At 70.9% G+C, this 56,847-nt stretch carries 52 protein-coding genes, 3 tRNA genes and 2 pseudogenes (1 of these 57 only partly in view); 17 read left to right on the top strand and 40 right to left on the bottom strand.

The window, feature by feature from the left end; all coding sequences use genetic code 11:
* The 11 genes from obgE to ACH0BZ_RS07685 form a co-directional block, all read right to left on the bottom strand.
* Positions 1-178, bottom strand: the 5' end (the start) of a protein-coding gene (gene obgE, locus ACH0BZ_RS07735) for a GTPase ObgE (RefSeq protein ID WP_406897504.1). It extends 1,283 nt beyond the left edge of the window; the window shows 178 of its 1,461 coding nt (coding positions 1-178); it begins with the start codon at positions 176-178; the stop codon falls past the left edge of the window.
* A gap of 129 nt (positions 179-307) precedes the next feature.
* Positions 308-571, bottom strand: a complete 264-nt coding sequence (gene rpmA / locus ACH0BZ_RS07730) for a 50S ribosomal protein L27 (protein ID WP_406897502.1) — start codon at positions 569-571, stop codon at positions 308-310.
* A gap of 66 nt (positions 572-637) precedes the next feature.
* Positions 638-943: a 50S ribosomal protein L21 gene (rplU, locus tag ACH0BZ_RS07725; RefSeq protein ID WP_406897500.1), complete on the bottom strand. Its 306-nt coding sequence runs from the start codon at positions 941-943 to the stop codon at positions 638-640.
* A gap of 227 nt (positions 944-1,170) precedes the next feature.
* Positions 1,171-4,488, bottom strand: a complete 3,318-nt coding sequence (locus ACH0BZ_RS07720; RefSeq protein WP_406897498.1) for an Rne/Rng family ribonuclease — start codon at positions 4,486-4,488, stop codon at positions 1,171-1,173.
* Positions 4,489-4,851: 363 nt separating this feature from the next.
* Complete coding sequence (gene ndk, locus ACH0BZ_RS07715) at positions 4,852-5,262, bottom strand: nucleoside-diphosphate kinase (protein ID WP_406897496.1); 411 nt, start codon at positions 5,260-5,262, stop codon at positions 4,852-4,854.
* Positions 5,263-5,361: 99 nt separating this feature from the next.
* A complete protein-coding gene (locus ACH0BZ_RS07710; protein WP_406897494.1) occupies positions 5,362-5,787 on the bottom strand; it encodes a DUF4233 domain-containing protein in 426 nt (141 codons plus the stop codon).
* Complete coding sequence (locus ACH0BZ_RS07705) at positions 5,784-7,388, bottom strand: bifunctional folylpolyglutamate synthase/dihydrofolate synthase (RefSeq protein WP_406897492.1); 1,605 nt, start codon at positions 7,386-7,388, stop codon at positions 5,784-5,786. The genes ACH0BZ_RS07710 and ACH0BZ_RS07705 overlap by 4 nt, the downstream gene beginning before the upstream one ends.
* On the bottom strand, positions 7,385-10,084 hold the full coding sequence (locus ACH0BZ_RS07700; protein WP_406897490.1) for a valine--tRNA ligase: 2,700 nt from the start codon (positions 10,082-10,084) through the stop codon (positions 7,385-7,387). The genes ACH0BZ_RS07705 and ACH0BZ_RS07700 overlap by 4 nt, the downstream gene beginning before the upstream one ends.
* 32 nt (positions 10,085-10,116) lie before the next feature.
* Positions 10,117-11,106 (bottom strand): malate dehydrogenase, encoded by a 990-nt coding sequence (locus tag ACH0BZ_RS07695; protein WP_406897488.1) that lies wholly within the window; start codon positions 11,104-11,106, stop codon positions 10,117-10,119.
* A gap of 117 nt (positions 11,107-11,223) precedes the next feature.
* Positions 11,224-11,856, bottom strand: a complete 633-nt coding sequence (locus tag ACH0BZ_RS07690; RefSeq protein ID WP_406897486.1) for a 3-oxoacid CoA-transferase subunit B — start codon at positions 11,854-11,856, stop codon at positions 11,224-11,226.
* On the bottom strand, positions 11,853-12,620 hold the full coding sequence (locus ACH0BZ_RS07685) for a CoA transferase subunit A (RefSeq protein ID WP_406897484.1): 768 nt from the start codon (positions 12,618-12,620) through the stop codon (positions 11,853-11,855). The genes ACH0BZ_RS07690 and ACH0BZ_RS07685 overlap by 4 nt, the downstream gene beginning before the upstream one ends.
* A 160-nt stretch (positions 12,621-12,780) precedes the next feature.
* Here ACH0BZ_RS07685 and pcaD point away from each other — a divergent pair, with 160 nt between their 5' ends.
* From pcaD to ACH0BZ_RS07670, 3 genes are read left to right on the top strand one after another with little or no spacing between them, the layout of a single operon-like run.
* Positions 12,781-13,572, top strand: a complete 792-nt coding sequence (gene pcaD / locus ACH0BZ_RS07680; protein WP_406897482.1) for a 3-oxoadipate enol-lactonase — start codon at positions 12,781-12,783, stop codon at positions 13,570-13,572.
* Positions 13,573-13,586: 14 nt separating this feature from the next.
* Complete coding sequence (locus ACH0BZ_RS07675; RefSeq protein WP_406897722.1) at positions 13,587-14,393, top strand: IclR family transcriptional regulator; 807 nt, start codon at positions 13,587-13,589, stop codon at positions 14,391-14,393.
* A gap of 20 nt (positions 14,394-14,413) precedes the next feature.
* On the top strand, positions 14,414-15,625 hold the full coding sequence (locus ACH0BZ_RS07670; protein ID WP_406897480.1) for an acetyl-CoA C-acetyltransferase: 1,212 nt from the start codon (positions 14,414-14,416) through the stop codon (positions 15,623-15,625).
* A 199-nt stretch (positions 15,626-15,824) separates the two neighbouring features.
* Here ACH0BZ_RS07670 and catC read toward each other — a convergent pair whose 3' ends face one another.
* The 3 genes from catC to catA form a co-directional block, all read right to left on the bottom strand.
* Positions 15,825-16,109 carry a muconolactone Delta-isomerase gene (gene catC, locus ACH0BZ_RS07665; RefSeq protein WP_406897478.1) on the bottom strand — a complete coding sequence of 95 codons (285 nt, stop codon included), beginning with the start codon at positions 16,107-16,109 and terminating at the stop codon, positions 15,825-15,827.
* 82 nt (positions 16,110-16,191) lie between these two features.
* Entirely contained in the window at positions 16,192-17,313 is a 1,122-nt protein-coding gene (locus ACH0BZ_RS07660; protein WP_406897476.1) for a muconate/chloromuconate family cycloisomerase, read from the bottom strand.
* A 97-nt stretch (positions 17,314-17,410) separates the two neighbouring features.
* Complete coding sequence (catA, locus tag ACH0BZ_RS07655; RefSeq protein ID WP_406897474.1) at positions 17,411-18,277, bottom strand: catechol 1,2-dioxygenase; 867 nt, start codon at positions 18,275-18,277, stop codon at positions 17,411-17,413.
* Positions 18,278-18,600: 323 nt separating this feature from the next.
* Here catA and benA point away from each other — a divergent pair, with 323 nt between their 5' ends.
* From benA to ACH0BZ_RS07620, 7 genes and pseudogenes are all read left to right on the top strand, one after another.
* Complete coding sequence (gene benA, locus ACH0BZ_RS07650) at positions 18,601-20,028, top strand: benzoate 1,2-dioxygenase large subunit (protein WP_406897473.1); 1,428 nt, start codon at positions 18,601-18,603, stop codon at positions 20,026-20,028.
* A gap of 52 nt (positions 20,029-20,080) precedes the next feature.
* Entirely contained in the window at positions 20,081-20,590 is a 510-nt protein-coding gene (benB, locus tag ACH0BZ_RS07645; RefSeq protein ID WP_406897471.1) for a benzoate 1,2-dioxygenase small subunit, read from the top strand.
* Between the two features lie 90 nt (positions 20,591-20,680).
* Positions 20,681-22,723, top strand: a complete 2,043-nt coding sequence (benC, locus tag ACH0BZ_RS07640; protein WP_406897469.1) for a benzoate 1,2-dioxygenase electron transfer component BenC — start codon at positions 20,681-20,683, stop codon at positions 22,721-22,723.
* On the top strand, positions 22,720-23,553 hold the full coding sequence (locus tag ACH0BZ_RS07635) for a 1,6-dihydroxycyclohexa-2,4-diene-1-carboxylate dehydrogenase (protein ID WP_406897468.1): 834 nt from the start codon (positions 22,720-22,722) through the stop codon (positions 23,551-23,553). The genes benC and ACH0BZ_RS07635 overlap by 4 nt, the downstream gene beginning before the upstream one ends.
* A 143-nt stretch (positions 23,554-23,696) precedes the next feature.
* Positions 23,697-24,584: pseudogene (locus tag ACH0BZ_RS07630) on the top strand (MFS transporter); the annotation flags it as partial.
* A gap of 4 nt (positions 24,585-24,588) precedes the next feature.
* Positions 24,589-27,393, top strand: a complete 2,805-nt coding sequence (locus tag ACH0BZ_RS07625; protein WP_406897466.1) for a LuxR C-terminal-related transcriptional regulator — start codon at positions 24,589-24,591, stop codon at positions 27,391-27,393.
* Positions 27,390-28,624, top strand: a pseudogene (locus tag ACH0BZ_RS07620) (benzoate/H(+) symporter BenE family transporter). The gene ACH0BZ_RS07625 and the pseudogene ACH0BZ_RS07620 overlap by 4 nt, the downstream one beginning before the upstream one ends.
* 98 nt (positions 28,625-28,722) lie before the next feature.
* Here ACH0BZ_RS07620 and clpX read toward each other — a convergent pair.
* The 5 genes from clpX to ACH0BZ_RS07595 form a co-directional block, all read right to left on the bottom strand.
* Positions 28,723-29,991: an ATP-dependent Clp protease ATP-binding subunit ClpX gene (gene clpX / locus ACH0BZ_RS07615; protein ID WP_406897464.1), complete on the bottom strand. Its 1,269-nt coding sequence runs from the start codon at positions 29,989-29,991 to the stop codon at positions 28,723-28,725.
* A gap of 147 nt (positions 29,992-30,138) precedes the next feature.
* Positions 30,139-30,774 (bottom strand): ATP-dependent Clp protease proteolytic subunit, encoded by a 636-nt coding sequence (locus ACH0BZ_RS07610; protein WP_406897462.1) that lies wholly within the window; start codon positions 30,772-30,774, stop codon positions 30,139-30,141.
* A 47-nt stretch (positions 30,775-30,821) separates the two neighbouring features.
* Entirely contained in the window at positions 30,822-31,445 is a 624-nt protein-coding gene (locus tag ACH0BZ_RS07605) for an ATP-dependent Clp protease proteolytic subunit (protein ID WP_406897460.1), read from the bottom strand.
* Positions 31,446-31,636: 191 nt separating this feature from the next.
* Positions 31,637-33,019, bottom strand: coding sequence for a trigger factor (tig, locus tag ACH0BZ_RS07600; protein ID WP_406897458.1), 1,383 nt, complete (start codon positions 33,017-33,019; stop codon positions 31,637-31,639).
* 49 nt (positions 33,020-33,068) lie between these two features.
* Positions 33,069-33,145: transfer RNA gene (locus ACH0BZ_RS07595), tRNA-Pro, on the bottom strand.
* 206 nt (positions 33,146-33,351) lie between these two features.
* Here ACH0BZ_RS07595 and ACH0BZ_RS07590 point away from each other — a divergent pair.
* Positions 33,352-33,425 (top strand) — tRNA-Gly (locus ACH0BZ_RS07590).
* 149 nt (positions 33,426-33,574) lie between these two features.
* On the opposite strand, the gene ACH0BZ_RS07585 is transcribed toward ACH0BZ_RS07590, so the two are convergent.
* From ACH0BZ_RS07585 to ACH0BZ_RS07575, 3 genes are read right to left on the bottom strand one after another with little or no spacing between them, the layout of a single operon-like run.
* Positions 33,575-34,399, bottom strand: a complete 825-nt coding sequence (locus ACH0BZ_RS07585; RefSeq protein ID WP_406897456.1) for an Fpg/Nei family DNA glycosylase — start codon at positions 34,397-34,399, stop codon at positions 33,575-33,577.
* A 5-nt stretch (positions 34,400-34,404) separates the two neighbouring features.
* Positions 34,405-34,878, bottom strand: coding sequence for a ribose-5-phosphate isomerase (locus ACH0BZ_RS07580; RefSeq protein ID WP_406897455.1), 474 nt, complete (start codon positions 34,876-34,878; stop codon positions 34,405-34,407).
* A gap of 20 nt (positions 34,879-34,898) precedes the next feature.
* Positions 34,899-35,525, bottom strand: coding sequence for a DsbA family protein (locus ACH0BZ_RS07575; protein WP_406897453.1), 627 nt, complete (start codon positions 35,523-35,525; stop codon positions 34,899-34,901).
* A gap of 97 nt (positions 35,526-35,622) precedes the next feature.
* Between ACH0BZ_RS07575 and pepN the strand changes: the two genes are divergently transcribed.
* A complete protein-coding gene (pepN, locus tag ACH0BZ_RS07570; protein WP_406897451.1) occupies positions 35,623-38,217 on the top strand; it encodes an aminopeptidase N in 2,595 nt (864 codons plus the stop codon).
* Positions 38,218-38,240: 23 nt separating this feature from the next.
* On the opposite strand, the gene ACH0BZ_RS07565 is transcribed toward pepN, so the two are convergent.
* Positions 38,241-38,870: an HNH endonuclease gene (locus ACH0BZ_RS07565; protein ID WP_406897449.1), complete on the bottom strand. Its 630-nt coding sequence runs from the start codon at positions 38,868-38,870 to the stop codon at positions 38,241-38,243.
* Positions 38,871-38,995: 125 nt separating this feature from the next.
* The gene (locus ACH0BZ_RS07560; RefSeq protein WP_406897447.1) at positions 38,996-39,868 is read right to left on the bottom strand and encodes a hypothetical protein; all 873 of its coding nucleotides are present in this window, start codon (positions 39,866-39,868) and stop codon (positions 38,996-38,998) included.
* A gap of 107 nt (positions 39,869-39,975) precedes the next feature.
* Here ACH0BZ_RS07560 and ACH0BZ_RS07555 point away from each other — a divergent pair, with 107 nt between their 5' ends.
* Together ACH0BZ_RS07555 and ACH0BZ_RS07550 are read left to right on the top strand one after the other, a co-directional pair.
* Positions 39,976-40,371: a globin gene (locus ACH0BZ_RS07555; RefSeq protein ID WP_406897445.1), complete on the top strand. Its 396-nt coding sequence runs from the start codon at positions 39,976-39,978 to the stop codon at positions 40,369-40,371.
* Positions 40,372-40,412: 41 nt separating this feature from the next.
* Positions 40,413-42,056: a glycoside hydrolase family 13 protein gene (locus ACH0BZ_RS07550; protein ID WP_406897721.1), complete on the top strand. Its 1,644-nt coding sequence runs from the start codon at positions 40,413-40,415 to the stop codon at positions 42,054-42,056.
* Between the two features lie 491 nt (positions 42,057-42,547).
* Here the strand turns inward: ACH0BZ_RS07550 and ACH0BZ_RS07545 are convergent, their stop codons facing one another.
* From ACH0BZ_RS07545 to ACH0BZ_RS07510, 8 genes are all read right to left on the bottom strand, one after another.
* Entirely contained in the window at positions 42,548-43,768 is a 1,221-nt protein-coding gene (locus ACH0BZ_RS07545; protein WP_406897443.1) for a site-specific DNA-methyltransferase, read from the bottom strand.
* The gene (locus ACH0BZ_RS07540) at positions 43,765-44,508 is read right to left on the bottom strand and encodes a hypothetical protein (protein ID WP_406897441.1); all 744 of its coding nucleotides are present in this window, start codon (positions 44,506-44,508) and stop codon (positions 43,765-43,767) included. Before ACH0BZ_RS07540 ends, ACH0BZ_RS07545 begins: the two co-directional genes overlap by 4 nt.
* Complete coding sequence (locus ACH0BZ_RS07535) at positions 44,505-44,990, bottom strand: acyl-CoA thioesterase (protein ID WP_406897439.1); 486 nt, start codon at positions 44,988-44,990, stop codon at positions 44,505-44,507. Before ACH0BZ_RS07535 ends, ACH0BZ_RS07540 begins: the two co-directional genes overlap by 4 nt.
* Positions 44,987-45,475 carry an acyl-CoA thioesterase gene (locus ACH0BZ_RS07530; RefSeq protein ID WP_406897437.1) on the bottom strand — a complete coding sequence of 163 codons (489 nt, stop codon included), beginning with the start codon at positions 45,473-45,475 and terminating at the stop codon, positions 44,987-44,989. Before ACH0BZ_RS07530 ends, ACH0BZ_RS07535 begins: the two co-directional genes overlap by 4 nt.
* Positions 45,472-45,891 carry an acyl-CoA thioesterase gene (locus tag ACH0BZ_RS07525; RefSeq protein WP_406897435.1) on the bottom strand — a complete coding sequence of 140 codons (420 nt, stop codon included), beginning with the start codon at positions 45,889-45,891 and terminating at the stop codon, positions 45,472-45,474. The genes ACH0BZ_RS07530 and ACH0BZ_RS07525 overlap by 4 nt, the downstream gene beginning before the upstream one ends.
* Before the next feature lie 6 nt (positions 45,892-45,897).
* Complete coding sequence (gene ettA / locus ACH0BZ_RS07520) at positions 45,898-47,571, bottom strand: energy-dependent translational throttle protein EttA (RefSeq protein ID WP_406897433.1); 1,674 nt, start codon at positions 47,569-47,571, stop codon at positions 45,898-45,900.
* Positions 47,572-47,672: 101 nt separating this feature from the next.
* Positions 47,673-48,182 carry a single-stranded DNA-binding protein gene (locus ACH0BZ_RS07515; RefSeq protein ID WP_406897431.1) on the bottom strand — a complete coding sequence of 170 codons (510 nt, stop codon included), beginning with the start codon at positions 48,180-48,182 and terminating at the stop codon, positions 47,673-47,675.
* Between the two features lie 166 nt (positions 48,183-48,348).
* Entirely contained in the window at positions 48,349-50,376 is a 2,028-nt protein-coding gene (locus tag ACH0BZ_RS07510; RefSeq protein ID WP_406897429.1) for a cytochrome c oxidase assembly protein, read from the bottom strand.
* A gap of 128 nt (positions 50,377-50,504) precedes the next feature.
* Between ACH0BZ_RS07510 and ACH0BZ_RS07505 the strand changes: the two genes are divergently transcribed.
* From ACH0BZ_RS07505 to ACH0BZ_RS07495, 3 genes are all read left to right on the top strand, one after another.
* A tRNA-Arg gene (locus ACH0BZ_RS07505) sits at positions 50,505-50,577 on the top strand.
* A gap of 145 nt (positions 50,578-50,722) precedes the next feature.
* Positions 50,723-50,863 carry a hypothetical protein gene (locus tag ACH0BZ_RS07500; protein WP_406897427.1) on the top strand — a complete coding sequence of 47 codons (141 nt, stop codon included), beginning with the start codon at positions 50,723-50,725 and terminating at the stop codon, positions 50,861-50,863.
* Entirely contained in the window at positions 50,860-51,180 is a 321-nt protein-coding gene (locus ACH0BZ_RS07495; RefSeq protein ID WP_406897425.1) for a hypothetical protein, read from the top strand. Before ACH0BZ_RS07500 ends, ACH0BZ_RS07495 begins: the two co-directional genes overlap by 4 nt.
* A gap of 1,315 nt (positions 51,181-52,495) precedes the next feature.
* On the opposite strand, the gene ACH0BZ_RS07490 is transcribed toward ACH0BZ_RS07495, so the two are convergent.
* The 8 genes from ACH0BZ_RS07490 to ACH0BZ_RS07455 form a co-directional block, all read right to left on the bottom strand.
* Complete coding sequence (locus tag ACH0BZ_RS07490; RefSeq protein ID WP_406897423.1) at positions 52,496-53,314, bottom strand: phage major capsid protein; 819 nt, start codon at positions 53,312-53,314, stop codon at positions 52,496-52,498.
* A 155-nt stretch (positions 53,315-53,469) separates the two neighbouring features.
* Positions 53,470-53,937, bottom strand: a complete 468-nt coding sequence (locus tag ACH0BZ_RS07485; RefSeq protein ID WP_406897421.1) for a hypothetical protein — start codon at positions 53,935-53,937, stop codon at positions 53,470-53,472.
* Between the two features lie 3 nt (positions 53,938-53,940).
* Complete coding sequence (locus ACH0BZ_RS07480; RefSeq protein WP_406897419.1) at positions 53,941-54,255, bottom strand: hypothetical protein; 315 nt, start codon at positions 54,253-54,255, stop codon at positions 53,941-53,943.
* Positions 54,252-54,674, bottom strand: coding sequence for a hypothetical protein (locus ACH0BZ_RS07475; RefSeq protein ID WP_406897418.1), 423 nt, complete (start codon positions 54,672-54,674; stop codon positions 54,252-54,254). The genes ACH0BZ_RS07480 and ACH0BZ_RS07475 overlap by 4 nt, the downstream gene beginning before the upstream one ends.
* The gene (locus ACH0BZ_RS07470; RefSeq protein WP_406897416.1) at positions 54,671-54,835 is read right to left on the bottom strand and encodes a hypothetical protein; all 165 of its coding nucleotides are present in this window, start codon (positions 54,833-54,835) and stop codon (positions 54,671-54,673) included. The genes ACH0BZ_RS07475 and ACH0BZ_RS07470 overlap by 4 nt, the downstream gene beginning before the upstream one ends.
* Positions 54,832-55,116 (bottom strand): WhiB family transcriptional regulator, encoded by a 285-nt coding sequence (locus ACH0BZ_RS07465; protein ID WP_406897414.1) that lies wholly within the window; start codon positions 55,114-55,116, stop codon positions 54,832-54,834. The genes ACH0BZ_RS07470 and ACH0BZ_RS07465 overlap by 4 nt, the downstream gene beginning before the upstream one ends.
* A 118-nt stretch (positions 55,117-55,234) precedes the next feature.
* On the bottom strand, positions 55,235-56,113 hold the full coding sequence (locus ACH0BZ_RS07460; protein WP_406897413.1) for an AAA family ATPase: 879 nt from the start codon (positions 56,111-56,113) through the stop codon (positions 55,235-55,237).
* A 217-nt stretch (positions 56,114-56,330) separates the two neighbouring features.
* Positions 56,331-56,621: a hypothetical protein gene (locus tag ACH0BZ_RS07455; RefSeq protein WP_406897411.1), complete on the bottom strand. Its 291-nt coding sequence runs from the start codon at positions 56,619-56,621 to the stop codon at positions 56,331-56,333.
* Positions 56,622-56,847: the final 226 nt, after the last annotated feature.

The following is a 56,847-nucleotide window of genomic DNA, read 5'->3' as shown; positions in this document are numbered from 1 at the left end:
AGTCCAGCAGGGTGTGGACCTGGGGCTCGACGACGAGGACGACGTCGCCGCCCCGCCCGCCGTTACCGCCGTCGGGCCCGCCGAGCGGCTTGAACTTCTCCCGGTGCACCGAGGTGCAGCCGCGGCCGCCGTCTCCCGCCGCGAGGTGGAGGACAACGCGGTCGACGAATCTCGACATGGTGGGAGCTCCTCCTCCGGGACGTGGAACGGGATGTGGTGGCGAAAATGCTCTCGGGGGCCGGGTGTGGGATCCGTAGACCCCGCCCGGCCCCCGAGGGCGACTCGTGTCGGTGGTTGGTTACCGGGCTCAGGCCTCGGCGCCGACCGGCACGATGTTGACGGTCTTGCGGCCGCGCTTGGTGCCGAACTCGACCGCACCGGCCGAGAGGGCGAACAGCGTGTCGTCGCCGCCGCGGCCGACGCCCACGCCGGGGTGGAACTTGGTGCCGCGCTGGCGCACGAGGATCTCGCCGGCGTTGACCTCCTGGCCGCCGAAGCGCTTCACACCGAGGCGCTGGGCGTTGGAGTCGCGACCGTTACGGGTGCTGGACGCGCCCTTCTTGCTTGCCATGTCCGTGTCCCTCCTTCAGGGATGACGCCGCTGGCGCCGGGGTGGTGGCCGAGCCGGCCGGAGTGGTTACTTGATGCCGGTGATCTTGACGACCGTCAGCGGCTGACGGTGGCCCTGCCGCTTGTGGTAGCCGGTCTTGTTCTTGAACTTGTGGATCCGGATCTTGGGACCCTTGGTCTGCTCGACGATCTCGCCGGAGACGGTGACCTTGGCCAGGGCGTCGGCGGCGGACGTGACGGACGAGCCGTCGACCACGAGGATCGGGGACAGGGACACGGAGGTGCCGGCCTCGCCCTCGATCTTCTCGACCTTGACGAGGTCCCCTTCGGCGACCTTGTACTGCTTGCCGCCGGTCTTGACGATCGCGTACATGGAGGGCTTCCCCTTGCTTCTCGGGTGTGCGGGCGCCCTGCGGCACCCACACCTGGTGTGCGGTGTTCTCTTTTGCTCGCGGACTCGCGCCGGTCCGGTACTCGGGGCGCGACGTCCTGCGCGGCTGCCCATACGACGGCATAGGGCCGCGACGAGCGACTTGTCAAGGTTACGGCCCGGCGGCACGGTGGGTCAAACCGGCCGCCCCGCCGGGCCTCACCCCTCGTCTAGCCCGCGTCCTCCGGGGCGACCGTGGGCCGGGTGGCCCGGCGGCGGGCGGGACGCCTGCGGGGCTCCGCGACCACGGCCGTGGGGGCCTCGGCCAGTGTCGCGGCCTCGACCGCGACCGCCGCGACGGGCGCCGGGTCCTGCTGCGCCACCGCGTGCGGGGCTGCGGCCCCGGCCTCGCGGCGGGTCGAGCGACGGCGTGGGCGGCGGGCCGGAGCAGACCGCTCCGCGACCGGCGGCGTCTGCTCCGCGACCGGCGGCGTCTGCTCGGCGACCGGCGCCGCGGTGGCCGGCTCCTCGGCCTGCACGGCCTGCTCGGTCACGGTCTCGACGGCCTCCGCCGCCTCGGCCACGACGGCGGCCTCGTCCTGCGCGGGCTCGGCGTCGGCCGGGGCAGCCGTGACGTCCTCGGTCGAGGGGGTCACCGCGGCGTCTGCGGCCGGGGTGTCGGCCCCCTCCCCCGCCGTGCGTCGGGAGGAGCGACGACGGCGACGCGGACGACCCGTGCCCTCGTCCCGCTGCTCGTCCTTCTGCTCCGGACGGGCGGCCTCGTCGACCGCACCGGCCCCGGCGTCCGACTGCTCCCCCGACGCCGGGGCGGCGGTCTCCTCGGTCGTGGTGGCGGTGGCGGTGCTGACCTCGTCGTCGTCACCGTTGCGCTGCATGGCCAGCGCCGCCGGGTGCGCGGACGGTGCGGGGCCACCCTTGCGGAGCGCGGGCTGCGACTCGGACTGACCGCCCCCGGAGCTCCGGCCCCCGCGGCGCCGGCCGCGACGCGAGCCCGGCTCGTCGGCGTTGTGCGACTCGGTGTGGATCGGGTCGGCGTGCACGATGAGTCCGCGGCCCTGGCAGTGCTCGCACGGCGTGGAGAACGCCTCGACGAGCCCGGTGCCGAGCTTCTTTCGGGTGAGCTGGACCAGGCCGAGCGAGGTGACCTCGGAGACCTGGTGGCGGGTGCGGTCGCGGCCAAGGGCCTCGGTGAGGCGGCGCAGCACGAGGTCCCGGTTGGACTCCAGGACCATGTCGATGAAGTCGACGATCACCATGCCGCCCACGTCCCGCAGGCGGAGCTGGCGCACGATCTCCTCTGCGGCCTCGAGGTTGTTCTTGGTGACGGTCTCCTCGAGGTTGCCGCCCGAGCCGGTGTATTTTCCGGTGTTGACGTCGATGACGGTCATGGCCTCGGTGCGGTCGATCACCAGCGAGCCGCCCGACGGCAGCCAGACCTTACGGTCCAGTGCCTTGGCGAGCTGCTCGTCCACACGGTAGGTGCCAAAGACATCGACGTCGGGGGTCTCGTGGCGCTCGAGCCGCTCGACCATGTCCGGCGCCACCCGCGAGACGTAGTCGTGCACCGTGGTCCACGACGTCTCCCCCTGGATGACGAGCTTCGAGAAGTCCTCGTTGAACAGGTCGCGCACGACCTTGACCAGCAGGTCCGGCTCCTCGTAGAGCGCGATCGGCGAGCCGGAGCCCGAGGACGTGCGCTTCTGCGCGGCCTCGGAGATCTCGGCCCACTGGGCGGCCAGACGCTCGACGTCGCGGCCGATCTCCTCCTCGCTCACGCCCTCGGCGGCGGTGCGGATGATGACGCCCGAGCCCTCGGGGACGACGTCCTTGAGAATCGCCTTGAGGCGGCGCCGCTCGGTGTCGGGGAGCTTGCGGGAGATGCCGGTGGAGTTGCCGTCCGGCACGTAGACGAGGAAGCGGCCGGCCAGCGAGATCTGCGTGGACAGGCGGGCGCCCTTCTGGCCCACCGGGTCCTTGGTCACCTGCACGAGCACCATGTCGCCCGGCTTGAGCGCCTGCTCGATGCGGCGGGCCTTGCCGCCGAGTCCGGCGGCCTCCCAGTTGACCTCACCGGCGTAGAGGACGCCGTTGCGGCCGCGGCCGATGTCGACGAACGCGGCCTCCATGCTGGGCAGCACGTTCTGCACGCGGCCCAGGTAGACGTTGCCCACCATCGAGCGCGCGGACTCGGTGGTGACGAAGTGCTCCACGAGCACCTTGTCCTCGAGCACGCCGACCTGGGTCATGATCCCCTTGCCGTCGGCACGGTCCTTCTCGCGCACCACCATGACGCGGTCCACGGACTCGCGGCGGGCGAGGAACTCGGCCTCGGAGAGGATCGGCTGGCGGCGGCGCCCGGCCTCGCGGCCGTCACGCCGACGCTGGCGCTTGGCCTCGAGACGGGTGGAACCGGTGATGCCCTGCACCTCGTCGTCGGAGGACGTGGCCTGTCCCCCGCGCCCGGAGCGCCGGCGCGGCTCGCGCTCGTGGATCTCGGTGTGGGGCGGGTCGTCGTTCGCCCCCTGGGTGTCGTCGGAGCCCGAGCCGGAGCCGGAGCGACGACGACGCCGCCGGCGACGCCGCGACGAGGACCCGCCGCCGGAGGTGCCGTCGGAACCGTCCGGGGGGGAGTCGTCGCCGGAACCGTCCGTCGCCTCGTCGCCCGTCCGGTCGTCCGCGGAGGTGTCGTCGGCGGCGTCGCTCTTCGCCTCGGCGTCCCCGCGCTTCGCGGAGGGGGATTCGCCCGAGTCGCCGGCGTCGCCGGAGTCGGCGCCCGTCCCGGCGCCCTGCTCGTCGGCGGAGGACTCGCCCCGGCCCCGGCCGCGTCCGCGGCGACCGCGGCGCCGGCGACGGCCGCCGCCCTCGGGCTGGCCCCCGGAATCGGGGCCGCCGTCGTCGGCGGGGCCGCCGGACTGCGCGGACTCCGCGGAGTCGTCCGCCGCGGCGGCCTCGTCGCGTGCGGGCGCGTCCCGGCGGGGCGTGTCGGTCTCGGCGGGCACGGGCTGCGACTCGTCCGGCGAGAGGAACAGCGGCGAGAAGCTGGGGGTCTTGCTGGAGCGCCGGCGGCGGCCGCCGCCCTCGTCCGTGCCGACCTCGCCGGTGACGATCGCCTCCGGCAGCGGCTCGCGGGCGGGGGTCTTCTCCGCGGTTTTCTCGGCGGCGGACTTCCGGGCGGTCTTCTTGGCGGGCGCCTTCGCTGCGGGCGTGTCCGCGGTCTTCTCGGCCGTCTTCCCGGCGGCCTTCTTCGCCGGGGCCCTGCGGTCGGGCTTCGCGGCGGGCTCCGGGGCCGCGGCCGGCGCGGCGCCGTCGCCGGTGGTCTCGCCCCCGGCTTCGCCACGCGAGGAGAACCACGAGATCAGCGCGTCGCGGGTCACCGACGACTGGGCGCTCTTGATCTCCACGCCCACCGCCGACATGGCGGCGAGGAACTCCTTGCTCGTCATCCCCACGGCCTTGGCGGCGGCGTGGGCGCGCATCTTCTCGGGAAGCGCGGTGAGGTCGTCGATGGTCAGGGTCGGATCCGACACGGGTCTCCTCTGGCCGGACTCCGGGCGCGATCACGTCACCGGATCTCCGGTGACCCACGCCGCCGCACGGGGCCTGGCGTTTCTCTGGTCTGGGCTCCGCGCTGGCGGAGCGACGTCTTGTGGTCCACGTACCCGGTTGGATCCGGGCCGCGGGTGGCGGGCGCCCGATCCGGGGCGGACTGGTGGTCCACACGCCAGGAAGCGAGCTGTCCGCCATTCTCCCACACACGGGGCCGCGGCGTCGTGTCGCGGGCTCGCGAGTCCCGTTCCCGGACGCCCGGGCCCGCCCCGGAATGCGACGGCGCCCGCCGGTCCGGGTGGACTGGCGGGCGCCGGGTCGGTACGCGGGGAATCCGTGCGGGTCTACAGGTTCGGGAACCAGAGGGCGATCTCGCGAGCGGCCGACTCCTCGGAGTCCGAGCCGTGCACGAGGTTGAACTGGGTCTCCAGGCCGTAGTCGCCACGGATCGAGCCGGGCGCGGCCTTCTCGACCGGGTCGGTGCCGCCGGCGAGTTGGCGCCACGCGGCGATCGCGCGCGGGCCCTCGAGGACGCCCGCCACGACGGGGCCGGAGGTGATGAACTCGATCAGGTCGCCGTAGAACGGGCGTTCCTTGTGCTCCGCGTAGTGCTCGGCCGCGGTCTCCTGCGGCGTCTGCCGCAGGTCCATCGCCACGATCGTCAGGCCCTTGGCCTCGATGCGGGACAGGATCTGCCCGGTCAGGCCTCGCTGGACGCCGTCTGGCTTGATGAGGAAGAAGGTTCTCTCGGTCACGCCGGCCATGCTACAGAGCCCCCTGCCACCTATAGCCACACACGTGGCAAGCATCCGCGCGGGACATCTTCCGAGTGGCTCCGGGGGCGGGAGGTTCGCTCAGTCATGCTGGCTGGCCAGGAAGCCGCCGGCGATCCGGCGCGCGAGGTCGCGGCGCAGATAGAGGATGTACACCCACACGGCGACAAACATGAGGCCGCAGGCGCCCATCGACCAGTGCACGATCCAGCCCGGCAGCACGGCGAGTCCGGCCAGGACGAGGTTCATGGGGATCGCCCACCGGCGCCGCTGCAGGCCGCTGCCCACGAGCATCGCCACGGCGAGCAGGGAGACGAACCACACCTTCCACGGCTGGAAGTGGACGCCGTCGTCGACCCGCGCGATCACGGTGAGCACCAGGCCGATGACGATCGCCTCGAGGACGAGCGTGCCCGCCATGATCCCGCGTAGGCCCTTCCACGGGTCCACCGACGGGGCGTGTCCCTCCCCGCGCGGGCTGGTCCGACCGGACTGGGCGTTGCTCACTGGGCGTCCTTTCCGAACAGGTCACGGGCGGCGCCGGCGGTCACCACGGAGCCGGTCACCAGCACCCCCACGCCCGAGACGTCGTCGTCGGCGGTCGGGTCCGGCACCCCCACCAGGTCGAGCGCGGCGCTCACCGCGTCGGGCAGCGCGTCCACCACGTGGACCCGCTGGGCGGTGAACCGCTCCTCGGCGATCCGGGCCAGGTCGTCGAGGTCCATGGCGCGCGGGCTGGCGGCTCGGGTCACCACGACGTCCTCGACCACCGGCTCGAGGGCGGCGAGGAAGGCGTCGGCGTCTTTGCCGTCGAGCATCGCCACCACGGCGACGAGACGTTTGAAGTCGAACTCGGAGGTCACGGCCTCGGCGAGGGCCCGTCCGCCGTGCCCGTTGTGGGCGGCGTCGACGAGCACGGTCGGGCTCGAGCTCAGGCGCTCGAGGCGGCCGGGGCTGTCCACGGCGGCAAAGCCCGCGCGGACACGTTCCGGGTCTAGCGCGCGGTCCGGGCCGGCGCCGAAGTAGGCCTCCACGGCAGCGAGCGCGGTGGCGGCGTTCTCCGCCTGGTGCGCGCCGAACAGCGGCAGGAAGACATCCGGGTACTCGCCGCCGAGCCCGCGCAACGTGATTTGCTGTCCGCCCACGGCGAGTCGGCGGTCCACCACGTCGAACTCCGACCCCAGGCGCGCGACCACCGCGCCCACCTCGACGGCGCGGCGCAGCAGCACCTCCATGGCCTCGGGCTCCTGGCGTCCGATCACGGCGACCGGGTCCCGCGGCAGCAGGTCGTCCTCCGGCCCGGGTTGGATGATCCCGGCCTTCTCGCCCGCGATCTCCGCCAGGTCGGCGCCCAGGTAGTCGGTGTGGTCCAGGCCCACGGGGGTGACGACGGCGACGGCCGGGCGCACCACGTTGGTCGCGTCCCACGTGCCGCCCATACCCGTCTCCACGACGGCCACGTCGACGGGGGCGTCGGCAAACGCGGCGAAGGCCATGCCGGTGAGCACCTCGAAGTAGCTCATGCGCGGCCCGCCCGCGGCCTCGGAGCGCTCGTCCACGAGCTCGAGGTAGGGCCGGATCTCGTGGTAGGTGTCAGCGAACAGCCGCGGGGTGATCGGCTCGCCGTCCAGGGCGATGCGCTCGGTGACGGACTGCAGGTGCGGGCTCGTCGTACGGCCGGTGCGCTGGTGCAGGGCCCGCAGCAGGGCGTCGATCATCCGCGTCACCGACGTCTTGCCGTTGGTGCCGGCCACGTGCACCACCGGGTAGGCGTGCTGCGGGTCACCGAGCACGCCCATGAGTTCGGTGATCCGATCCAGGCTCGGCTCGAGCTTGGTCTCGGGCCAGCGGGTGGCCAGCTCGGCCTCCACCGCGGCGAGGTCCGCGGTGTCGGCCTGCCACTCGGGGCTGCCCACCTCGGGGACGGGGCGCGGCGGGAGGTGGTCGTCGGCGTCCGGGTCGGCGGCCTCCTCGTCGCCGGGGATCGGCCCGCCGAGCGGCAACGCGACCAGCCCATCCTCGCCGAGGAGCTCGGCCACGTCCTCCTCGGTGGGGGTGTCCCAGCCCTCCTCCGGGTCATGCGGCCCCGGGCGCGGTCGACGGCTCATGCCGGCGGCATCCCCTCGAGCCGCGCGGTGATCCGTGCGACCTCGGCCTCGGCCACGTCCCGGCGGCCGCGGATCTTGTCCACCACGTGCTCGGGCGCCTTGCCGAGGAACGCCTCGTTGCCCAGCTTGGCGCTCGTCTGCTCGAGCTCTTTGCGCGCGGCGGCGAGGTCCTTCTCCAGACGCCGGCGCTCGGCCGCGAGGTCGATCGTCCCGGAGGTGTCGATCTCCACCGTGACCGTGGCGCGGCTCAGCCGGACCTCGAGCGAGGCGGTCGCGACGAAGTCATCGGCGGCGGGGGTGAGCCGCGCGAGCGAGGCCACCTGGTCCAGCAGGTCGGCCGGCAGGTCCGCAGCGTCGGCGCCCATGATCCGCGCCGGGACCCGCTGGCCGGGCTTGAGTCCCTGGTCGGAGCGGAAGCGGCGGATCTCCGTGACGAGGTGCTGGGTGTCGCCCACCCGGCGCACCGATTCGTCGGCGCCCGCGGACGGGGCCACGTCGGAGGGCCAGTCCGCGATCACCACCGACTCGCGCCCGGTCAGGGCCGTCCACAGGGTCTCGGTGACGAACGGGATCACCGGGTGCAGCAGCCGCAGCAGGACGTCGAGGACGTGGCCCAGCACGAGCCGCGTGTGCTCGGCCCGCTCGGAGCCGCGCGCCTCGTCGTCACCACCAAACTGAACCTTGGCCAGTTCCAGGTACCAGTCGCAGACCTCGTCCCACGCGAAGTGGTACAGCGCCTCGCACGCCTTGGAGAACTCGTAGCGGTCGAGCTGCGCGTCCACCTCCTCGCGGACCCGCCCCAGGCGGTGCAGGATCCAGCGGTCGGCGTCGGTGAGCTGCTCGGCCGGCGGCAGCTCCCCCACCCGCGCGCCGTTCATCAGCGCGAAGCGGGTGGCGTTGAACAGCTTGGTGGCGAAGTTGCGGGAGGCCTGCGCGGCGTCGTCGCCCACCGACAGGTCGCCACCCGGGTTGGCGCCGCGGGCCAGCGTGAACCGCAGGGCGTCGGCACCGAAGCGCTCCACCCAGTCCAGCGGGTCGATGCCGTTGCCCTTGGACTTGGACATCTTCTGCCCGTGTTCGTCGCGCACCAGGCCGTGGAGGAAGACGTCGGTGAAGGGCACCGGCCCTGGCGCGGCTGTGTCTCCGGTGAGGGTCCGGCCCACGAAGGTCCCGAACATCATCATGCGCGCCACCCAGAAGAACAGGATGTCGTAGCCCGTGACCAGCACGGACGTCGGGTAGAAGCGCTCGATATCGGCCGTGCGGTCCGGCCAACCCATCGTGGAGAACGGCCACAGACCCGAGGAGAACCACGTGTCGAGCACGTCTGTCTCCTGGGTGTACCCGGCGGGCGGCTCGTCATCGGGTCCTACGCACACGACCTCGCCGTCCGGCCCGTACCAGATCGGAATCCGGTGCCCCCACCAGAGCTGGCGGGAGATGCACCAGTCGTGCATGTCGTCCACCCAGTCGAACCAACGCGGCTCCTGGCTCTTCGGGTGGATCACGGTGTCGCCGCCACGGACCGCGTCGCCGGCCATGCGCGCCAGGTCCTCGACCTTGACCCACCACTGCAGCGACAGGCGCGGCTCGATCGGCTCGCCCGAGCGCTCAGAGTGGCCGACCGAGTGCACGTAGGGGCGCTTCTCGGCGACGATACGGCCCTGCTGCGCCAGCGCCTCACGCACGGCCTTCCGCGCTTCGAAGCGGTCCATGCCGTCGAAGCGCGTCCCCGTGCCCTCGATGTGGCCGGTCGCGTCCATGATCGACGGCATCTCGAGGCCGTGGCGACGGCCGATCTCGAAGTCGTTGGGATCGTGCGCCGGCGTGACCTTGACCGCGCCCGTACCGAACTCGGGGTCCACGTGCTCGTCGGCCACCACCCGCATCGTCCAGCCCTCGCGGAACGGGTGCGGAAGCTCGGTGCCCACCAGGTGGGTGTACCGCTCGTCCTCCGGGTGCACCGCGATCGCCGTGTCGCCGAGCATCGTCTCCAGCCGGGTGGTGGCCACCACGAGGTGCGGCTCAGCGTCGTCCATCGAGCCGTAGCGGAAGCTCACGAGTTCACCCTCGACGTCCGCGTACTTGACCTCGATGTCCGAGATCGCCGTCTGCAGCACCGGCGACCAGTTGACCAACCGCTCCGCGCGGTAGATCAGGCCCGCGTCGTAGAGTTCCTTGAAGATGGTCTGCACCGCGCGGCTCAGGCCCTCGTCCAAGGTGAACCGCTCGCGCGACCAGTCCACGCCGTCGCCGAGTCGGCGCATCTGCTCGCCGATCGTGCCGCCCGACTCGGCCTTCCACTCCCAGACCTTCTCCACGAATGCCTCGCGGCCGATCTCGTGGCGGTCGATCCCCTGCTCGCGCAGTTGCCTGTCCACGAGCGTCTGCGTGGCGATGCCGGCGTGGTCCATGCCCGGCAGCCACAGCACCTCGAAGCCCTGCATCCGCTTGCGGCGGCTCAGGACGTCCATGAGCGTGTGGTCCAGCGCGTGGCCCATGTGCAGGCTGCCCGTGACGTTGGGGGGCGGCAGGACGATCGAGTACGGCGGCTTGTCGCTGGTCGCGTCGGCCTCGAAGTAGCCCGCGTCCACCCAGCGCTGATACAGCTCCGCCTCTACCTCGCCGGGATTCCACGAGGCGGGCAGGGAGTCCGCACGAGAGGTACCGGGGCCGGGAGTCGCTGGAGTCGTCACCAGGCCATCCTAGGCAATGCCGCGGGGAGGCCTCAGACCAGCCCGAGCCCCTGCACGGCGTCGCGCTCCTCGACGAGCTCGGCGACCGAGGCGTCGATCCGCGCGCGCTGGAAGTCCGAGATCTCCAGGCCCTCGACGACCTCCCACTCGGCGCCGCGGCTGCGGCACGGCAGGCCGGTGACCACGCCCTCGACCGTCCCGTACTGCCCGCCGGACGGCAGGGCGACGGTGGTCCACGAGTCGCCGGGCGTGCCCTGCACCCAGTCGCGCATGTGGTCGATCGACGCGCCCGCGGCCGACGCCGCGGAGGAGGAGCCGCGCACCGCGATGATCTCCGCGCCGCGCTTGGCGACCTTGGGGATGAAGGTGTCGGTGAGCCACGTCTCGCCGATCCCGGCGGTGACGGGCTCGCCCCGGCGGGTGAGGTAGGAGACGTCGGGGAACTGCGTGGCCGAGTGGTTGCCCCAGACGACGGCGCCGTCGAGCTCGCCGACCGGCGCGCCGAGGCGGGTGGCCAGCTGGCTCAGCGCCCGGTTGTGGTCCAGGCGCATGAGTGCGGTGAACCGGCCCGCCGGGACGTCGGGCGCGTGGCGGTGCGCGATGTAGGCGTTGGTGTTGGCGGGATTGCCCACGACGAGGACGCGCACGTCCTCGGCCGCGTGGTCGTTGATCGCCTTGCCCTGGTCGCGGAAGATCGCGCCGTTGGCGGTGAGCAGGTCCGCGCGCTCCATGCCCTTGCCGCGCGGCTTGGCGCCCACGAGGAAGGCCGCGTTGGCGCCCTCGAAGCCGGCGTTCGGCTCGTCCGTGATGTCGATCGACGCGAGCGTGGAGAACGCGCAGTCGTCGAGTTCCATGGCCACGCCCTCCGCCGCGCCGACCGCGGACGGGATCTCGAGCAGGCGCAGGCGGATCGGGGTGTCCGCGCCGTAGACCTCGCCCGCGGCGAGCCGGAACAGCAGCGAGTACGCGATCTGGCCGGCGGCGCCGGTGACGGTGACGGTGACCGGGGCGGTCGAGGTCATGTGTGGGGGCCTTCCTCATACGACGACGGGGTCGGCCCCCACCCTAGTGAGGGACGACCCCGTCGCGCGGGCCCGCGGAGCACCGGCCACCCCCTGTTCACCTGGGGAGCGGGGCGGTCAGTCGGCGTGGACCTCGGCGCCGGTCTTGGCGCGGACCTCCTCGAGCGTCACGTCCGGGGCGAGCTCGACCAGGCGGAAGCCCTCGTCGGTGACGTCGAGGACGCACAGGTCGGTGACGATCCGCTGGACGCAGGCCTTGCCGGTGTACGGCAGCGTGTTCTCCTGCAGGAGCTTGAGCTCACCCTTGCGGGTGACGTGGTCCATCATCACGATGACGCGGCCGGCGCCGTGGACGAGGTCCATCGCGCCGCCCATGCCCTTGACCATGGCGCCCGGGATCATCCAGTTGCTCAGGTCGCCGTGCTGCGAGACCTGCATGGCGCCGAGCACAGCCACGTCGACGTGGCCGCCGCGGATCATGGCGAACGACTCCGACGAGGAGAAGAACGCCGCCCCCGCCGCCGCGGTGATGGTCTCCTTGCCGGCGTTGATCATCTCGGGGTCGAGTTGCTCGCGCGTCGGGTACGGGCCCACGCCGAGTATGCCGTTCTCCGAGTGCAGCGTCACCTCGACGCCGGCCGGGACGTGGTCCGGGATGAGGGTCGGCATGCCGATGCCGAGGTTGACGTACTGGCCGTCGGTGAAGTCGGCGGCGATGCGGGCCGCCATCTGCTCGTGGGTCCAACTCATGACCGCTCCTCCCCGGTGGTGCTCAGCTTCTCGATCTCGACGCCGGTCTCCTGGCGGCAGACCTCGACGATGCGTTGGACGAAGATGCCGGGGACGTGCACGTCCGCCGGGTCGATCCCACCCGGCTCGACGACCTGTTCGGCCTGGACGATCGTGATGCGCCCGGCCATGGCCACGTCGGGGTTGAAGTTCCGGGCCGTGCCGCGGAACTGAAGGTTGCCGGCGGTGTCCGCCTTGTGGGCGTGGACCAGGGCGAAGTCGGTGACGATCGAGCGTTCGAGGACGTACTGCTCGCCGTCGAACACCCGGACCTCCTTGGGCTCGGAGGCCTTGGCGACGCCACCCTCGCCGTCATACCGGAGCGGCAGGCCCCCCTCGGCGACCATCGTGCCGACGCCGGCCGGCGTATAGAAGGCGGGGATGCCGGCGCCGCCGGCGCGCATGCGCTCGGCGAGCGTGCCCTGTGGGGTGAGTTCCACCTCGAGCTCGCCGGAGAGGTACTGGCGGGCGAACTCCTTGTTGGCGCCCACGTAGGAGGCGGTGGTCCGCGTGATGCGGTGCGCCTCGAGCAGCTTGCCGAGGCCGAAGCCGTCTGTGCCGCAGTTGTTGCTCACGGTGCTCAAGTCCGTGGCGCCCTGCACGAGGAGGGCGTCGATGAGGACGGCGGGGATGCCGACCAGACCGAACCCGCCCACGGCCAGGGACGCGCCGTCCGGGATGTCCGCGACTGCCTCGGCGGCCGAGGAATAGATCTTGTTGGTCATGTCACATACGATAGCGTGTGTTCGCATCTTGTACAACTGTTCGCCTTTCGCACCAGCGCGGCGTATCGTGGAACACATGAGGGCCCGGATCGAGCCCGCCCGGGCTCCCGGGCACGGTTTCGAACCACCCACGAACGCCGATCGAGGAAAGGACGAGTCAATGCCCGCCACCCTGTCCCACGCGGTAAGCGGACCCCGCTCCGCGGACACCCCCGTCGTGGTCCTGCTCGGATCGCTCGGTTCCGACCGCTCCATGTGGGACGCGCAAGTCCGCGACCTGGCGGGTGACCACACCGTGGTGGCGATCGACCACCGCGGCCATGGTGGCTCGGAGGTCGTCCCCGGGCCGTGCACCATTGCCGATCTCGCCGGCGACGTCACTGCCCTCCTCGACTCGCTCTCAATTGACCGATTCCACGTCGTCGGCCTCTCCCTGGGCGGCGCGGTGGCACAGTGGCTCGCCGTCCACGAGGCCCCGCGGGTGCGGTCGACGGCCCTGCTGTGCACGGCGGCCAGGTTCGGCGAGCCGGCAGGATGGGTCGAGCGGGCCACCGCGGTTCGCGAGGGCGGCACCGCCGCTGTGGCCGACGCCGTCATCGCCCGGTGGATCACATCCGCGCGCGCGCAGGCCGACCCCGAACTGGTGACCCGTCTGCGCGAGATGGTCCTCGCCACCCCGGCCGAGGGGTACGCGGCAGCCTGCGACGCCCTGTCCGGCTGGGACAACCGCGCCGATCTCGGCCGCATCACGTGCCCCACCCTCGTCCTCGCCGGTGACGAGGACCCCTCGACCCCGCCCGAGGTGCTCGAGGAGATCGCCGACGGCGTGCCGGGCTCGGAGTTCGTCACCCTCTCCCCCGCCGCGCACGTCCCCACCGTCGAGATCCCCGAGCGCGTCACCGAGCAGCTGCGAGCCCATCTGACCGCCGCCGGACAGAAGGAGTCGGAGTGACAGGCGACGACGGCGTGAGCACCTCCGCGGAAGCCACCGTCGAATCCGACCGCTCTGCCTCCCCCGACTTCGTCCAGTCCCTCGCCCGCGGGCTGTCGGTGATCCGCGCGTTCGACGCCCGCCGGCCCCGACAGAGCCTCAGTGACGTCGCGCGCAACACCGGGCTGACCCGGGCGACCGCCCGCCGATTCCTGCACACGCTCGTCGAGCTGGGTTACGTCGACACCGCCGATTCCGTCTTCTGGTTGACCCCCCGGGTTCTCGACCTCGGCTACAGCTACCTGTCCGCCCTCCCCCTGACCGACCTCGCCCAGCCGCATCTGGAGAAGCTCAGTTCCCGTCTGGGCGAGTCGTCGTCGGTCGCGGTGCTCGACGGCGCCGACATCGTCTACGTCGGTCGCGTTCAGGTCCGCCGCATCATGACCATCGGCATCACCATCGGGACCCGGTTCCCCGCGTACGCGACGTCGATGGGGCGGGTTCTGCTCGCCGCCCTTCCCGCCGACGATCTCGACGCCTACCTCGACGCGACGGATCTGCGGGCACTGACCCCCCACGGGCTCGCCGACCAGGGTGCGCTGCGCGCCGAACTGTCGCGGGTGGCCGAACAGGGCTGGTGCGTGGTCGACCAGGAGCTCGAACCCGGCCTCCGATCGGTCGCGGCGCCGGTCCACGACCGCAGCGGCGCGGTCCGGGCCGCGCTCAACGTTTCCACTCATGCCGCCAGATACTCACCCGAGCAACTCCACGAGGAGCTCATACCCGAGCTGCTGGCCACGGCGCGCGCGCTGTCGGCCGATCTCGCCATCGTCAACCGCTGACCCCGTGCCGAGGAGCACCCATGCGTGATGTCGTCATCTGCCAACCCCTACGCACCCCCGTCGGACGATTCGGAGGGGTGTTCCGCGACCTCGACGCGAACACCCTCGCGACCGGTCTGCTCACCGCTCTCATCGAGCGCACCGGCCTGACCGGCGCCGACGTCGACGACGTCATCCTGGGCCAGGGGTCACCGAGCGGCGAGGGGCCGGCGATCGGGCGCATCGCCGCGCTCGACTCCCCGCTGGGGATCGACGTGCCGGGCATGCAGCTCGACCGTCGCTGCGGTTCCGGCCTCCAGGCGATCATCACGGGCGCGCTCCAGGTGGCCTCCGGCGGCATGGATCTCGTGGTGGCAGGTGGCGTGGAGTCCATGAGCCAGGTGGAGTTCTACGCCAGCCCGTCCCCGCGGTGGGGGATCAAGGGCGACGGCATTTCGCTGGTCGATCGCCTGGGCCGGGCCCGCACGACCGTCGGCGGGCTGTCCCACGTCATCGACGGCGGGATGATCGAGACCGCCGAGAACCTCCGGCGCGAGTACGGGATCGGCCGCGAGGAGCAGGACCGTCTGGCCGTCCAGTCACACCAACGGGCGGTCGCCGCACAGCGTTCCGGCGCGTTCGGCGAGGAGATCGTCCCGGTCACCATCCCGCAGCGCAAGGGTGACGACCTGGTCGTAGACACCGACGAGCACCCGCGTGCGGACTCCAGCGTGGAGGCGCTTGCTGAGCTGCGCCCGATCATGGGACGTGCGGACTCCGGGGCCACCGTCACCGCCGGCAACGCCTCCGGTCAGAACGACGGCGCCGCGATGTGCGTGGTGACCACCGCCGACAGGGCGGCAACTCTCAGCCTGACCCCGATCGTGCGTCTGGCCTCCTGGGCCGTCGCGGGCGTCGCCCCGGAGACCATGGGCATCGGTCCGGTCCCAGCGACCGCCAAGGCACTCGACCGGCTGGGTCTCACGCTGGCCGACATGGACGTCATCGAACTCAACGAGGCGTTCGCCGCGCAGGCTCTGGCCGTTATGCGTGAATGGGACATCGATCCGGCTTCCGAGCACCTCAACCCGCACGGTTCCGGCATCTCTCTCGGCCATCCCGTCGGCGCGACCGGTGCCCGGATGCTCGCGACCCTCTCCCGCGAGATGGTCCACCGGGACGCGCAGTGGGGCCTGGAGACCATGTGCATCGGCGGTGGCCAGGGCCTGGCGGCGGTATTCGAGCGCGTCTGATCCACCGAATGCACAGCATCCGCCCCCACCGATTGCACAACACCAGCCCGGAGACCACTCGGATGATGCCCGGCTGAGGTTGTGCGCTCGGGCACGGGCCGGCACGTACCGACGCCACAGCCACTGGCGCCGACGCCACGGCCGCGCACCCTCGACGGGTACGCGGCCGTGGCGGTTGCGGGGGCGGATGCCCGGCGTGTCAGTCCTCGATGCGCGAGGGGTGCCGCGTCAGCGCCATGACCTCGATGTCCATGTACGGGAACAGCGGCAGCCCCTGGAGGAGCTCGTGCAGCTCGTCGGCGGACTCCACGTCGAAGATCGAGATGTTGGAGTACTGGCCAACGATGCGCCAGAGCTCGCGCCACGTGCCGGAACGCTGCAGCTCCTGGCTGTAGGCCTTCTCGCGGGCGACGGTCTCGGCGCGCACCTCGGGGTCGAGGTCGTGGGGGATCTTGACGTCCATGCGGACGTGGAACAGGGCCATGACGGGCCTCCTTCTCTACGGGTGTGGTGGGCGGGCCCCGACGGAGCCCCGCCCGGGACCAGCGCGGCCCCGGGCCGCGGACTCAGTGGCGGGTGAACTTCTCGACGGCGTCGTGGTCGATCTCCACGCCCAGGCCCGGGCCCTCGGGCAGATGGACCCGACCGGCCTCGTAGCGGATGGGCGTGGTCACGTACGTCTCGGCCAGCAGCAGCGGACCGAAGAGCTCGGACCCGTAGGTGAAGCCGGGCTCGGCGCACGCCAGGTGCAGCGAGGCGACCGTGCCGATCGGGCCCTCGAGCGACGTGGCGGCGTGGCAGGCGACGCCGGCCGCGCGCGCGATGGCGACGGTCTCCTTGCCGCGCGTGAGGCCGCCGAGCTTGGTGGTCTTGACCGCGATGACGCCGGCGGCGTCGCGGCGCACCACCTCGAGGGCATCGTGCGGGGACTGGACGGACTCGTCGGCCATGAACTGCACCGGCAAGGTGCGGTTCAGCTCGGCGAGCACCTCGATCTGCTCGGTGGGCGTCGGCTGCTCGATGAGTTCGATGCCGGCGTCGACCAGGGCCGGGAGGTGCAGGTTGGCGGTGAGGCGGTCCCAGCGGGCGTTGATGTCCACGCGCAGGCCGGCGCGGCCGTCGAGGCGCTCGGCGAGCGCGGCGATGCGGGCCACGTCCTCGGCCGGGTCGAGCGCGCCCATCTTGAGCTTGAACGTGCGGTGCCGGTCGGCGGCGAGCAGCTCGTCGATCTCGGCGACCATCTCCTCGAGTGGCATGGCGCCCAGGGCCCAGGTGCACTCGATGGAGTCGCGGACGGCGCCGCCGAGCAGCGAGCGCACCGGCACGTCGAGGGAGCGGGCCCACGCGTCGAACATGGCGATCTCGAGCGCCGCCTTGGCGAAGCGGCCGCGGGCCACCACGCCCTCCATCACCTCGAGGACGGCTGGGATCTCGTCGACCCGGCGGCCGACGGCGACGGGGGCGAGGTACTTCTCCACAAGTACCTGCATGGTCTCGGCCGACTCGCCGCCCCACCAGGGTCCGCCCGGCGTCACGCCCTCGCCGTAGCCGACGACCCCGGCCTCGGTGGTCACGGAGACGAGCAGGATCGCCTGGGCGGTGGCGGTTGTCGTGGCGAACTTGTGAGGCCGGATGAGCGGCACGTCGAGGATCCGCGTCTCCACGGAACGGATGGTCAGGTCAGACATGGGGGTTCCTTTGCTGGGTCGGCCGGTCAACCGCCGAGGCCCCGGTCGCTCGTGGCGACCGGGGCTGACGGAGTGGTAATGCGTGGGTCGGGGCCGGTCAGGCCACGAACCGCTTGTCCGAGACGGGGTCCAGCACGAAGTCGTACTCGACCTCGTCGATCCCATCGGCATTGGGCTGCGGGTTCAGGATCAGCTCGGGCTTGACCGCACCGGCCACGTCGTCCTCGACCCACTGGCCACCCTGGAAGTACAGCTGGGTGGTGATGAGGCGCTTGCCCGGCGCGGTCACCTTGAGGTGCAGGTGCGCGGGACGCCACGGGTGACCACCGTAGCTGGCGATGAACTCACCGGTCGGGCCGTCGTGCGGGATCTGGTAAGGCGCAGGCTGGACCGTGGTGATGTGGAAGTGCCCCTCGGCGTCGGTGCTGAAGGTCGCACGCAGGTTCCACGTCGGGATGCCGAGTCCGTCGTCGAACTGCGAGTAGTAGCCATCAGAGTCGGCGTGCCACAGCTCGACGGTGGCGCCCTCGATGCCGGAGCCGTCGAGGTCGCGGACCTGGCCGCGGAAGATGAACTTGGTCCCCTTCTCGTCCTCACGCATCGGCATGACGCCCTCGGAGCCCAGGTTCGGGGCGTGCGGCACGTAGTACGGCCCTTCAATGGAGCCCTTGGTTCCCTGGAAAATCCGGCTGTTGGAGTCCTCGATGAAGTGCTCCAGGAAGACGTCCAGCCACAGCGGCCACTCGCCGCCTTCGCCGACCTCGATGAGCCACTGCTTGAGGACGCGGTACTCGTCGTAGGTGACTTCGTGCTCGTAGATGACCTCGGACAGCTTGGTCAGGACGTCCTTGTAGATCGCGGCCGCACGCTCCTCGGAGGTGTCGGAGGTGAAGCGGTTGCCCTTGAACTTGTCGGTGGCGGCGCTTCCGGAGCCGGCGGCGCTCGGAACTGCGGTGCTGGTCATGACGCTCCTTGAGTGGTGTCGGGTGAGGTACGGATCGGACCGGCTGGCCCGGTCGATAGCCCCACTGTGCGCCCAAAGTGATGTGTCGTCAATCACCAGCCTCAACATCTATAGAGGACAACTCGTGCACTCTCCGCACGGATTATTCACAAACCCGCAGGTCGGCGGCCTGGGCCCCGGTTCGCGTTCGCAGTGCGAACGCCTGGCACCTAGGTATGACTAGGAGGTGCCCTAGTGTGATTGAACGCACATCCTGCCACCGTGGAGTCACACCGGAAAGCGGCCGCATGGCAGCCGGAACCGACCCACGTTAGGAGCCCTCGATGTCAGATCGACTCGACCATGTCCAGGCCACTCTCGAGACCGCTCTCGAGGACCGGCCCGAGGACGGCATCATCCGCGCCAACCGTCGCATCTTCACCGATGAGGAGATCTTCGAACTCGAGATGAAGCACATCTTCGAGGGCAACTGGGTCTACCTCGCCCACGAGAGTCAGATCCCCGAGGTGGGTGACTACTTCACCACCGACATCGGCCGCCAGCCCGTCGTGATCACCCGCGGCAAGGACGGGAAGCTCAACTGCCTCATCAACGCCTGCTCGCACCGGGGCGCGATGCTCTGCCGCCGCAAGACGGACAACCGCACCACCCTCACCTGCCCGTTCCACGGCTGGACGTTCTCCAACTCGGGTGAGCTCCTCAAGGTCAAGGATCCCCGTGACGCCGGCTACCCCGAGCAGTTCAACACCGGCGGCTCCCACGACCTGCGTCGCGTGGCCCGCTTCGAGAGCTACCGCGGCTTCCTGTTCGGCAGCCTCAACCCGGACGTACTGCCGCTCGAGGAGCACCTCGGGGACAGCACGGTCATCATCGACATGCTGGTCGACCAGTCCCCCCAGGGTCTCGAGGTGTTGCGCGGGTCGTCGACCTACACCTACGACGGCAACTGGAAGCTGCAGGCCGAAAATGGTGCCGACGGTTACCACGTCTCGGCCACCCACTGGAACTACGCAGCGACCACCGCCCGTCGTGGTTCGGGTGAGTCCAAGAACGAGACCAAGGCCATGGACGCTGGCACCTGGGGCAAACAGGGTGGCGGCTACTGGTCGTTCGAGCACGGCCATCTCCTGCTGTGGATGTGGTGGGGCAACCCCGAGGACCGTCCGCTATGGGACCGCCGGCAGGAGCTCGCGGACCAGATCGGCGAGAAGAAGGCCGAGTTCATGGTGGGCGCCTCTCGCAACCTGTGCCTGTACCCGAACGTCTACCTGATGGATCAGTTCTCCAGCCAGATTCGGCACTTCAAGCCCATCTCGGTCGACAAGACCGAGGTGACGATCTACTGCATCGCGCCCAAGGGCGAGAGCGCCGAGGCCCGAGCCGCCCGCATCCGCCAGTACGAGGACTTCTTCAACGCCACCGGCATGGCCACCCCGGACGATCTGGAGGAGTTCCGCTCCTGCCAGAAGACCTACCTCGCCGACGCCGCGCCGTGGAACGACATGACCCGCGGCAGCACCCACCAGGTCACCGGCCCGGACGAGACGGCCCGCGGCCTGGGTATGGAGAACGTGCTGTCCTCCGGCGCCAAGACCGAGGACGAGGGCCTGTACCCGATCCAGCACGCCTACTGGGTCGAGACCATGCAGCGGGCACTCGAGGCCGAGAAGGCCGCGTGCGAGGCCGAGGAGCCGGGGGCGGGCGCTCCCGGTCGTGCGCCGCAGCACGCGACGGTCTCCGCCGACGCCTGAGCCGACCGCACCCACGCCCGAACGACTCCTACGCCCCACGAAAGGCATGACCATGTCCGCACCCGCCGCGGCGTCGATCTCCATCGATGAGATCTCCGCCTTCCTGTTCCGCGAGGCACGCCTGCTCGACGACCGCCAGTTCGAGCAGTGGATCGAGTGCTACCGCGAGGACGCCATGTACTGGATGCCCGCCTGGGACGACGACGGCGAGCTCACCACCGACCCCTACTCCGAGATCTCGCTGATCTTCTACCCCAACCGGGCCGGGATCGAGGACCGAGTGTTCCGCATCCGGACCGACCGGTCGTCGGCCACCTCGCTGCCCGAGCCGCGCACGAACCACCTCATCAGCAACATCGAGGTCCTCGACCGCCGGCCCGGCGAGGTGGACGTCCGCTTCAACTGGATCTCGTCGTACTTCCGCTACAAGAACACGGACCAGTACTTCGGCACGTCGTTCTACACCCTCGACGTCACCGGTGAGTCCCCGCTGATCACCTACAAGAAGGTCGTCCTGAAGAACGACTACATCCACCACATCGTGGACGTCTACATGGTGTGACGCCACGTATCGTCGGCGCCCGCCCCAGGGCGCCGGCACCTACCCGGTCGCCGCGCGCGGCCGACCAGCCAGCGACCAGGAGTAAGACCCATGAACTACCAGGTAGCCCTGAGCTTCGAAGACGGGGTGACGCGCTTCATCAACTGTGGCCCGTCGGAGACCGTCGCCGACGCTTCGTACAAAGCCCGGATCAACATCCCCCTCGACTGCCGTGACGGCGCGTGCGGGACATGCAAATCCCTGTGCGAGTCCGGCGATTACGACGGCGGCGACTACATCGACGACGCGCTCACCGATGCCGAGGTCGAGGCCGGGTACTGCCTGCCGTGCCAGATGGTCCCGCGCTCCGACCTGGTCGTGCAGATCCCCACCACCTCGGACGTCGCCAAGACCGCCGCCGCCGCTCACCCCGCGACGGTGACGGCGGTCGAGCGGCTGGCCGAGGGCGCGTTCGCGCTCACGGTCGAACTGGACGATCGCGAAGCCCTGGCGTTCCTGCCCGGCCAGTACGTCAACATCGCGGTGCCGGGCACCGACCAGACCCGGTCGTACTCGTTCTCCACCGGCGCCGACTCCACCCACCTTTCGTTCCTCATCAAGTACGCGGCGGGTGGCGCCATGTCCGAGTACCTCGCCCAGCGCAGCGCGGTGGGCGACCGGCTGGAACTGACCGGCCCGATGGGCAGCTTTTTCCTCCGCGAGTCCACGCGTCCGCTCCTGCTGCTCGCGGGCGGCACCGGCCTGGCGCCGGTCCTGTCCATCCTCGAGACGCTCGCCGCGGCCGGCACGACCGACCGACCGGTCCACCTCATCTACGGCACCTCGTTCGACACCGACGTCGTCTACACCGACCTGCTCGACGAGTTCACCACCCGCATCCCCGGAATGACCTGGGACCTCGTCGTCGCCGATCCCCAGACTAAGCACCCCAACTCCGGTTACGTCACGAGCCTGATCCGCCCCGAGCACCTCCACGGCGGCTCCACCGACATCTACCTGTGCGGCCCGCCTCCGATGGTCGAGGCCGTGCGCGGGTTCCTGGACGACGAAGGTCTGCAGGTCACGCACTTCTACTACGAGAAGTTCACCCCTGCCGCCGCGGCGCCGGCCCCACCGGCCCCCGCCGCCACGGGCACCGAACCGGCGGAGCCGGTAAAGGCCGGGACCGACGGCACCTCCGCCGTTCAGACCGAGGAGCGCGCTGTGACCCCCGCGGCGCCCACAGCTCCCACGATGCCCCCGACGTCCGCACCGGACACGCCCGCCTCGGCCGCTCCCGCACCCGCGATGCCGCTGGTCGCGAGACGGCCCGGCGAGCCGGTCCCCGCCATCGAGGCCCGGCCCGTCGGCTACGCACCACCGGCCCCCGGCGGTCACCCGACCCCCGCGGCCACCTCGGCGGAACCGCCGGCCCCTATCGCCGCCCGCCCTGTCGGCCACACCCCGCCCGCGCCCGGACTGTTTCCCGCGCCGGTCACCGCGACCGAACCCGAGGCCCCGATCGCCGCCCGCCCGGTCGGCTACACGCCGCCGCAGGTCACCCTCGCGCCCTCGACCGCGCCGACCACCTCGAACGCGGCCGCCACCATCTTGCTGGCGGACGGCGACCGCTCCGAGACCATCACCTCGGGACCCGGCGTCGTCAGCGGCGAGATCCACCCCGCGATCCGCCACTCTGACGCCCAGTTCGACGCCCGCATGGCCCTCGAGCTCGGCGTGGTCGAGCTGACGATGGGCCGCCTCGATGCCGCGCGCCTCGCCGAGTTCCGGATGCTCGCCGAGTCGGCCAACCAGTACATCGAGGGCGACCACTTCCTCGACCCCGAGCGGTTCACCGCCGCCAACGCCCAGTTCCACGAGTTCCTGTTCCGCTGCACCGGCAACGACTCGCTGCTGCAGGCCTACCGCATGCTGGAGGTGACCCAGGTGATGAACAGCGTCCTGCCCGACGCCCGCTGGGTGTCCGAGGACATCGTCCCCGAGCACCTGGAGATCGTGACCGCGTTCGAGAACAACGACCGCGACGCGGCGCGGTACCTCATCCGCCGCCACACCGAACACGCCAAGACCACCATGCGCACGGCCCTGGACCAGCAGGCCGCCGACCAGGAGAACGTGGGGGCGGCGTCGTGAGCGCGCCCGTCGGCGAGTACGACCCCGTGCACCCCGTGCTGTCCCCCGGTCGTTTCGCCGGACGGTCGGTGCTCATCACCGGCGCGGTCCAGGGCATCGGCCGCGCCGTCGCCGACCGGGTGGTCCGCGAGGGCGGACAAGTCACCGTCGTCGACCGCGCCGACCTCATCACCGAGGTAGCCGACGAGCTGACCGCGGTGTCCCCGGACGGCCACCGCGTGGTCCCCGTTGAGGCTGACCTGGAGACGTTCGAGGGCGCACAGTCCGCGGCGGAGGCCGCGCTCGGCGCGCACGGGCGGATCGACACGCTCATCAATAACGTCGGCGGGACCATCTGGGCCCGCCCGTACCACGAGTACTCGGCCGAGCAGATCGAGGCCGAGGTCCGGCGGTCACTGTTCCCCACACTGTGGATGTGCCGCGCCGTTCTGCCGTCGATGGTCTCCGCCGGCGCGGGCACGATCGTCAACGTCTCCTCCGTCGCCACCCGAGGGGTCAACCGGGTCCCCTACGCCGCGTCCAAGGGAGGCGTCAATGGCCTGACCTCGGCGCTAGCCTTCGAGGCTGCGCCCCACGGGGTGCGGGTGGTGGCCACCGCCCCCGGCGGCACGCTGGCCCCCGAACGGAAGATCTCCCGCGGCGGTGACGCCCGCACCGATCAGGAGAAGGCCTGGTACTCGCAGATCGTCGAGCAGACGGTCGACTCCACGGTGATGGGTCGCTACGGGACCCTCCACGAGCAGGCCGCCCCGATCTGCTTCCTCGCGTCCGACGAGGCCTCCTACATCACCGGATCCGTCCTGCCCGTCGCCGGCGGCGATCAGGGCTGACCAGCCCCGCCCCTTCCCGGGCCGGGCGGCCCTCCCGTCAGCCCCGCCCTCGCACCCGTCTTCGTACCGCCCTCTCACCGGCACCCCTGCCACCACCGAACGGAGCCCTCCCGTGTCCTCGAGCCCTCCCGCGTCCCCCGGGCCTGCGCGACCACATCGGATGGCGCGGCCTGTTCCTCATCGGCGCCCTTCCACTGGTACTGCTCCTGCCGTACGCCTGGTACACGTTGCCCGAGTCACCGCGCTGGCTGGCCTCCCGCGGCCACACCGCACGCGCCGCCCGGATCTGCGCGACCACCGGCCTGCCCACCGAGATGGTACGAACGGAGGGCGCACCCCTCACCGCCGCCACGACGACGGGGGACTGGGACGACGACGAGGTGGGCACCCGCACCGGCTTCGCCGCCCTGCTGTCGCGGGATTACCGCCTCGGCACCCTGCTGCTGGGCTTCATGAGCTTCGCCGGCCTGCTGTTGACGTACGGGCTGAACACCTGGCTCCCCACCATCATGGAGGCCTACGGGATCGACGCCAGAAGCTCGCTGGGATTCCTGCTGGTGCTCAACGGCGGCGCGATCGTCGGTGGCCTGGCCGCGTCCTGGCTGGCCGACCGGCACGGGCCACGCGTGATCGTCACCTGCTCCTTCCTGCTGGCCACGTTTGCTCTGGTTGCCGTCACGGTCTTCCCGCCGCTCGTCCTGGTGGCGGCCCTGGTTGCGGCCGCCGGGATGGGCACCATCGGCACACAGGTCCTTCTCTACGGCTTCGTTTCGAACTATTACGAGACCGGCGCCCGCGCCGCGGGCGTGGCCTGGTGCGCGGGCTTCGGGCGCCTGGGCGGGATCCTCGGTCCGGTGATCGGCGGGTTCCTCGTCGCGGCCGGTCTGGAGGCCAACACGTCCTTCCTGGTGTTCGGCGGCATCGCCCTCGTGGGTGCGGCCCTCACCCGGGCCGTTCCCCGCTCCCCCGGGCTGCGCGCGCCCAGCCCGGTGTCGGCGCCCGTCGCCTCCGCGGGGCCGGATCTACGCTGACCGCATGACCTTCGCTCACCCCGTCCCCCGCTACGGTCACCACCGCGCCGCGGATCGCCTCCACGCGATCCACGGCGCGGTGGCGGGCGAGCGGTCGTCGATCGTCCTGGTCACCGCTGCCGACGGCGGCGGCAAGAGCCACCTCGTCGACTCCGTGGTCGCCGAGCTGTCCGGGGTGACGTCCGTGCTCGTCCGCGCGCTGCCGTGGGAGAAGGACGCGCGATGGGTTGTGGCAGAGCGGGTCCTCGAGCGCTTGCCCCGACCCGACACCGAGCCCGCGCGCCGGCCCGGGCCCGAGGAGACCGAGCCCGCCGGTGCCCCGGTGCTGGTCGACGCGCTGGCCGCTGCCCTGGTCTCCGCGGGGCCGGGTGCGGTGGTCGTCGTCGACGACGCCGAATACGCCGACCCCGCCTCGCTGCGGGTCCTCGCCTCGGCGCTCGAGGACGCCGGCGGCGCGTCCGTCTTGCTCGTGCTGACCCTCGGCAGCCCCGCGCAGGGTCCGTCCGCTGACCTCTGCTCCGAACTCGCACGCGAGACCGTGCGACTCGGGGCGCTCGACCAGTCCGAGATCCGCACCCTCGTCGCCACCCGCACCGGTCGTGAACCGTCGGCCGCAGCGGCCCGGCGCCTGCTCGACTACACCGGCGGCGAGGCCGGGGCCGTCGCGACCGTCGCCGACCAGGCCCCCGACTCCTGGTGGAACGCCCCCTTCTCCGTCCCACCCCTGCCCGCGTCCGTCGAGCGGGAGATCGCCGCCCTGCTCGACGGGATGGACCCGAACCACCGCGCGGTGATCGAGGCCGCCGCCGTCCTGTCGCCCCCGGTCACCTACGAGGCGCTGTCCGCGCTGCTCGCCGCACGCTCCCGCATCACCGTCTCGCCCGCGCTCATCGGCGCGGCCCTCGACGTCGCCCACGCCGCCGACCTCGCCCGAGTGGACTTCACGCCCGGGGCGGCGAGCGTCCGGTTCCGCTCCCCGCTGTTGCGGACGGCGGTGCTGCGCGGGGTCCCGCCCAGCGAGCTGCTCCGGCTGCACACCCTCGCCGCCCACGTCGCCGACGAGGCCGGCGATCTCGACGCGGCGCTCGATCACCGCGCCTCGGCGTCGATCGGCCCGGACCCCGACCTGTCCGAGACCATGGGGGCCCGAGCACGCATGCACGCCCGCGCCGGCCGCTGGAGCTCGGCCGGGCACGCCTACCTCACCGCCGCCGCGCTCAACCCGGACGCCGAGCGCGCCCGGGACCTGCAGATCGACGGCGTCGACGCGCTGCTCAATGCCGGCCGGATCAGCGAGGCACGCTCGCTCGCCCAGAGCCTTGAGCGGGCGCGCTCGGACGCGCGACGGGACGCCGTGCTCGGCTCCCTCGCACTGCATCTCGGCCACGCCGGTGAGGCCCAGGTCCTGCTCGAACGGGCCCTCGCGGCCCGTACCGACGGCACCGCTGGCACCCCCAACTCGAATCCGGTCCCCCTCGCCCAGAAGTTCGTGGTCCACTCGTTGTGTGAGTGGCGGCCGGCGCGCATCCGCCACTGGGCCGGAGTGGTCACCGGCAGCGGACGCCCCGAGCAGCCCGAGGTCGAGGAGGCCAGGGCCATCGAGATGCTTGGTCGCGCGATCGAGGGCGGCCCCGATACCGCGCCCGCTGTCGAGGACCGCCTCGCGGGCCTGGCGCCGGCCGTCGCCCAGCGGTTCGAGATGGCGGCCGGGTGGATCGCGCTCGCTCGGGACGACCTGGAGAGCGCGCGCCGGCATCTCGGCTCGGCCGTCCCCACCGCCGACGTCTCCGGGTCGGCCCGGATCTCCATCTGGGCGCAGGCCTGGCTGGCCCGCACCCTCCTATTGCGGGGCGAGTGGGACGACGCGCTCCGCGTCGTGGACACCGCGGCCCGCCGGGTCGACGACCTCGAACTGGATCTCCTCGCGCCGGTGGTCCACTGGCCCGGCGCCGTCATCCGCTCGATGCGCGGCGATCACCTCGGCGCGGCCGCGCACCTGCGGAACCTCACCACCAGCGCCGACGCCTACCCGATCCAGGTCATCCCGTCGGCGATGGCGCGGATGCAGGTGGCGGCCTCGACCGGCGACTACTCCTCCGTCCGACTGGCTGCCCAGCCCCTTGTGGCGCTCGCCGCCGAACGCGACATCGACCAGCCCGGATACTGGCCCTGGCACGACCTCTACACCCACGCGCTGGTCTTGGCGGGCCGACTGGACGAGGCGGAGGAACTCATCGAGCCCGCCGAGGCACGCGCGGAGAGGCAGGGCCACCGATCCACCCTCGCCCGCCTCGGCGCCGTACGCGCCCGCATCGCCGCCGTCCGGGGCGACGTCGACGAGTGCAGCCGCATCTTTCGCCGCAGCCTCGACCACCTCGACGGACTGGCGATGCCCTACTACTCGGCGCGCATGCACTTCGGATATGGGCAGACCCTGCGCCGGGCCGGCCGACGCCGAGAGGCGCACCTCGCTCTGGGCACGGCGCGCGACATCTACGAACAGCTCGGGGCGCGCGCGTACGTCGAGCGGTGCGACAGGGAGCGCCGCGCTGGCGGCGTCGACGTCACCCGGACCGGGGGCAACAGCACCCTGACCCCCCAGGAGAGCGCCGTCGCGACCCTCGTCGCCGCCGGCCGCACCAACGCCCAGGCCGCCGAGGAACTGTTCCTGTCAGTCAAGACCGTCCAGTACCACCTGACCCGCATCTACTCGAAGCTCGGGGTAAGCGGACGCACCGAACTCGCCGCCTTCGTCTCCCGCAACGCCGAGCCGCTCAGAACCGACCACGACCCCCCGGGAGAACTGTGACCACCGGACCCCTGTCGACCGTCAGCCCTGCCTGGGCCGAGACCACCCGGCCCTCGCCGCGCCGGGTGCTCTCCGACATCGGCCCCCGCGAATTCGCCAACGCCCTCATCGCGCTGGTCTTCTCCGCGACCGGACCCGTCGCCGTCATCCTCACCGCCGGCGGTCAGGGAGACCTCTCCCCCGGCCAACTGTCGTCGTGGATCTTCGGCGTCTTCTTCGCCAACGGCCTGCTCACCATCCTCATGAGCTGGATCCACCGCATGCCGTTGGCCTTCTTCTGGACCATCCCCGGCACCGTCATCGTCGGCAACTCGCTCTCCCACCTGCGATGGTCGGAGGTACTCGGGGCCTATGTCGTCACCGGGGTGGTGATCCTTCTGGTCGGGCTGTCCGGCCTGGCCCGCCGGCTCATGGACTGGATCCCCATGCCGATCATCATGGCCATGGTCGCCGGGGTGTTCCTCCAGTTCGGGCTCGGCCTGGTGTCCTCCGTCTGGTCGTCCGCCGCCGTGGCCCTCCCGATGGCGCTCGCCTTCGTCGTCGTCCGCTCCGTCCCCCGCCTCGCCCGCGGGGTCCCGCCCATCCTCGCCGCCATGGTCGTCGGGACGTCGCGGTCGTCCTCACCGGCGGCCTGTCACGGGGGATCCTCGACGACGGCCTCATCGCCGCGCCCATGCTGCAGACGCCCGAGTTCACCCTGCGCGCGATGACCGAACTCGTGGTCCCACTGGCCATCACCGTGGTGGTCGTACAGAACGGGCAGGGCATTGCCGTACTGCGCGCCAAAGGCCACCACCCGCCCGTCTCCGCGTGCGCGGTCGCGTGCGGCGTCTGGTCCCTGCTCGTCTCCGCCATCGGCGCGGTCTCGACGTGCCTCACCGGGCCGACCAACGCCCTCATCGTCTCCTCCGGCGACCGCGACCGTCACTATGCCGCCGCCATCACCAACGGCACGCTGGCTCTGGTCGTGGGGGTGCTCTCCCCCGCCTTCGTCGGCCTTATCCTGGGCACACCGGCGGCCTTCATCGCCGCGCTCGGCGGGCTCGCGATGCTCGCGCCGCTCCAGTCCGCGTTCATCACCGCGTTCCGCACCGACCGCGCGCTCGGCCCGCTCGTGTGCCTGCTCGTGACCGTGGCCGACGTCTCGCTCCTGGGGATCTCGGCGCCGTTCTGGGGCATCGTGGTGGGGATGGCGGTCACTGCGATCCTCGAGCGCCGGACCCTGTCCTAACGCCGCCCGTATCGCGACGCCGGTGGAAATGCGAGACGGCCCCCGTCAAGTGGCGGGGGCCGTCTCGTCTGACAGGTGGCAGCGTTTCCGGGGTCAGCTCAAGCCGAGCGCTCGCGGGGCACCTCCTCGGAAACCGGCACGATCGTCGGCAGCACGTTGTCGCGCACCGTCTCGCCGGTGACCACCACGCGGGCCACGTCGTCGCGACCCGGGATGTCGTACATCACCGGCAGGAGGACTTCCTCCATGATCGCGCGCAGCCCGCGGGCGCCGGTGCCGCGCAGGATCGCCTGGTCGGCGACGGCCTCGAGCGCGTCCTGGGTGAACTCCAGCTCGACGTCGTCCATCTCGAACAGCCGCGAGTACTGCTTGACCAGGGCGTTCTTGGGCTCGGAGAGGATGTTGACCAGGGCCTCCCGGTCGAGGCTCGTCACCGAGGCCACGACGGGCAGGCGGCCGATGAACTCGGGGATGAGGCCGAACTTGACCAGGTCCTCGGGCATGACCTCGGAGAAGTTGTCGGTCGTGTCCAGGTCGTTCTTGCTCGCCACCTCGGCACCGAAGCCCAGGCCCTTGCGGCCGACCCGGTCCCCGACGATCTTCTCGAGTCCCTGGAACGCGCCGGCCACGATGAACAGCACGTTGGAGGTGTCGATCTGGATGAACTCCTGGTGCGGGTGCTTGCGCCCGCCCTGGGGCGGCACCGACGCCTGGGTGCCCTCGAGGATCTTGAGCAGCGCCTGCTGCACGCCCTCGCCGGAGACGTCCCGCGTGATGGAGGGGTTCTCGGCCTTGCGGGCGATCTTGTCGACCTCGTCGATGTAGATGATCCCGGTCTCGGCCCGCTTGGTGTCGTAGTCCGCGGCCTGGATGAGCTTGAGGAGGATGTTCTCCACGTCCTCGCCCACGTAGCCGGCCTCGGTGAGCGCGGTGGCGTCCGCGATGGCGAACGGCACGTTGAGCATCTTGGCCAGGGTCTGCGCGAGGTAGGTCTTGCCGCAGCCGGTGGGGCCCAGCATGAGGATGTTGGACTTGGCCAGCTCCACGCCCTCGCCGCGGCCGAGGGAGGCGCCCACGCGGATGCGCTTGTAGTGGTTGTAGACGGCCACCGCGAGCGTGCGCTTGGCATCGTCCTGGCCCACCACGTAGCCGTCGAGGAACGAGTGGATCTCCGCCGGCTTGGGCAGCTCGTCGAGCGCCGACTCCTGCGAGTCCTCGACCTCCGACTCGATGATCTCGTTGCAGAGCTCGATGCACTCGTCACAGATGTAGACGCCCGGTCCGGCGATCAGCTTCTTGACCTGCTTCTGGCTCTTCCCGCAGAAGGAACACTTCAACAGGTCGCCGCTCTCACCCACACGTGCCATGAGTTCTACGTCCTCGCACTCCCGGGGCCCTCCGGGTCGGGCCCCTCATCGACGGTACGCGGAAGGTGCGGCGAAGCCGACCCCTGCGCGATCAGTTCATTGGACCCGACGACGCGCCGCGACCGCCCGCGGCGCGCCGCCCGAGGGTCAGTTGGACGCGGACAGCTTGCGGTAGTCGAACACCGTGTCGACGATGCCGTACTCCTTGGCCTCCTCGGCCGTGAGGATCTTGTCGCGGTCGGTGTCCTTGCGGATCTGGTCCGCGTCACGGCCGGTGTGGCGGGCGAGGGTGGTCTCCATGAGGCGACGCATGCGCTCGATCTCCGCGGCCTGGATCTCGAGGTCCGAGACCTGGCCCTGGATGCCTCCGGTGGCCGGCTGGTGGATGAGGATGCGGGCGTTGGGCAGCGCCGCGCGCTTGCCCTTGGTGCCGGCAGCGAGCAGAACCGCCGCCGCCGAGGCGGCCTGGCCGAGGCACACCGTCACGACGTCCGGCCGCACGTACTGCATCGTGTCGTAAATCGCCATGAGCGAGGTGAACGAGCCGCCGGGCGAGTTGATGTACATCGTGATGTCGCGGTCGGGGTCCAGTCCCTCGAGCACGAGGAGCTGCGCCATGATGTCGTTCGCCGAGGCGTCGTCCACCTGGGTGCCCAGGAAGATGATCCGCTCCTCGAAGAGCTTGTTGTACGGGTTGGACTCCTTGACGCCGTAGCTCGAGTGCTCGACGAAGGACGGGAGGATGTAGCGGGAGCTGGGCAGCGAGGGCTGCGATGAGTTCATCGGGGTCTCCGTGGTGTGGATGCGGGCGGGACGCGGGGCGGGGCCGGTCATGACGGAGAGGTCCCGCCGGACTGCGCGGCGCGCGCGATGACGTGGTCGACGAAGCCGTACTCCTTGGCCTCCTGCGCGGTGAACCAGCGGTCGCGGTCCGAGTCCTCGGTGACCTGCTCGAAGGTCTGGCCGGTGTGCTGGGCGATGAGCTCGGCCATCTCGCGCTTGGTGGCCGCGAACTGCTCGGCCTGGATCGCGATGTCCGCCGCGGAGCCGCCGACGCCGGCGGAGGGCTGGTGCATCATGATCTTAGCGTGCGGCAGGGCGTAGCGCTTGCCCTTGGCGCCGGCGGCCAGCAGGAACTGGCCCATCGAGGCGGCCAGGCCCATGCCGTACGTGGCGACGTCGCACTCCACGAACTGCATCGTGTCGTAGATCGCCATGCCGGCCGTCACCGAACCGCCGGGCGAATTGATGTACATCGCGATGTCACGCGACGGGTCCTCCGCGGCGAGCAGGAGGATCTGCGCGCAGAGCCGGTTTGCGATGTCGTCGTCCACCTGGGAACCCAGGAAGATGATCCGCTCCTGGAGGAGACGCTCGTACACCGAGTCGCCCAGGCTGAGCCCGTGCGAACCGGGAGAGCTGAGCGCGGGCTGCGTCGACGGGGACTGGGCCACGGGGTACCTACCTTCGCTAGTCGTCATCCGTTACGTCCGACAGTAACGAACGGCTACGACGGAACCGTCCCGGCGGGCCGGTTGTTCGCTGTGAGCGTCGACCGTCGGGCCCTCCCCGGCCCCGACCGGACGCCGACGGCCGGCCACCTCGAGGGAGATGGCCGGCCGTCGTGACCGTGCGGGAGGCCTGATCAGGCGTCGTCGTCCTTCTCCGCCTTCTCGTCGGCCAGGGAGTCGTCGGCGTCGGCATCGTCACCCGAGCCGAAGAACTCGGAGGTGTCGACCGCGTTGCCGTCGGAGTCCTTGACGTCGACCTGGACGATGATGTCGGCCAGCGCCTTGGAGCGGCGGACGTCGGAGAACAGTGCGCCGAGCTGGCCGGCCTGCTGGATCTGCTGCACGAACTGGTTCGGGTCCATGCCGTAGCGCTGGGCCTGGAACATGATGTGCTGCATGAGCTCCTCCTGCGAGACCTCGGTGCCGGCCTCCTCGGCCACGGCGTCGAGCAGGAGCTGGGTGCGGATCGCGCGGGCGGCGCCCTCGCGGGTCTCGGCCTCGAAGGTCTCGCGGTCGGTGCCCTCGGCGGCCAGCGCCTGGTCGAGGATCGAGGCGTCGCCACCGAACTGGTCGATGAGCTGGTGCATCTGGGCGTGGGCCTCGGACTCGACGACCGACTCCGGGGTGGGCACCTCGGTGGCCTCGAGCAGAGCCTCGAGGACCTTGTCGCGGATGTCGCTGGCAAGCCCGGCCTTGGCCTGCTGCGCGACCTTCTCGGCGAGGTCGGCGCGGAGCTCGTCGAGGGTGTCGAACTCGGAGGCCATCTGCGCGAACTCGTCGTCGGCCTCGGGCAGCTCGCGTTCCTTGACGGACTGGACGGTGACGGTGATGACGGCGTCCTTGCCGGCGTGCTCGCCCGCGACGAGCGAGGAGCCGAACTCCTTGGACTCGCCGGCCTTGAGGCCCTCGGCGGCGTCGTCGAGGCCCTCGACGAGGGTGCCCGAACCGAGCTCGTAGGACAGGCCCTCGGTGGAGGCGTCCTCGACCGGCTCGCCGTCGACGGTGGCGGCCAGGTCCACGGAGAGGAAGTCGCCCTTCTCCGCGCCCCGCTCGACGCCCTTGAGGGTGCCGAAGCGCGCGCGGAGGTTGTCGAGCTCGGCGTCGACGGCGGCGTCGTCGGTCTCCGGGACGTCGACCGTGACGGCGAGGTCCGCGAACGTCGGGAGGGTGATCTCCGGCCGCACGTCCACCTCGGCCACGAACTCCACGACGTCGCCGTCCTCGAGCTTGGTGACCTCGATCTCCGGCTGGGCCAACACCTTGAGGTCGTGCTCCTCGACGGCGTTGCCGTAGCGGCTGGGGATCATGTCGTTGATGACCTGCTCGAGCACGGCCCCGCGACCGATGCGGGCCTCGAGGAGCTTGGCCGGCGCCTTGCCGGGGCGGAAGCCGGGGATGTTGACCTGGCCGGCGAGCTGCTTGTAGGCCTTGTCGAAGTCCGGCTCGAGCTCCGCGAACGGCACCTCGACGGTGACCTTGACCCTGGTCGGGTTCAGCTGCTCGACAGTGCTCTTCACGGTGGTTCGCTCCTAGGGAAGTCGTCTGGGTTCGTGCATTTCGGTCCGCTGGTCGGGATGACAGGATTCGAACCTGCGACCCTCCGCTCCCAAAGCGGATGCGCTACCAAGCTGCGCCACATCCCGGTGACTCGCGTGTCCGCTGCCCGGCCTCGCTGCGCCGCGCGGGCACTCGCCGGGACGAAGACCAACCCGGCAAGTGTACGACAGGCCCCGCACCGCGCCGATTCCGGCGGCCGCGCCCCAGGGAGTTGGGGGCACCGGTCGCGTCCGGTAATGTGGGCCGGGCGCGAGCGCGATCAGCGCGGAAACCGCAGATCAGCGCTCGATGCGCGGGCGTAGCTTAATGGTAAAGCCCCTGCCTTCCAAGCAGGATACGCGGGTTCGATTCCCGTCGCCCGCTCCACCAGCCCGCCTTGCGGGCCCTCAGCCGCCGCTACCTGTGGCAGTCGCCGCCAGCGGCCCGGCGTCGCCGCCGTAGACGTTGCGGTCCCCGCTCCCCGTGGACGGGCGTCGTCGTCGGTACGGGGCGCAGGCCACCACGCCGTCACCCCTTCAGCCACTCTGGCACCACGGACACCAGAACAGTGACCGGTTCTCCACCTCTCGCACCCGGATCTCCGTGCCGCACACGCGGCACTCCCACCCGTCGCGCTGATAGACGTAGTTGCGCGGGCGGTCGGCGCCGCGCCGCGGCACGTCGCCGTGGTCGTGCTCTGGCCGGATGGTGTGGATCATGCCGGTGTCCACACCGATCGGCATGAGCGTGACGAGGTCCGCCCACAGCGCGTCGAACTCCGCGCGGTCCAGCACCCGGCCCGGGCGGAACGGGTCGAGCGCGGCCCGGAAGAGCACCTCGGCGCGATAGACGTTGCCCACCCCGGCGAGCACCGCCTGATCCATGAGCAGCGCGCCGAGCGGCCGGGTACTGCGGGCGATCCGTGCCCACGCGCGGTCCGGGTCGGCGTCGGGGTCCAGCGGGTCCGGGCCGAGCCGGGCCCGGACCTCCTCGATCCCCGCCTCTGCGATGACCTCGCACCGCGTGGGGCCACGCAGGTCCACCGCGCGCACCGTGGTCCCCTCCCCCGAGCCCTCAACCCGCATCCGGACCTGGCCGACCGGCGGCGGCGCGTCCTGGCCGTCGGGGATCGGGTGGGTGTCGAAGAACCCGTAGAGCCCGAGGTGAACGTGGACGGCGAGCCCGCCGGAGTAATGGTGGAAGAGGTGCTTGCCGACGGCCGACGCGTGCTCGAAGCGGCGACCGTCGACGACGACGTGGTCGGCGAAGCGCCCCTGGGGGCTCGAGACGCGAACCGGCCCGCCTGCGAAGTACTCGGTGTGCAGGCGGGCCAGTCGGTGGAGGGTGTGCCCCTCGGGCAACGGTGTCAGGCCCCCGGGACGGCCGGGGCCTCGCCGGTGCGCTCGTACTCGGCGAGGATGTCGATGCGGCGCTGGTGCCGCTCCGCCTCGGACCAGGGCTGGGCGATAAAGGCATCGACGATCGCGAGCGCCTCCTCGCGGGAGTGCATCCGGCCGCCGAGGCCGATGAGCTGTGCGTTGTTGTGCTCGCGGGCGAGCTTGGCGGTCTCCACGCTCCAGGCCAGCGCGCAGCGGGCCCCCGCGACCTTATTCGCGGCGATCTGCTCGCCGTTGCCCGAACCGCCCAGCACGATGCCGAGGCTGCCCGGGTCGGCGACGACCTTCTCCGCAGCGGCGATGCAGAAGGCCGGGTAGTCGTCCTCCGCGTCGTAGGTGTGGGCGCCGCAGTCGACCACCTCGTGCCCGGAGGCCTCGAGATGCTCGGCGATGGCGTTCTTGGTCTCGAAGCCGGCGTGGTCCGCTCCCAGGTAGATGCGCATGGGTGCGATTCTGCCACGCCCTAGTCGAACCGCGGCGATTCCGTGCGGCTGCGCTTGAGCTCGAAGAAGTAGGGGTACTCGGCCAGCAGGGCGGCGCCGTCGAAGACCTTGCCGGCCTCCTCGCCGCGCGGGATGCGGGTGAGGACGGGGCCGAAGAACGCGGTGCCGTCCACGTGCACGACCGGCGTGCCGACCTCGTCGCCGACCGGGTCCATGCCGCGGTGGTGGGACTCGCGCAGGGCGGCGTCGTGGGCGTCCGAGTCGGCGGCGTCGGCGAGGTCGGCATCGAGGCCCGCGGCGGCGAGCGCCTCGCCGATCACAGCCGGGTCCTCGATTCCGCGTCGCTCGTCGTGGATCCGCCGGCCCAGCTCGGTGTAGAGCCGGCCGAGCACCTCGTCGCCGTGGCGCTGCGCGGCCGCGATCGCCACGCGGACCGGGCGCCAGCCCTTGTGCATGGTCTCCATGTAGTCCGGGTCGAGGTCGCGGCCCTCGTTGAGGACGGACAGGCTCATAACGTGCCAGTTCAGGTCGATGTCGCGAACTTTCTCCACCTCGAGGATCCAGCGCGAGGTGACCCAGGCGAAGGGGCACAGGGGGTCGAACCAGAAATCGACGGTGCGGCGGGTGGACGACGGGGTTGTGGTCATGTCGTCATTCTCCCGACCTCGCCGCGGGCCCGCCACCCGTGCCCGCGGTGGTAGAACCGGGGTCGACTGCCGACCCACCTCAGGAAGGGCACTCCCGATGCGTTCGCTCAACCTCACCCGCGACGACGCCGCCACCCGCGCCGCCCTGCTCGACGTGGACGCGTACGAGGTGGAACTCGACCTCACCGACGGCTCGGGCGCACCCGGGGCGGGCACGTTCCGCTCGCGCACGACCGTCCGGTTCGCGTGCCGCACGCCCGGCGCGGAAACCTTTATCGACCTGCGCTCCGCCGTGATCCACTCGGCCACGCTCAACGGTCGCGACCTGGACACGACCGGATATGACGACGAGGTGGGCCTCACGCTGCCGGACCTCGCGGAGGAGAACGAGCTCGTCGTCGTCGCCGATCTGGCCTACACCACCACCGGCGAGGGGCTGCACCGCATGGTGGACCCCGTCGACGACGAGGTGTACCTCTACACGCAGTTCGAGACCGCCGACGCCAAGCGCGTCTTCGCGTGCTTCGACCAGCCCGACCTCAAGGCGACCTACACCCTCACCGTCACCGCACCCGGGCACTGGGTGGTGGTGGCCAACACCCCCGCCGAGGAGCGGCCCGGCGAGCACGGCACCATCGTGCACCGGTTCGCCACCAGCGAGATCATGTCCACCTACCTCGTGGCGCTCATCGCCGGCCCGTACCACGTGGAGGAGGACACCTACACCGACGACCACGGCGTCATCCCTCTACGTCTGCTGTGCCGGGCCTCGCTGGCCGAGCACCTGGACGCCGACCGGCTCTTCGCGGAGACCAAGGAGGGCTTCGGCTTCTACCACCGCGAGTTCGGCATCCCGTACGCCTTCGGCAAGTACGACCAGATCTTCGTCCCCGAGTTCAACGCCGGCGCCATGGAGAACGCGGGTGCCGTGACGTTCCTCGAGGACTACGTGTTCCGTTCCCGCGTCACCGGCTACCGCTACGAGCGACGCAACGAGACGATCCTGCACGAGATGGCGCACATGTGGTTCGGCGACCTCGTGACCATGCGGTGGTGGGACGACCTGTGGCTCAACGAGTCCTTTGCCACCTTCGCCTCCGTGCTCGCGCAGGTGGACGCGACGCAATACACCGACGCGTGGACCACCTTCGCCAACGTGGAGAAGTCGTGGGCGTACCGCCAGGACCAGCTGCCCTCCACCCACCCGGTGGCCGCGGACATGGTGGACCTGGAGACCGTGGAGGCCAACTTCGACGGCATCACCTACGCCAAGGGCGCCTCCGTGCTCAAGCAGCTCGTCGCGTACGTGGGACGCGAGCCGTTCCTCGCCGGGCTGCGCGCTTACTTCCGCGAGCACGCGTGGGGCAACGCCGAGTTCGACGACCTGCTGCGCGCCCTCGAAACCTCCTCCGGGCGCGACCTGTCCGGCTGGGCCGGCCAGTGGCTGCGCACCACCGGCATCAACCCGATCTCGGTGGAGGTCGAGCGGTCGGCAGAAGGTGGGGACACGATCGGCGCGCTCACGGTGGTCCAGGGCCCCGCCGCGCCCGGCGCCGGAGAGCTGCGCACCCACCGCCTCGGCGTGGGGCTCTACAGCCGTGACGATTCCGGGGAGATCGTGCGGACCGCGCGCGCCGAGCTCGACGTGGCCGACGCCCGGACCCAGGTGGCCGAGCTCGCCGGGGAGCGGGTGCCCGACCTGGTGCTGCCCAACGACGACGACCTCACCTACTGCTCGGTGCGCCTCGACGAGCGGTCCCTGGCAACCGTCCTGGACTCCCTCGAAGACGTGTCCGACCCCCTGGCCCGCACCCTCTGTTGGTCTGCGCTGTGGGAGATGACCCGCGAGGCCCGGCTGCCCGCCCGCCGCTTCGTCGAGGTGGTGTCCCGGGCCGCGCCGCGCGAGCCGCACATCGGCGTGGTGCAGCGTGTGCTCACGCAGGCGCAGACCGCGCTGGCCCGCTACGCCGACCAGGGCTGGGCCGACTCGACGGGCTGGCCCGCGTTCGCCGGCGCGATGCTCGACGCCGCCCGGACCGCCGAGCCCGGCTCGGACCACCAGCTGGCCTTCCTCACCGCCCTGTGCTCCTGCCCCGTCACCGCCGACCAGGGGCGGGTGCTCGAGACGCTGCTCGCCGCGGGCGCCGACGAGGCGGGACTGCCCGGCCTCGTCGTCGACACCGACCTGCGCTGGACCGTGCTCACCGCCCTCATCGCCGCCGGCGCCGGGGACGCGGGGAGGATCGACGACGAGCTGGCCGCCGACGACACCGCCGGCGGTGCCCGGCGCGCCGCCACCGCCCGCGCCGCCCGACCGACCGTCGGCGCCAAGGAGGAAGCCGAGGCGCTGCTGTTGGCCACAGGCGACGACGCGCCCACCAACGCGATCGTCCGCGCCACACTACTCGGCGTGGACCTGCCCGGTCAGGCGCACCTGCTCGCCGGGATCGAGGAGCGCTACCTCGATTCGGTGGCCGCGCTGTGGACCGCGCGCGCCGGCGACCTGGCGCAGACCGTCGCCGAGGGGCTGTTCCCCTCGTGGTCCGTGGACGCCGACACCGTGGCCCGCTACGAAGCCGCGGCCGCCGACCACGCGCGTCCCGCCGGGCTGCGACGGATCATCGCCGAGCAGACCGCCGACCTCGCGCGGGCGCTGGCCGCCCGAGCCGTGGACACCGCCGCGGGCGACTGACGGAGCGGGCTGGCCGCCCGCGCCTACGCCGCCTCGAGGTAGAGGTAGTCCTCCCAGAACGGCCCCATCTCGCGGATCTGGGAGACGAGCCGCCACGTGCGCCCGCGCGGGGCGACCAGCGGCGTTCGCAGGTCCCAGCCCAGCTCGCCGAGGAGTTTGTCGGCCTTGCGGTGGTTGCACGGCGCGCACGAGGCCACGCAGTTCTCCCACGCGTGCGCACCGCCGCGGCTACGCGGCACCACGTGGTCGATCGTCGTGGCGCGCCGGCCGCAATAGCCGCAGCGGTGACCGTCGCGGTGCATGAGCGCGGCGCGGGTCATGGGAACCTGCGCGCGGTACGGGATGCGGACGTACTCGCGGAGCATGATCACCGACGGCAGGCGGACCTCGGTGTCGACGGCGCGGAAGACGATCTCGGTGGGGTGCTCGTGCACGGTGTCGGCCTTGCCGCCGAGCAGCATCACCACGGCGCGGCGGGCGGGCAGCGCGGTGAGCGCCTCGTAGCCGGCGTTGAGCAGCAGTACCCGGGGCGCGCTCGTGAGCGGGACGTGGCCGTTCGGCTTCGGCGGGGCGGAGGCGCGGTCGAGCAGGGCCGTGGTGGTCGCCTGACCCGGTTGTCGATACTCCGAGTTCTCGCGCACTGCTCTACCCATGGACGTTCTCCGCTCGTTGACCGGAGCCCAGTGCAGCATGGTCGACCGGGCCCGTCGTGAACCTCGCCTGCAACGATGATGCACCCTTGGTGAACTCTTCGTGCCCTAACGCCCGTGGCGCGTCCCTATCGGCCTTCCGGGACCGGACCGCACAGCGATTCGTACTTTTCGCGACCATAGACCTCCCAGCCATTGAGGCCGCCACACACGCTCTCCGCCTCGAGGTACCGCTGCGCTTCGGGCGTCTGGGCGCACGGCGGGTGGTTGCGGATGCTGCCGTCGCTGAACCGTGCCGGGCCGGGCGTGCCGAATATGCATTCGACGAACGTCGGCTCGGCGGGCGCCGCCGGGGCCGGGGCGGGGTCCTGCGCCTGCGGCTGCGACGCGGCGCTCGTCGGCGCGACCGAGGACTGCCGGTACTCGTGGACGGTGAAGGCCACGTCGATCATCGTGGCGCCGTCCGCCGCGGTGTCGAACACGAAGGCCGGGGTCGCGCAGTTCGTGCCGAGCATCCAGCCGGAGCCGAGCACCTCGGAATCGTTGACCCCGCCCACAGCGTCGAGCAGTCGGGCGTCCACGGCGTCGCCGTCGTCGGTCGCGCGGAAGGTGACGAAGTACATCATCTCGCCACAGCCGTTCATCGACGCGGGGAAGGTCGAGCCGTCCTCCGCCGTGGCCTTCGCCGGCTCGCGGTTGTCGAAGGCGCGGACGCGACCGTTCCACGACCCGGCGAGCGTGTACTCGCCCCACGCCTCGGGCGCCTCGGGGACCGGTGGCGGCTGCACCACGTCGACCCCGGCCGCCTCGAGAGCCGCCACGGGGTCCGCGACCATCTCCTCCGTGGAGGTAGGAGGGGCGGACGTCGCGGTGGGCTCGCCGGCGGCGGGTGCGGCCTCGTCGTCATCAGGCCCGAGGACGAGGTATCCGATCCCCACCACCAAGACCATCGCGATCACCACCAGCAGTCCGATGATCACGGACGCCTGCCGACTACTCATGCCATCACTCCCCGACCACCCGGCCGCGGGCCGGCCGATTGCGCCGGAAGTTACCACCCGCCATCGCCTCCCGCGCCGACTCGCGCGGCACGGGCATGATGGGACGCATGAGTACGAGCACGTTCTACGCCGAGGTGGGCGGGCACGAGACCTTCCGCGCGATCGTCCACGAGTTCTATCGCCGCGTAGCCGACGACCCGGTGCTGCGCCCCATGTACCCGGAGCAGGACCTGGGCCCGGCAGAGGACCGGCTGCGGATGTTCCTCGAGCAGTACTGGGGCGGCCCCACCACGTACTCGGAGCAGCGCGGGCACCCGCGGCTGCGGATGCGGCACCACCCGTTCCGTATCGACCGTGCCGCGCACGACGCGTGGCTGTCCAACATGCTCGGTGCCATCGCGACCATCGACTCCGGGACGCTCGACGACGAGCACCGCGCCGCGCTCGTCGACTACGTGACCCGGGCCGCAGCCATGCTCGTCAACACCCCGGAGGAGAGGTGACGGCCCAGAGGTCGCCCCACGCGCAGCGGCCGTGGGAGGACATGGTCCTCTACCAGGTGTATCCACGGTCGTTCTCGGACTCCGACGGCGACGGCACCGGCGACCTGCAGGGCGTGATCGACCGGATCGGGCACCTCGAACTGCTCGGCGTGGACGGCGTGTGGCTCGGACCCGTCATGCGCTCCCCCGGTGCCGACCACGGCTACGACGTCTCCGACCCGCGCGACGTCAACCCGCTGTTCGGCGACGTCGACGCGTTGCGCCGGCTGGTCGCCGAGCTGCACCACGCACGCATGGTCCTGCTCATGGATCTGGTGCCCAACCACACGAGCGTCGAGCACCCGTGGTTCGCCGCTGCGGTGGCCGCGGGTCCGAACAGCCCCGAGCGCGAGCGCTACTTCTTCCGCGACGGCCGCGGCCCGGACGGGGCGGAACCGCCGAACAACTGGCCGTCGGTGTTCGGCGGGCCGGCGTGGACGCGCGTCACCGAGCCTGACGGCCGCCCCGGCCAGTGGTACCTGCACCTGTTCGCTCCCGAGCAGCCCGACCTCAACTGGAACCACCCCGACGTGGGCGCGGACCTCGAGCGGACCCTGCGTTTCTGGCTGGACCTGGGGGTGGACGGGTTCCGGATCGACGTGGCCCACGGGCTCGCCAAGCCGGAGGGTCTACCGGACCTGGACGACGACGTCGTGCCGACGCAGCTCATCGTGGACGAGCGGGACATACGGTGGGACCGGCCGGACGTTCACGAGGTGCACCGCCGTATCCGGCGGGTCCTCGACGACCACCCCGGCACCGCCGCTTTCGGCGAGGTGTGGGTGGGCGACGTGGACCGGTTCTCCGCCTATCTGCGGCCCGACGAACTGCACTTCGCGTTCCACTTCGCACTCACGAGCGCCCCGTTCGAGGCGGGGGCGGTTCGAGAGGCGATCGAGTCCTCGCTCGAGGCCGCCCGCGCCGCCGGGTCGGTGCCCACGTGGGCGCTGTCCAACCACGATGTGGTCCGCGAGGTGACCCGCTATGGCAACGGCGTCCCCGGCCGCGCCCGGGCGCGCGCGATGGCACTCGTGACGCTGGCGCTGCCCGGCATCGCGTTTGTCTACAACGGCGCCGAACTGGGACTGCCGAGCGACTACTCGATCCCCCACGACCGGCTCACCGATCCCACGTGGGACCGCACCGGGCACGCCGAGATGGGCCGCGATCACTGCCGCGTCCCCCTTCCGTGGGAGGGCGACGAGCCACCGTACGGATTCTCGACCACGGCGGACACCTGGCTGCCGATGCCGGAGGGCTGGGGCCGGTTCACCGTGGAGAGCCAGATCGAGGACCCGGACTCCACGCTCTCGCTGTACCGGGCCGCGATCGAGATCCGGCACTCCTGGACCGCCGGGGCCGGGGCCGGGGACGCCGGGGCCGGCGACGGCGACCGCGACGGCGACGGCGACGGCGACGGCGACGGCGACCAGACGTCCGTCGCGTGGTACGGCGCCCCCTCGGACTGCCTGGCGTTCCGGCGCGCCGACGGCGTGGTGTGCGCGCTCAACGCCTCCGACCGGGGGGTTCCGCTGCCGGTCGGCGAGGTGCTGCTGGCGTCGGGTCCCCTGCCCTCCGCGGGTCCCGACGGCGACGCGGTCCTCCCACCGGACACCGCGGTGTGGCTGCGCGTAGACGTCTCGTAGACGTCTAGCAGCCGTCGCCACAACGCCCGTCCGGCCCGGCGTGCGCCACGTGCGCGGTCCGGTGCGGTGAACGGGCCTGGCGCGGTGAACGGACCTGGCGCGGTGAACGGACCTGGCATGCGCCTCGTCGCGGCCCTCTGGGAATTCGCTCACTCGCGCACTCACTCCACTCCCACGAGCCGCATCGTTCACATGCGATTCGCGAACCGCGACCGGCGTCGGGCTCCGCCCGTATGACGTGAGCGCATCGTGCGCTCAACCCTGCGCGAGTCGGTTCCGCCAGATCGAGTCGCACGCTTTCCACACTCAAGTCGCTCACTCCCCGGCCGCCCCGCCGATCCGAGGTGCGATTTCACCTCGGATTTGCTGCGGAATTTCCGTCCAGCCGGGGCGGTGGGCGGATCCCACCCGCCGTCGGCAGCGGTGGTGCGCGAGTGAGCGAAACGCCGGAGCCTCGTGAACACGGGTGCCGAACGGCCAGGTCGGCCGGATCAGTGGTCGGGGCGAGCCGTGGCGCGGAGCCGCGGCAGGAGCACGTCGCGCACCGTGTCCGGGTTGCGCTCCACCACCACCCAGCGTCGACCCAGGTCGCGGGCGGCGACGGCGGTGGTACCCGAGCCGGCAAAGAGGTCGACGACGAGGTCCCCGGTCTCGGTGGCGAGCTCCACGATCCGGCGCATCAGCGCCTCCGGCTTGGGTGTGCGGAACCCCTCGACGCCGGCCCGCCGCAGCTCGGCCCGGGCGGTGTCGGTGGAGCCGACCTCCTGCGAGAGCCACACGGTCTTGAGCTTCTTGACCCGGCCCTCCTCGTGGCGGTCGCGCTGGTAGACGTCCACGCGCGGCCCGGAGCGGCCGCGCACGGTCCGGCACACCAGCTCGTCGACGCGCTCGCGCGCCCGCTCGCGGGACCAGCGCCACACCGCCGGGGTGAGGTCGCCGAACACCGGGTGGATCTCGACCATCCCGGAGCCGGAGCCGGGGTCGGCGGCGGGGTCGGGATCGACGGCGACCACGCCGGTCTCCGGGTCGCCGTACAGCGGGTAGGTCATCGTGGGCGCCGTCCGCGGATTGAAGCGCTTGTTGGTGTTGCGCAGCGGCAGCAGGCGGTAGTTGACGCCGTCGGGGCCTGTGTGAGGGAAGTCGGCGGGGTTGACGGCGGCGGCGACGCCCGCCGTCAGCCGCACCCGAGCCGGGTCGCGGGCATACACCATCAGCCGGTCGTGGGAGCCGGCGAAGAACCGGTCGAGCTGACGGCCCTTGGGGTTGCTCTCCACGGTGAGGTCGGCGAGGAAGGCGTCCGCGCCCAGCACGTCGTCGAGCAGGCAGCGAACGCGGTGGGCCTCGGCGTCGTCGAGGTGCACCCACAGCGTCCCGGCCTCGGCGAGCAGGTCGCGGGCCACGCGCAGGCGTGTCTCGATGTAGCCGAGCCACTCCGCGCGCGGCATGTCGTCGCGGTAGCCCTCGAAGCGGCCTCCGCGGTTATAGGGCGGGTCGAGGTAGACCAGCTGGGCCGCACCGGCGGGGGCCAGGCCCATCTCGTCGAGAGCCGCCGCAGCCTCGGGAAACCGCCCGCCGTCGCCCACCAGGACGGCACCGGACACCTCGCCGTCGTCACCCCGGACGGTCTCGACGACCTCGGGCGCCGGGCCGTACGCACCGGGCGGCTCGGGCTCCCCGCGGCCCGGCCACGTGACGGCGAAGTCGGCGGTCACCGCACCGGGTCGAGGGTGAGTGCGTCGGGCCGGCGGAAGACGGTGCCGAAGCGGGCGTCCAGCCGCACCCACGGGACACGGGTACTCACGCGGACTGGCTCGCGGTCGGGGGCGCGGCCCGCGCGCTCGGGCACGAATCCGCACATCACCGCCGAGAACACGGTGCGCATGTCCACGCCGACCGGAGCGTCGGTGTCGGCGCCCACGATAAGCGCCTCCTGATCGAGCAGCGAAGGCGGCAGGCCGGCGGGGCCGGCGCTCTCGCGGGCGGCGTCGCGGCCGGACTCGGCGAGGTCGAGCAGCACCTGGGCGGGGATGTCCTCGACCGCGGTGAACCCGTCCACCGGCGGCAGCAGTCCCTGCCACGAGGAGGTCAGGGGCATCCCGGGATCGACCCGGCCCTCGCGGTCTCCGCGGGGCAGCACGTCGAGCTCTGTGAGCAGGTGGTCGGCGCCGGCCACGACGTCCCCGCCGGGGCACGTGCCGCCGAGCCCGCGCACGACGAGCGCGCCGAACGGGGTCCGCGCCCAGACGCGCAGACGGGGCGCGGCGGCGGACTCGGCTGCGGCCGAACCAGCGGCGGCAGGCTCGGCGGCGCCGCCGTCGGTGAAGCGCACGACCGTGGCCTCGTCGAGTCGCAGCAGGCGGCGCAGGAGAGTGCGCAGGTCGTCGCGGTCCGCAGGGTCCGGGATGACGACCCCGCCGTCTGCTCCCCCGTCGCCGCTTCCAGGAAGTATCACGCGGGCTCCTCGTGGAGGAACTCGCGCAGGTAGTCGCGCTCGGCCCGGCTCAGCCGGCGGGGACGCTGGGCGGCAAGGTCGAAGGCGGCGACGGTGGCCGTGCAGTCCACAGCAGGGGGCGCGTCGTCCGGGGTGTGGCGGCCGCGGACCTGGTGGCGGAGCACCACGAGCGCGCCGCCCACCTTCTCGCACCACATGCGCACCCGGATGGGCCCGTCGGCGTACTTGACCTGCCCGCGGTAACGCACCCGGAGGTCGGTCATCACGGCACCGGCGGCGAGGGTGGCGGTGGGCGTGCCCTCCTCGAAGAGCCACGGGATGCGAGCCTCCTCGATGAGCGTGATCATCCGCGCGTGGTTGACGTGGTGGTAGAGATCCTGGTCGGACCAGCGGACCGGCAGGGCGGCGGTGAAGACGCGGCGGCCGGGCTCGCCGGAGATCCCGAGCGGGCCACCCGCCTCGTAGACCAGGGTGTCGCTCACTCGCCCGGCTCCGGGTGGGGCGGCACGGAGTCGTCCGGGTGGCCGGTGAGCGCCGCCCGCTCCCGGGCCGCCTCGAGCACGTTGCGCACCCCGCCCGGGATCTCGACGGCTGTAGAGCTGGACGTGTCGAAGGCGACCATGACCGCCCGGATCTCGCAGCACACGTCGCCGGCGGCGTCGAGGATCGTCTGCCGGATCTGATAGGAGGTGGTGCCCACGTGCTCCACCTCAATCACGACGTCCACGGTCGTCGAGTCGCGCAGGACCGGCCGCAGGTGGTCGATCTCCAGCCGCCGCACGACCTGCGGGAGGTTGCCCAGCCCGAACGGGCCGAAGCGGCTGCGGATAAAGAGGATCCGCGCCTCCTGCGCGTACTCGATGTACTTGACGTTGTTGACGTGGCCGAGTTGGTCGAAGTCCGCCCACCGCACCTGCAGGGTGCAGCGGAACGGGCCGTTGTCCGCGGCCGCGGCTGCCTGGCTCATGACGCCTCCTCGGTCTCCTCCGTGAGAATCGACTCCAGCTCCGCGCGGAACCGCGGCGAGATCTCCTCGGAGCGATCCTCGGAGTTGCTCGCGATGAGCACCACCTCGGCGGTGAACACCACGTCATCGTCGATCCGCATGCGGTGCCGCAGGGTGAACGACGTGCGCCCGATGTGGGTGGCTTCCACCGTCATGGTGAGTTCGGTGACGCCGAACGGCACCGGCGCCGCGTAGTCGAGCGCCATGGTACGCACCAGCATGAGCTGCGCCCCCTCCGCGCCGGGGACGAGTCCGCGGTCGAGGAGGAAGGCGTTACGGGACTCCTGCACGAACTCCTGGAAGGAGATGTTGTCCATGTGCATGCTCGGCCCGAAGTCGGTGACCCGGACCGGCAGGACGCATTCGAAGGCCGGCACCGGCGATCAGTCCCGGGTGAGCTTGCGGTGGGTGACCCGCGACGGGCGGGCCGCCTCGGCGCCGAGACGGGCGATCTTGTTCTCCTCGTAGCCCTCGAAGTTGCCTTCGAACCAGTACCACTGGCCCTCCTCGACGTTGCCCTCCCACGCGAGGATGTGGGTACAGGTGCGGTCGAGGAACCAGCGGTCGTGGGAAATCACGACGGCGCAGCCGGGGAACTCGACGAGCGCGTTCTCCAGGCTGGACAGGGTCTCCACGTCCAGGTCGTTGGTCGGCTCGTCCAGGAGGATCAGGTTGCCGCCCTCCTTGAGCGTGAGCGCCAGGTTGAGGCGGTTGCGCTCACCACCGGAGAGGACGCCGGCCTTCTTCTGCTGGTCCGGACCCTTGAAGCCGAAGGCGCTCACGTAGGCGCGCGAGGGCATCTCGTTCTGGCCCACCTCGATGTAGTCCATGCCCTCGGAGACGACCTCCCAGACCGACTTCTCCGGGTCGATGTTGGCGCGGTTCTGGTCCACGTAGCTCAGCTTGACCGTGTCGCCGATCCGGACGGTGCCCGAGTCCGGCTCCTCCAGCCCGACGATGGTCTTGAACAGGGTCGTCTTACCGACGCCGTTGGGGCCGATCACGCCGACGATGCCGTTGCGCGGCAGCGTGAAGGACAGGTCCTTGATGAGCACGCGGTCGTCGAAGCCCTTCTCCAGGTTCTCGACCTCCACCACGACGTTGCCCAGGCGGGGCGGGGTGGGGATCTGGATCTCTTCGAAGTCCAGCTTCCTGTGCTTCTCGGCCTCGGCCGCCATCTCCTCGTACTTGGCCAGGCGGGCCTTGGACTTGGTCTGGCGGGCCTTGGCGCCGGAGCGGACCCACTCGAGCTCCTGCTTGAGGCGCTTCTGCAGCTTCTGGTCCTTCTTGCCCTGCACCTCGAGGCGCTCGGCCTTCTTCTCCAGGTAGGTGGAGTAGTTGCCCTCGTAGGGGTGCAGCTTGCCGCGGTCGACCTCACAGATCCACTGCGCCACGTGGTCGAGGAAGTAGCGGTCGTGTGTCACGGCCAGGACGGCACCGGAGTAGGCGGCCAGGTGCTGCTCGAGCCACAGCACCGATTCGGCGTCGAGGTGGTTGGTGGGCTCGTCGAGCAGCAGCAGGTCGGGCTTGCTCAGCAGGAGCTTGCACAGCGCCACCCGGCGCTTCTCACCACCGGACAGGTGGGTGACCGGCGCGTCGCCCGGCGGGCAGCGCAGCGCGTCCATGGCCTGCTCGATCTGCGAGTCCACGTCCCACGCGTCCACCGCGTCGAGCGCCTCCTGCAGCTTGCCCATCTCCTCCATGAGCTCGTCGGTGTAGTTGGTCGCCATCTCCTCGGCGACCTCGTTGTACCGGCGCAGCTGCACCATGGTCTCGCCGAGGCCGTCCTCGACGTTCTCCCTGACCGTCTTGGTCTCGTCCAGCTCCGGCTCCTGCATGAGGATGCCGACGCTGGCCTCCGGGTCGAGGAACGCCTCGCCGTTGGACGGCTGGTCCAGCCCGGCCATGATCTTGAGGATCGAGGACTTACCCGCGCCGTTGGGACCCACGACGCCGATCTTGGCGCCGGGGTAGAAGGCCATCGTCACGTCGTCGAGGATCACCTTGTCCCCGTGCGCCTTACGGACCTTCTTCATCGTGTAGATGAACTCTGCCACGGATACACCCTTTCACCTGCGCGTATGCACTCTCATCGCCGCGGGCCGGCCGCGGGCACGACCCCCATGCTACGTGCCCGCGGCCGGCCCCGGCCCGCTGGTCAGAACGGCGCGCCCGTGCCGCCCCCGCGCGGGCCACCCGCGTCCGCCGTCTCCCCCGCGGCCGCCCCCACGAGATCACCCTCAGGGGCCTCCTCGAGTCCGGACACGTCGGTGGGCACGTCCGCCTCGTCGTCGTCCCCGGGCCGGTCCACCTTCTTGAGGCGCTTGACGGTGACGTCCATCCGCGACATGTCCGGTCCGAGCGCGTAACACCGCATCTCGGTGTCGCGGGTGGGGACGCCGTCGCGCTCGTACTCGTTGGAGTGCAGGCGGCCCTGGACGATCACCGCGTCGCCCATGAAGAGCCGGCCGCTGGCCTGGCGCGCGAGGTTGCCCCAACATGACACGGCCAGGAAGAGGGTGCTGGTGGTGCGCCACTCGCCGGTGTCACGGTCCTGGCGGCGCGTGTTGCTGGCCACACGGAAGTTGAGCACGATGTCGTCCCCCACCCGCCGGGTGGTGGGGTTGTTGACGATGTTGCCGCGGACGGTGGTCAGGGTCTCGTTCATGGGATCGCTCCTCGTCAGCTGCGGCCGACCCGGTGTCGACCTCACCGCCGAGCGTGCCCCACCTCACCGTCGTCACCCCGCCGGATCGGGGCCCGCGGCGCCCTCCCTGTGGAGACACCAGGGGGTGTGGAGAAAGGACCGTGTGACGACGGCGAGGCCGACGGTCTCAGCCCCGGTTCCCGCCCTGGGACATCTGGCGGAGCATCTCGTTGTAGGCCCTGAGCTCGGCGTCCTCGTCCCGGTCGGCCTGCCGCTCCCCGCGGCGCGCCTCGCGCATGTCGGACTGGAACCACTGCCAGGCCAGGGCCAGCATCACGACGAACAGCGGGATCTCGCCCGCCGCCCATGCGATGCCGCCGCCGACCCGCTGACTCTGCAGGAGATCGGGGATCCACGGCAGCCCGATGCCCTCGTACCAGGTCTCCCCCAGCACGGTCGGGTAGTTCATGAGCATGATGCCGAAAAAGGCGTGGAACGGCAGCGAGCCGAGCAGCACCATGAGCTTGTAGATGGGCGAGTACTGCCGCGGCGCGGCGTCCACCCCGATGAGCACCCAGTAGAAGAGGTAGCCGCTGATGAGGAAGTGGACGTTCATAAACATGTGCCCGATGTGGTCGGACACGAGCGTGTCGTAGAAGCCGGCGAAGTAGACGAGGTAGAACCCGGCCACGAACTGCACGGCCGCCACCACGGGGTGGGTGAGGAAGTGCGAGAGCGGATTGTTGATGAACTCCACCAGCCACTCGCGGGGCCCGGGCGGGTTGCCGCGGCCCGCGGCCGGCAGCGCGCGCAACGCGAGCGTGAACGGCCCGCCCAGGACGAGCATCACCGGCACGAGCATCGAGAGCAGCATGTGGCCCACCATGTGGGAGGCGAAGTCTGCCATCATGTACATCCCCAGGCCGGTGCTGGTGGTGAGGAACATGGTCACGCAGCCGAGGACCCAGGACACGGTGCGGCCGACCGGCCACGCGTCGCCGCGGCGGTGCAGGTGGACCATGCCCCAGACGTACAGGCCCAGCAGGATCACCGAGGCCAGGCCCAGCACCAGGTCGAAGCGCCACAGCCCGAAGACCGTGCCGAAGGAGAACGGCCCGGGCAGTTCGAAGCCGAGGAAGGCCTCCTGCCGGGTGGGGATGTAGCGCGGCGCCGGCGGGGGGGTGCGGCCCAGCGAGACGGCCAGCGCCATGGTGCCTGCCATGACGACCGACTCCACCAGCACGATCCGCAGGAGCGTGCCCCGGTCCACGGGGGCGTTGGCGCGCCGGGACTCAATGCGCGCGATGATCCGGCGGCGCACCGCCAGCCCGAACACCGCGAGCAGGCCCAGGCACAGCAGCTTGGCCACCACGAGCAGCCCGTAGGTAGAGGAGAACAGGTCGGACGGCAGCACGCGCACCAGTGCGTTGATCACGCCCGACAGGCCCAGCGCCACGATCGCGACCGTGGCCACCACCGAGTAGCGGCGCAGCGCGAGCGCCACCCGCGCCCCGCCCCGCAAGGTGTGGGCGATGACGGCCACGAGCCCGCCCACGTAGAAGACCGCGGCGAACAGGTGGATGATGAGCGAGTTGGTGGCGATGTCGTGCGCCGTGCTGCCCGACGCGTGGCCCGTGGCCGCCACCGGCAGCAGCGAGAGCACGGTGACGGCCAGCCAGATCACCGACCATCGCCAGCTCACCGTAAGCCTCTGCCCCACGCCCGCGACCAGGGCGATGATCGCCGACCACCGCCACGAGGACGCCACGTCGATCGAGCTGATGGCCACCAGCCATTGGTCCGGTGGCAGCGTCTGCCACAGCGTCCGGCCGGAGACGTCGGAGAGCGTGAGCGGGATGAGCAGCGCCGCCGCCACCGCCCACGCGATGTTGGCCCAGGACGCGATCTGCTGGGCGCGGTAGCCGTCCACGTCCAGGGTCTTGTCCTTCTGCGGCGGCGTGAAGAACGCGGCGAACAGGCCCGCGCCCACGGCCACCGCGGCCAGGATCTCGCCGATCGTCCGCACCGCCGGCAGCCCCGCCGTGGTGAGCAGCCCCGGGTCGGGCACACCGATGAGCTCGAGCGCCGCGTCCGTGGACATGCCGGACAGCGGCACCGCCACCCCGGCGCCCACCGCCGCGAGCAATACCACCAGGGGTACGACGCTGCGGGTACGGAGCGGTCCGATGGTGGCGGGGGCCTTGGACGACGACATGGGTCCATCGTAGGAAGCGGGGCGGTCGGCGGCCTATTCATGGTGGCGGCGGGGGCGCTGGCCGTGGGCCCGGCAACCACGCGATCGGCTACGATTCTCCCGGCGACGCCGCGCTAGCGGCCTGCCAGGCCTCCGTAGCTCAGTGGATAGAGCATCCGGTTTCTACCCGGCTGGTCAGGGGTTCGAATCCTCTCGGGGGCGCAAGGTTTACGCAGGTCAAACGGCATTAATGCTGTGTGATCCGCAGGTCGTGCAACTGGCGTACAAGTTGCCTTGTGTTGGTCAATAGAAATGGCCCCGTAGCGCGGGAACGCTCGGGGCCAGCGACCAAGACGAGGTAAGCGTCATGGCCAACAGCCAGCATCCCACACACCATCCCGTCACGCCTACCGTCGATGTGCGTGTCGGCCTCGACGACGACGAGCGCGCCACCATGATCGCCGAATTCTGGCGCCAGCTCGACGCCGCGCAGGACGGTGCAGCATGACCGACAAGTGGTGGACCAGCGAAGAAACCCGCCACTACCAGGGCGAGACATTCCACACCCGCGCCCGCTGGCTCGGCAGGATCGACGACCACCTCGGCCGCGCCGACCAGTACCGGGCCGTAGTCCGCATATCGCAGGACATCGAATACGACGACACGCCGTGGATTTCGCTGTGGCAGAACAACGGCCGCACCCCACCGGCGACTTACACCGTCGAGGACGCCCGCACCCTCGGCTACGCGCTGCTCGACGCAGCCGAAATCGTGGACCGGGAACGCGACGCCGCGATACGGCGACTCACCGAAAACACCCCCTAAACGCGCCCCTGGGCCGTTTCCGTCCAACCGTGGCCTTCAGGTACACGGTTGGCGCGGTGACCGCTCAGCGGCCAAACCACGGGCGTTTACAGACGGGTTAGCCCCAAACCAACCGAAGTCCCGGTGCAGTCAATCCCCCGAACCGGCGGGGGCGTCCCACCCTCGGGTCTGCGCAGACGACGGGCAGGGATCACGACCAGCTCTTTCACGAAACGTGGGAGGGCTACCTGTCGTGCCGTGATGGACTAACGGGGCATGGTGTTCGGGCAAAAATCCGGGGAAGGGGCCAGCAAGGCCAGGGTTCCCCGCAGGGGAACTCCATATGTTTGTCAGTAGCAGTAACCCACCACCAGGAGGCGCGGCATGACCGAACGCAAGCGAGAGAGCAAGGCCGTGAAAAGGGCACGTGAGCAGATGGAGCGCGCACGAGGCGAAACTTTGTCTGGTGAGGCATACCGGTCCCGCAAGTCGTCAACGTGGCGGGTAGGCGGGCGGCGTGCCGAAGGACGGTTCGACTGACCGTGCCGGGTCGCATCCCAGATGCGCCCCCACGTTTACCGGTCCCAAACCGGCAAACCCGACCACGGCGTTAAACACGGCAGTTGCCGTCGTCATCACCGCAACTGCATGGTCACCATGACCACCCGGTGCAGCTCGGGAAGCATCCGCCCCACGCAGGGGCGGCGGGCAAAGTGTCCAACTTGGACACTTTTGATCGGCGCATATCCGCCCCACGCAGACGCGGCGGGCGTCAGGTGTGGTCTCGGAACACACCTGAGAGTCGCGATCCGCACCACGCTGGCGCGGCGGGGTAGAGGCAGCGTCGATATTGGAGATTCTTCCAATAATCCTCCCCACGCAGGCGGCGGGGTAGAGGCAGCGTCGATATTCAGAGATCTCTAAATAGCGAAGGGGACAGTCGGCGGCGATGCCGACTCCCAGCTCGCCAAACTTAAGAGCCGCTCGTGGGCAACCACGGTGCTAAGCACCGTGGTTGCCGCCGTCATCACCGCAACTGCAAGGTCACCATGACCCCACAGACCAAAATCCCCAGTCCCGTACACGGCCCTAGCGCGTAAGCCGTGGGGGCTCCCAGGGCACCGGGGGCGGGGCCCACCCCCACCCCTCTGTGGACCAGATGCGGACATGCCCTCGGGGGGATATTGGGAGCTAAGCCACGGGGGCTTCCGTAGGGCCGGGAGGGGGCCCTCCCGCACCCCTCTGTGGAGTCGGCCCTGTGTGTGTAACGGACCTAAGCCGTGGAGTGTCCAGCGGGGTGGGGGTGGGGTGCGGTGCCCCACCCCCGTCGGGCTGGTCAGGTGATGGTGATCTTGCCGATGCTGGCAGGTCGGGTGAAACCCCAGCCGATGCGGAGGGTGCCTCGGACGGCGCACCGGTCGCTGGTGAAGTAGACGCTTCGGTCGATGGCGACTTCGGCGTCGTTGCGGAGGACGATCTGTGCGCTGGTGGCGTCGAGGGTCCAGATGGTTCCGGCGGCGACTTCGGGGGTGACGTACAGGGGTGCGCCTTCGATGACGCGTCGGCCGGGGGTTGAGGGGTCGCCGGATAGGGCGGTCATGTTGGAGCCGGCGCTGGTCTTGATCTTGGCGATGGTGGCGGCGTCGGTGGGGTTGGCGACCCAGGCGTTGACGGTGCCGCCTGCGGCCTGGACGGCGGCGATGGCATCGACGAAGATGTCGAAGTCGTCGAGGGTTCCGGTGGTGGTGGTGACGCCGTCGAGGGCGGCGAGGCCGGAGGGTGCGGGGGCGGCCTTGGCTCCGAAGAACGCGGCGTCGACTTCGCGGACGAGGTCGCGGACGATGCCGGCTCCGATGATGTTGGCGGCGGCGGGCGCGGTGTCGTTGGCCAGCTCGTTGCTGATCACGGACAGTGCGGCGACCTTGGCGGGGACGATGACCAGTTCATCGGCGGTGGCGTTGGAGGTGGGGATCTCTGCGCCTTCCTCGACCCACTCGGCGGTGGGGTCGGAGGTGATGCGCGGGATGCGGGTGACCTCGCTGTTGGTGTTGATGACGCCGCAGACGCTGGTGGCGATGCTGGCGGCGAGGGTGGGTTCGACGACGAGGGCCTGGACCTGGTCGGGGGTGAGGATGGGTGAGCCGTTGGTGAGCACGAGAGGTGACCTTCCGGTGAGGTGGTGTGTTGTGGTCCTCGGCGTCTCGCCTCGGTGGTCGCGTCTCGCGTGCTGCGCGTGGCCGTCTCGGCTCCGCGTTCACCTAGTGATTGTAGTCCCGGCCACGACGTTTGTCATGGCCGGGACCAGGGGTGCTACTTGGGGTTGAGGGCGTCGTGCCAGCTGGCCTTGGGTGGGACCGACCGGTCCCGGTTGTCGCCGGGGTTGGTGCGTGGCGGTAGGCCGAGTTCGCGGGCGGCGTCCTTGATCGCGTGCCGTGCGGCGATGCGGTCGAGGATGCCGTTGTGGTCGAACAGTGTGGTCTCGTCGAGGCCCCCGGCGCGGATGCCGGCGGGCTTGAATCCGGCGCGGATGATCTCGGCGTCCACGAGCTGGCGGCGGGCGGAATCGAGGTGGTCCTGAGTCATGCCCAGCTGTGAGCGGGCCTCGTTGCGCTGGCGTCGCGCCTTGGCCAGATCGGCGAGCAGCGCGTCGGTATTCGAGGTGGCCTCGTCGCCTCCGTCGGCTGACTCGTCGCTACCACCGGATTCGGTGACAGCCGGGCCGGTGTCTTGGTCCTCGGTCTCGTCTGGGGTGTTGTCGGGCATGTCGTGGTCGGTCATGGGTCAGTCCTCCTCGAGGTCGGGCCAGAACCGGTGTCTGACCGCTTGGGTGTAGTGGTGCACGAACGTGTCCAGCTCGTCGGGCACCTGGTGACCGAGCAGCGCCAGTAGGTGCCGTTCGGTGTCTGTGGCGGGCCGGCGGAAGCTCCTCACGCGGCCCAGCTGCGCGGAGTAGTTGTATTCGAACCTGACGCCAACCCCGGTCTGTGATCGTTCGTAGTCGGCTGCGGCGGTGGCGTCCTCGGCGGCCTGCACGTCGGCTGGCAGGCCGGTGAAGGCGAGCCAGCCGCGCACGTCGGGTTGGGGTAGCTGTCTCACATGTCCTCCTTGAGGTGGTCGGGTAGGGCGTGGCCGGCAGCGATACGCTCACGCACTGCGCTCAGGTAGTCGGCGCGGGCGTCGTCGTCGATGTTGCGGAGGATGTCGGCGGCGACGGCCGTCAATGCTCCGATGATCGGCATGACGGGCAGGTCGGCGAGCAGCACGCTCAGGTTGTCTCCGGTGTTGTTGACGGTGGCGTCGAGGGCGGCGACGGCGGCGAGCTGCGCGGTGATTGCGTCGGCCCGGTCGGCATCCTGCTCGGCCTGCGCCCGGTCGATGGCGTCGGCGATCTGGGCGGCGCGGGCGTTGATGCCCTCGGCGGTGGTCGAGTCGTCGGCGAAGTGTTTGAGGTCGTCGATGTGTAGGCCGTGGGCCTCGGCGGCGGCCGCGTACAGCGGATCGAGGTCGTCGGTCATGGGGTCTCCTTCGTGGCGTGCTCGGCGTTATCGACGAGCTGGTCTGCGAGCAGTACGGCCTCACGTTTGGTCAGCCGGTAGTTGTCGCGGTTCAGGCGCATGACGACGTGCTTGCCGTCGCGGTAGACGTGCGCGGACACGTCGGCTTGGGGGCGGATCACTTGGACTCCTTCGAGGGGATGCGGACCGGTCGGCCGCGGTGGTCGTAGGCGATGCCGGCCCACACGCCTGTGCGGTCCCGTGGTCGGGCGTTGCCGGCGAAGTCCCGGCAGTCGGCCAGGATCGGGCACGTCCCGCAGACGGTCTGGGCGCGATACACGCGGGCCTCGTAGTCGTCGGCGGTCTCGTCGTCCCGGCGGGGATCGAACACGTCCCACAGTCCGGCGCAGGCGGCCCCGGACCAGCGGTCCCGGCCGGCCAGTAGTTCGGTTAGTGGATTCACGCGGGCCTTCCGGTAGTGGTCCTGGGTGGTCCTGGAGGTCTCAGGACCACTGCGGTGTTTGTGCTGGTAAGGGGTGGTCCTGTGGTCCTGGGACCAGGGGTCGAGGACCAAGGACCACTCACGTGTTCTCATGGCGTCTCCGGTACTCGTCCAGGGCGACCACGGCGCGATCCGATCCCCACTTCATGCGCTGTTGCACGTCCCGCTTGGAGGTCGGGGGCGGGTCCAGGGCGGTCAGCGCGTTCACGTCAGCGGCGACCCGCTCCGGGTTGGCGCCGATCCCGAAGTCACTCGGGGCCGATTCCCCCTCGGCGGGTGGGATCGTCTCGGCCAAGAGGACCCCGCCGGTGAAGGACCGCAGGTGGAACACGCCGGCCAGCGGTTCCCGATCCCCGGTAGGGCAGTGCTGTCTCAGGCCGCCGTGACGGTCCTTGTTCACCGTCAGGTAGGCCGCACCCCCGGAACCCGGTGTGAAGGCGTCCTTGACCCGCACACGGATCGAAGTGCCCCCAATGGCGCGGCGCTTAGCTCCGGTGCCGCCGGGGCCGAACGTTCGTGACTCGGACCCCTTGGCGAGGTGGTCGATCAGCAGCACCGCGGCGCCGGCCATCGCCATCTTTTTCAGCACCGCCGTGTGGACCACGGTGAAGTCGTCGGCGGAGTTGCTCGAGGACCCGAACAGGGGCAGCAGCTCCCCCAGGGAGTCCACGACGACAAGGTCAGGTGACCAGTCGGCGCAGTCGTCCACGACGTCGTACACGTCGCCGCGGTCCTCCGGTTCGATGTACCGGAACCGCTCGAGGTCCCCCAGGGTCTTGGGGTCCACTCCAAGGGCCACGAGGCGGGCCGCGATGGATGCCACCCCGTTGTGGTCCAGGTCGATCACGAGGACCTTCTGCCCGGCGTTCAGGGCCTCGGCAGCGGCAGCGAGGGCTACCCACGTCTTGCCCGATTCGGGGTCTCCGAAGAGCAAGTTGACCTGCCCGGCGTAGAACATGCGGTGTCCGTCAGTGCGGGCGCCGAAGGCCGGTTCAGGTGGTCCTGGGATGGTCCCGGCGAGCAGTCCGGCAACATCGGCGTACCGGGCGCGGGTGATTCCGTATTCGGGCAGGTCAGCGCGGTCCCGGACCGGTCCCGGACCAGTGTCGGGGTAGTGGTCCTGTGGTCCTGGACCCCTATGTGCAGGACCACCAGGACCACCGTCGGTGAAGGGGTCACTCGTGAGCATCGCCAGCCCCCTTACGGGCAGCGGTGAGCCGGTCGTGCAGCCCGCGCAGGCGAGTGCCGCCGGTGACAATGTGCATCCACAGATCGTCCTCGGACGCGGTGGCAGACCACCCGACCAACCCGGTGCCGTGGGACTCCACAGCGCGGCGGAAGTGGCCGGCGAGAATCTGGGCGCAGTAGTACGGGATCGCCTCGGGCACCCCGCCGGCGGTGGTCGCTTGGGTCAGCTCGTCTCGCACAAGCTGTGATGCGTCCCCGGTGCGGATGATCTCGTCCATGACGGCCTGGGCGCCGGTGACGCCACGGGCAGCGAGGGCACAGATTGCGGCCCAGATTGTCCTGTGAGGCTCGTCCAGGTCCTCGGGTTGTACGAGGGTGGCAGCGTCTTTCACGGCCCCCTGCGAGGCCCACAAGGCGCCGGACAGTAGACCTGAGTTCCACAACTTTTAGTGCCCCGCGTTGATGGCGTTGATGAGTTCGCGGGCCTCGTCGGGAATCGTGGGT

It is taken from the genome of Dietzia sp. 179-F 9C3 NHS (genome assembly GCF_045369825.1).
Classification (GTDB): domain Bacteria; phylum Actinomycetota; class Actinomycetes; order Mycobacteriales; family Mycobacteriaceae; genus Dietzia.
This window is presented reverse-complemented; position numbering and strand designations above follow the sequence as displayed.

Bases quoted from the DNA above. Each gene is read 5' to 3' on its own strand.
- rpmA (WP_406897502.1), bottom strand. From the start codon at position 571: ATGGCAAGCAAGAAGGGCGCGTCCAGCACCCGTAACGGTCGCGACTCC.
- rplU (WP_406897500.1), bottom strand. From the start codon at position 943: ATGTACGCGATCGTCAAGACCGGCGGCAAGCAGTACAAGGTCGCCGAA.
- ACH0BZ_RS07705 (WP_406897492.1), bottom strand. From the start codon at position 7,388: ATGAGCCGTCGACCGCGCCCGGGGCCGCATGACCCGGAGGAGGGCTGG.
- ACH0BZ_RS07695 (WP_406897488.1), bottom strand. From the start codon at position 11,106: ATGACCTCGACCGCCCCGGTCACCGTCACCGTCACCGGCGCCGCCGGC.
- ACH0BZ_RS07690 (WP_406897486.1), bottom strand. From the start codon at position 11,856: ATGAGTTGGACCCACGAGCAGATGGCGGCCCGCATCGCCGCCGACTTC.
- ACH0BZ_RS07685 (WP_406897484.1), bottom strand. From the start codon at position 12,620: ATGACCAACAAGATCTATTCCTCGGCCGCCGAGGCAGTCGCGGACATC.
- pcaD (WP_406897482.1), top strand. From the start codon at position 12,781: ATGCCCGCCACCCTGTCCCACGCGGTAAGCGGACCCCGCTCCGCGGAC.
- ACH0BZ_RS07670 (WP_406897480.1), top strand. From the start codon at position 14,414: ATGCGTGATGTCGTCATCTGCCAACCCCTACGCACCCCCGTCGGACGA.
- catC (WP_406897478.1), bottom strand. From the start codon at position 16,109: ATGGCCCTGTTCCACGTCCGCATGGACGTCAAGATCCCCCACGACCTC.
- ACH0BZ_RS07660 (WP_406897476.1), bottom strand. From the start codon at position 17,313: ATGTCTGACCTGACCATCCGTTCCGTGGAGACGCGGATCCTCGACGTG.
- catA (WP_406897474.1), bottom strand. From the start codon at position 18,277: ATGACCAGCACCGCAGTTCCGAGCGCCGCCGGCTCCGGAAGCGCCGCC.
- benA (WP_406897473.1), top strand. From the start codon at position 18,601: ATGTCAGATCGACTCGACCATGTCCAGGCCACTCTCGAGACCGCTCTC.
- benB (WP_406897471.1), top strand. From the start codon at position 20,081: ATGTCCGCACCCGCCGCGGCGTCGATCTCCATCGATGAGATCTCCGCC.
- benC (WP_406897469.1), top strand. From the start codon at position 20,681: ATGAACTACCAGGTAGCCCTGAGCTTCGAAGACGGGGTGACGCGCTTC.
- ACH0BZ_RS07625 (WP_406897466.1), top strand. From the start codon at position 24,589: ATGACCTTCGCTCACCCCGTCCCCCGCTACGGTCACCACCGCGCCGCG.
- clpX (WP_406897464.1), bottom strand. From the start codon at position 29,991: ATGGCACGTGTGGGTGAGAGCGGCGACCTGTTGAAGTGTTCCTTCTGC.
- ACH0BZ_RS07610 (WP_406897462.1), bottom strand. From the start codon at position 30,774: ATGAACTCATCGCAGCCCTCGCTGCCCAGCTCCCGCTACATCCTCCCG.
- ACH0BZ_RS07580 (WP_406897455.1), bottom strand. From the start codon at position 34,878: ATGCGCATCTACCTGGGAGCGGACCACGCCGGCTTCGAGACCAAGAAC.
- ACH0BZ_RS07575 (WP_406897453.1), bottom strand. From the start codon at position 35,525: ATGACCACAACCCCGTCGTCCACCCGCCGCACCGTCGATTTCTGGTTC.
- pepN (WP_406897451.1), top strand. From the start codon at position 35,623: ATGCGTTCGCTCAACCTCACCCGCGACGACGCCGCCACCCGCGCCGCC.
- ACH0BZ_RS07565 (WP_406897449.1), bottom strand. From the start codon at position 38,870: ATGGGTAGAGCAGTGCGCGAGAACTCGGAGTATCGACAACCGGGTCAG.
- ACH0BZ_RS07560 (WP_406897447.1), bottom strand. From the start codon at position 39,868: ATGAGTAGTCGGCAGGCGTCCGTGATCATCGGACTGCTGGTGGTGATC.
- ACH0BZ_RS07555 (WP_406897445.1), top strand. From the start codon at position 39,976: ATGAGTACGAGCACGTTCTACGCCGAGGTGGGCGGGCACGAGACCTTC.
- ACH0BZ_RS07550 (WP_406897721.1), top strand. From the start codon at position 40,413: ATGGTCCTCTACCAGGTGTATCCACGGTCGTTCTCGGACTCCGACGGC.
- ACH0BZ_RS07530 (WP_406897437.1), bottom strand. From the start codon at position 45,475: ATGAGCCAGGCAGCCGCGGCCGCGGACAACGGCCCGTTCCGCTGCACC.
- ACH0BZ_RS07515 (WP_406897431.1), bottom strand. From the start codon at position 48,182: ATGAACGAGACCCTGACCACCGTCCGCGGCAACATCGTCAACAACCCC.
- ACH0BZ_RS07510 (WP_406897429.1), bottom strand. From the start codon at position 50,376: ATGTCGTCGTCCAAGGCCCCCGCCACCATCGGACCGCTCCGTACCCGC.
- ACH0BZ_RS07500 (WP_406897427.1), top strand. From the start codon at position 50,723: ATGGCCAACAGCCAGCATCCCACACACCATCCCGTCACGCCTACCGTC.
- ACH0BZ_RS07495 (WP_406897425.1), top strand. From the start codon at position 50,860: ATGACCGACAAGTGGTGGACCAGCGAAGAAACCCGCCACTACCAGGGC.
- ACH0BZ_RS07485 (WP_406897421.1), bottom strand. From the start codon at position 53,937: ATGACCGACCACGACATGCCCGACAACACCCCAGACGAGACCGAGGAC.
- ACH0BZ_RS07475 (WP_406897418.1), bottom strand. From the start codon at position 54,674: ATGACCGACGACCTCGATCCGCTGTACGCGGCCGCCGCCGAGGCCCAC.
- ACH0BZ_RS07460 (WP_406897413.1), bottom strand. From the start codon at position 56,113: ATGTTCTACGCCGGGCAGGTCAACTTGCTCTTCGGAGACCCCGAATCG.
- ACH0BZ_RS07455 (WP_406897411.1), bottom strand. From the start codon at position 56,621: ATGGACGAGATCATCCGCACCGGGGACGCATCACAGCTTGTGCGAGAC.